This is a genomic window from Streptomyces sp. NPDC001530 (assembly GCF_042894545.1).
GTDB lineage: Bacteria > Actinomycetota > Actinomycetes > Streptomycetales > Streptomycetaceae > Streptomyces.
The window spans coordinates 1-55,951 of the sequence record NZ_JBIAVS010000013.1 but is presented as its reverse complement, the minus strand read 5'-3'; the positions used below and the strand labels follow the sequence as shown (position 1 = coordinate 55,951).

The 55,951-nt window shown below is 70.4% G+C and carries 52 protein-coding genes, 2 pseudogenes and 1 riboswitch; of the genes and pseudogenes, 16 read left to right on the top strand and 38 right to left on the bottom strand.

Annotated elements, in window-relative coordinates; all coding sequences use genetic code 11:
• Positions 1-295: 295 nt before the first annotated feature.
• Complete coding sequence (locus tag ACFY0T_RS26525; protein WP_388875327.1) at positions 296-1,237, bottom strand: 2-hydroxyacid dehydrogenase; 942 nt, start codon at positions 1,235-1,237, stop codon at positions 296-298.
• 76 nt (positions 1,238-1,313) lie between these two features.
• On the opposite strand from ACFY0T_RS26525, the gene ACFY0T_RS26520 reads away from it, so the two are divergent.
• Together ACFY0T_RS26520 and ACFY0T_RS26515 are read left to right on the top strand one after the other, a co-directional pair.
• Entirely contained in the window at positions 1,314-2,312 is a 999-nt protein-coding gene (locus ACFY0T_RS26520) for an aldo/keto reductase (protein ID WP_388875324.1), read from the top strand.
• A 109-nt stretch (positions 2,313-2,421) separates the two neighbouring features.
• Positions 2,422-3,591: a PQQ-dependent sugar dehydrogenase gene (locus ACFY0T_RS26515; RefSeq protein WP_388875322.1), complete on the top strand. Its 1,170-nt coding sequence runs from the start codon at positions 2,422-2,424 to the stop codon at positions 3,589-3,591.
• A 16-nt stretch (positions 3,592-3,607) separates the two neighbouring features.
• On the opposite strand, the gene ACFY0T_RS26510 is transcribed toward ACFY0T_RS26515, so the two are convergent.
• From ACFY0T_RS26510 to ACFY0T_RS26435, 16 genes are all read right to left on the bottom strand, one after another.
• The gene (locus ACFY0T_RS26510) at positions 3,608-3,856 is read right to left on the bottom strand and encodes a DUF6191 domain-containing protein (protein WP_388875962.1); all 249 of its coding nucleotides are present in this window, start codon (positions 3,854-3,856) and stop codon (positions 3,608-3,610) included.
• 47 nt (positions 3,857-3,903) lie between these two features.
• A complete protein-coding gene (locus ACFY0T_RS26505) occupies positions 3,904-7,077 on the bottom strand; it encodes an AAA family ATPase (protein ID WP_388875319.1) in 3,174 nt (1,057 codons plus the stop codon).
• Positions 7,074-7,271 carry a hypothetical protein gene (locus tag ACFY0T_RS26500; RefSeq protein WP_388875316.1) on the bottom strand — a complete coding sequence of 66 codons (198 nt, stop codon included), beginning with the start codon at positions 7,269-7,271 and terminating at the stop codon, positions 7,074-7,076. Before ACFY0T_RS26500 ends, ACFY0T_RS26505 begins: the two co-directional genes overlap by 4 nt.
• Positions 7,272-7,446: 175 nt before the next feature.
• Positions 7,447-8,016, bottom strand: a complete 570-nt coding sequence (locus ACFY0T_RS26495) for a hypothetical protein (RefSeq protein ID WP_388875313.1) — start codon at positions 8,014-8,016, stop codon at positions 7,447-7,449.
• A 35-nt stretch (positions 8,017-8,051) separates the two neighbouring features.
• A complete protein-coding gene (locus ACFY0T_RS26490) occupies positions 8,052-8,627 on the bottom strand; it encodes a GNAT family N-acetyltransferase (RefSeq protein ID WP_388875309.1) in 576 nt (191 codons plus the stop codon).
• Positions 8,605-10,884 carry an MMPL family transporter gene (locus tag ACFY0T_RS26485; RefSeq protein ID WP_388875306.1) on the bottom strand — a complete coding sequence of 760 codons (2,280 nt, stop codon included), beginning with the start codon at positions 10,882-10,884 and terminating at the stop codon, positions 8,605-8,607. The genes ACFY0T_RS26490 and ACFY0T_RS26485 overlap by 23 nt, the downstream gene beginning before the upstream one ends.
• Before the next feature lie 183 nt (positions 10,885-11,067).
• Complete coding sequence (locus ACFY0T_RS26480) at positions 11,068-11,361, bottom strand: hypothetical protein (RefSeq protein WP_388875303.1); 294 nt, start codon at positions 11,359-11,361, stop codon at positions 11,068-11,070.
• A gap of 98 nt (positions 11,362-11,459) precedes the next feature.
• On the bottom strand, positions 11,460-12,974 hold the full coding sequence (gatB, locus tag ACFY0T_RS26475; RefSeq protein WP_388875301.1) for an Asp-tRNA(Asn)/Glu-tRNA(Gln) amidotransferase subunit GatB: 1,515 nt from the start codon (positions 12,972-12,974) through the stop codon (positions 11,460-11,462).
• Positions 12,975-12,990: 16 nt separating this feature from the next.
• Positions 12,991-13,233 carry a hypothetical protein gene (locus tag ACFY0T_RS26470; RefSeq protein WP_388875298.1) on the bottom strand — a complete coding sequence of 81 codons (243 nt, stop codon included), beginning with the start codon at positions 13,231-13,233 and terminating at the stop codon, positions 12,991-12,993.
• Positions 13,230-14,723, bottom strand: coding sequence for an Asp-tRNA(Asn)/Glu-tRNA(Gln) amidotransferase subunit GatA (gene gatA / locus ACFY0T_RS26465; protein WP_388875295.1), 1,494 nt, complete (start codon positions 14,721-14,723; stop codon positions 13,230-13,232). The genes ACFY0T_RS26470 and gatA overlap by 4 nt, the downstream gene beginning before the upstream one ends.
• 4 nt (positions 14,724-14,727) lie before the next feature.
• Positions 14,728-15,024, bottom strand: coding sequence for an Asp-tRNA(Asn)/Glu-tRNA(Gln) amidotransferase subunit GatC (gene gatC / locus ACFY0T_RS26460; RefSeq protein WP_015036350.1), 297 nt, complete (start codon positions 15,022-15,024; stop codon positions 14,728-14,730).
• A gap of 388 nt (positions 15,025-15,412) precedes the next feature.
• Complete coding sequence (locus ACFY0T_RS26455) at positions 15,413-17,662, bottom strand: putative bifunctional diguanylate cyclase/phosphodiesterase (protein ID WP_388875292.1); 2,250 nt, start codon at positions 17,660-17,662, stop codon at positions 15,413-15,415.
• 260 nt (positions 17,663-17,922) lie between these two features.
• Positions 17,923-20,115 (bottom strand): NAD-dependent DNA ligase LigA, encoded by a 2,193-nt coding sequence (ligA, locus tag ACFY0T_RS26450; RefSeq protein ID WP_388875290.1) that lies wholly within the window; start codon positions 20,113-20,115, stop codon positions 17,923-17,925.
• A gap of 15 nt (positions 20,116-20,130) precedes the next feature.
• Positions 20,131-21,138, bottom strand: coding sequence for a methionine synthase (locus ACFY0T_RS26445; protein ID WP_388875287.1), 1,008 nt, complete (start codon positions 21,136-21,138; stop codon positions 20,131-20,133).
• Positions 21,139-21,169: 31 nt separating this feature from the next.
• Positions 21,170-21,868, bottom strand: a complete 699-nt coding sequence (locus tag ACFY0T_RS26440; RefSeq protein ID WP_388875284.1) for an SDR family oxidoreductase — start codon at positions 21,866-21,868, stop codon at positions 21,170-21,172.
• Positions 21,869-21,875: 7 nt separating this feature from the next.
• Positions 21,876-22,415 carry a TIGR00730 family Rossman fold protein gene (locus ACFY0T_RS26435; RefSeq protein ID WP_388875282.1) on the bottom strand — a complete coding sequence of 180 codons (540 nt, stop codon included), beginning with the start codon at positions 22,413-22,415 and terminating at the stop codon, positions 21,876-21,878.
• A 50-nt stretch (positions 22,416-22,465) separates the two neighbouring features.
• Here ACFY0T_RS26435 and ACFY0T_RS26430 point away from each other — a divergent pair, with 50 nt between their 5' ends.
• Together ACFY0T_RS26430 and ACFY0T_RS26425 are read left to right on the top strand one after the other, a co-directional pair.
• On the top strand, positions 22,466-22,789 hold the full coding sequence (locus tag ACFY0T_RS26430; protein WP_388875279.1) for a DUF427 domain-containing protein: 324 nt from the start codon (positions 22,466-22,468) through the stop codon (positions 22,787-22,789).
• A gap of 37 nt (positions 22,790-22,826) precedes the next feature.
• Positions 22,827-23,612: an alpha/beta fold hydrolase gene (locus ACFY0T_RS26425; RefSeq protein WP_388875276.1), complete on the top strand. Its 786-nt coding sequence runs from the start codon at positions 22,827-22,829 to the stop codon at positions 23,610-23,612.
• Here the strand turns inward: ACFY0T_RS26425 and mnmA are convergent.
• The gene (gene mnmA / locus ACFY0T_RS26420) at positions 23,609-24,730 is read right to left on the bottom strand and encodes a tRNA 2-thiouridine(34) synthase MnmA (protein ID WP_388875273.1); all 1,122 of its coding nucleotides are present in this window, start codon (positions 24,728-24,730) and stop codon (positions 23,609-23,611) included. The two genes, ACFY0T_RS26425 and mnmA, sit on opposite strands and share 4 nt — an antisense overlap.
• A 60-nt stretch (positions 24,731-24,790) precedes the next feature.
• Here mnmA and ACFY0T_RS26415 point away from each other — a divergent pair, with 60 nt between their 5' ends.
• Positions 24,791-25,474: an N-acetylmuramoyl-L-alanine amidase gene (locus ACFY0T_RS26415; RefSeq protein WP_388875270.1), complete on the top strand. Its 684-nt coding sequence runs from the start codon at positions 24,791-24,793 to the stop codon at positions 25,472-25,474.
• 51 nt (positions 25,475-25,525) lie between these two features.
• On the opposite strand, the gene ACFY0T_RS26410 is transcribed toward ACFY0T_RS26415, so the two are convergent.
• From ACFY0T_RS26410 to ACFY0T_RS26400, 3 genes are all read right to left on the bottom strand, one after another.
• Complete coding sequence (locus ACFY0T_RS26410; protein ID WP_388875267.1) at positions 25,526-26,695, bottom strand: cysteine desulfurase family protein; 1,170 nt, start codon at positions 26,693-26,695, stop codon at positions 25,526-25,528.
• A 249-nt stretch (positions 26,696-26,944) separates the two neighbouring features.
• Complete coding sequence (locus ACFY0T_RS26405) at positions 26,945-27,211, bottom strand: DUF4190 domain-containing protein (RefSeq protein ID WP_388875264.1); 267 nt, start codon at positions 27,209-27,211, stop codon at positions 26,945-26,947.
• A 105-nt stretch (positions 27,212-27,316) separates the two neighbouring features.
• A complete protein-coding gene (locus tag ACFY0T_RS26400; RefSeq protein ID WP_329364065.1) occupies positions 27,317-27,484 on the bottom strand; it encodes a hypothetical protein in 168 nt (55 codons plus the stop codon).
• Positions 27,485-27,669: 185 nt separating this feature from the next.
• Here ACFY0T_RS26400 and ACFY0T_RS26395 point away from each other — a divergent pair, with 185 nt between their 5' ends.
• Positions 27,670-28,296 (top strand): TetR family transcriptional regulator, encoded by a 627-nt coding sequence (locus ACFY0T_RS26395; protein ID WP_388875261.1) that lies wholly within the window; start codon positions 27,670-27,672, stop codon positions 28,294-28,296.
• A 167-nt stretch (positions 28,297-28,463) separates the two neighbouring features.
• Here ACFY0T_RS26395 and ACFY0T_RS26390 read toward each other — a convergent pair whose 3' ends face one another.
• On the bottom strand, positions 28,464-28,841 hold the full coding sequence (locus ACFY0T_RS26390; protein WP_388875258.1) for a hypothetical protein: 378 nt from the start codon (positions 28,839-28,841) through the stop codon (positions 28,464-28,466).
• A 136-nt stretch (positions 28,842-28,977) separates the two neighbouring features.
• The gene (locus ACFY0T_RS26385) at positions 28,978-29,940 is read right to left on the bottom strand and encodes a helix-turn-helix transcriptional regulator (RefSeq protein ID WP_388875255.1); all 963 of its coding nucleotides are present in this window, start codon (positions 29,938-29,940) and stop codon (positions 28,978-28,980) included.
• A 104-nt stretch (positions 29,941-30,044) separates the two neighbouring features.
• Here ACFY0T_RS26385 and ACFY0T_RS26380 point away from each other — a divergent pair.
• Positions 30,045-30,630: pseudogene (locus ACFY0T_RS26380) on the top strand (TIGR03086 family metal-binding protein).
• 7 nt (positions 30,631-30,637) lie between these two features.
• On the opposite strand, the gene ACFY0T_RS26375 reads toward ACFY0T_RS26380, so the two are convergent.
• Positions 30,638-31,498, bottom strand: coding sequence for a thioesterase family protein (locus ACFY0T_RS26375; RefSeq protein WP_388875253.1), 861 nt, complete (start codon positions 31,496-31,498; stop codon positions 30,638-30,640).
• A gap of 200 nt (positions 31,499-31,698) precedes the next feature.
• Between ACFY0T_RS26375 and ACFY0T_RS26370 the strand changes: the two genes are divergently transcribed.
• Positions 31,699-32,973: an alpha/beta hydrolase gene (locus tag ACFY0T_RS26370; protein WP_388875250.1), complete on the top strand. Its 1,275-nt coding sequence runs from the start codon at positions 31,699-31,701 to the stop codon at positions 32,971-32,973.
• Here the strand turns inward: ACFY0T_RS26370 and ACFY0T_RS26365 are convergent.
• From ACFY0T_RS26365 to ACFY0T_RS26320, 10 genes are all read right to left on the bottom strand, one after another.
• Positions 32,873-33,538, bottom strand: a complete 666-nt coding sequence (locus ACFY0T_RS26365) for a trimeric intracellular cation channel family protein (RefSeq protein WP_388875247.1) — start codon at positions 33,536-33,538, stop codon at positions 32,873-32,875. The genes ACFY0T_RS26370 and ACFY0T_RS26365 overlap by 101 nt on opposite strands.
• 66 nt (positions 33,539-33,604) lie before the next feature.
• On the bottom strand, positions 33,605-34,996 hold the full coding sequence (locus ACFY0T_RS26360; RefSeq protein ID WP_388875244.1) for a M1 family metallopeptidase: 1,392 nt from the start codon (positions 34,994-34,996) through the stop codon (positions 33,605-33,607).
• A 96-nt stretch (positions 34,997-35,092) separates the two neighbouring features.
• A complete protein-coding gene (locus ACFY0T_RS26355; RefSeq protein WP_388875241.1) occupies positions 35,093-36,529 on the bottom strand; it encodes a dipeptide ABC transporter ATP-binding protein in 1,437 nt (478 codons plus the stop codon).
• Complete coding sequence (locus ACFY0T_RS26350) at positions 36,526-37,623, bottom strand: ABC transporter ATP-binding protein (protein ID WP_369249329.1); 1,098 nt, start codon at positions 37,621-37,623, stop codon at positions 36,526-36,528. The genes ACFY0T_RS26355 and ACFY0T_RS26350 overlap by 4 nt, the downstream gene beginning before the upstream one ends.
• Positions 37,620-38,627, bottom strand: a complete 1,008-nt coding sequence (locus tag ACFY0T_RS26345; RefSeq protein WP_388875237.1) for an ABC transporter permease — start codon at positions 38,625-38,627, stop codon at positions 37,620-37,622. Before ACFY0T_RS26345 ends, ACFY0T_RS26350 begins: the two co-directional genes overlap by 4 nt.
• A gap of 72 nt (positions 38,628-38,699) precedes the next feature.
• Positions 38,700-40,472, bottom strand: coding sequence for an ABC transporter substrate-binding protein (locus tag ACFY0T_RS26340; protein WP_388875234.1), 1,773 nt, complete (start codon positions 40,470-40,472; stop codon positions 38,700-38,702).
• Positions 40,473-40,510: 38 nt separating this feature from the next.
• A complete protein-coding gene (locus ACFY0T_RS26335; RefSeq protein ID WP_388875231.1) occupies positions 40,511-41,509 on the bottom strand; it encodes an ABC transporter permease in 999 nt (332 codons plus the stop codon).
• A gap of 437 nt (positions 41,510-41,946) precedes the next feature.
• Positions 41,947-42,744 carry an enhanced serine sensitivity protein SseB C-terminal domain-containing protein gene (locus ACFY0T_RS26330; protein WP_388875229.1) on the bottom strand — a complete coding sequence of 266 codons (798 nt, stop codon included), beginning with the start codon at positions 42,742-42,744 and terminating at the stop codon, positions 41,947-41,949.
• Between the two features lie 198 nt (positions 42,745-42,942).
• Positions 42,943-43,734, bottom strand: coding sequence for an enhanced serine sensitivity protein SseB (locus ACFY0T_RS26325; RefSeq protein WP_388875226.1), 792 nt, complete (start codon positions 43,732-43,734; stop codon positions 42,943-42,945).
• Positions 43,735-43,812: 78 nt separating this feature from the next.
• Positions 43,813-44,487, bottom strand: coding sequence for an AAA family ATPase (locus tag ACFY0T_RS26320; protein ID WP_388875959.1), 675 nt, complete (start codon positions 44,485-44,487; stop codon positions 43,813-43,815).
• Positions 44,488-44,677: 190 nt separating this feature from the next.
• Positions 44,678-44,788, top strand: a riboswitch (glycine riboswitch).
• Between the two features lie 147 nt (positions 44,789-44,935).
• Between ACFY0T_RS26320 and gcvT the strand changes: the two genes are divergently transcribed.
• From gcvT to ACFY0T_RS26290, 6 genes are all read left to right on the top strand, one after another.
• A complete protein-coding gene (gene gcvT / locus ACFY0T_RS26315) occupies positions 44,936-46,051 on the top strand; it encodes a glycine cleavage system aminomethyltransferase GcvT (RefSeq protein WP_388875223.1) in 1,116 nt (371 codons plus the stop codon).
• 119 nt (positions 46,052-46,170) lie between these two features.
• Complete coding sequence (gcvH, locus tag ACFY0T_RS26310) at positions 46,171-46,548, top strand: glycine cleavage system protein GcvH (protein WP_388875220.1); 378 nt, start codon at positions 46,171-46,173, stop codon at positions 46,546-46,548.
• A gap of 13 nt (positions 46,549-46,561) precedes the next feature.
• Positions 46,562-47,824: a serine hydroxymethyltransferase gene (glyA, locus tag ACFY0T_RS26305; RefSeq protein WP_388875217.1), complete on the top strand. Its 1,263-nt coding sequence runs from the start codon at positions 46,562-46,564 to the stop codon at positions 47,822-47,824.
• 93 nt (positions 47,825-47,917) lie between these two features.
• Positions 47,918-49,300: an L-serine ammonia-lyase gene (locus ACFY0T_RS26300; protein ID WP_388875214.1), complete on the top strand. Its 1,383-nt coding sequence runs from the start codon at positions 47,918-47,920 to the stop codon at positions 49,298-49,300.
• Between the two features lie 452 nt (positions 49,301-49,752).
• A complete protein-coding gene (locus ACFY0T_RS26295) occupies positions 49,753-50,310 on the top strand; it encodes a glycoside hydrolase family 25 protein (protein ID WP_388875211.1) in 558 nt (185 codons plus the stop codon).
• 99 nt (positions 50,311-50,409) lie between these two features.
• Positions 50,410-50,952 carry an MOSC domain-containing protein gene (locus ACFY0T_RS26290; RefSeq protein WP_388875208.1) on the top strand — a complete coding sequence of 181 codons (543 nt, stop codon included), beginning with the start codon at positions 50,410-50,412 and terminating at the stop codon, positions 50,950-50,952.
• A 138-nt stretch (positions 50,953-51,090) separates the two neighbouring features.
• On the opposite strand, the pseudogene ACFY0T_RS26285 reads toward ACFY0T_RS26290, so the two are convergent.
• Both ACFY0T_RS26285 and ACFY0T_RS26280 read right to left on the bottom strand, forming a co-directional pair.
• Positions 51,091-51,819: pseudogene (locus tag ACFY0T_RS26285) on the bottom strand (NADPH-dependent F420 reductase); the annotation flags it as partial.
• 36 nt (positions 51,820-51,855) lie between these two features.
• Positions 51,856-52,851, bottom strand: a complete 996-nt coding sequence (locus ACFY0T_RS26280; RefSeq protein WP_388875205.1) for a zinc-dependent alcohol dehydrogenase family protein — start codon at positions 52,849-52,851, stop codon at positions 51,856-51,858.
• A gap of 101 nt (positions 52,852-52,952) precedes the next feature.
• On the opposite strand from ACFY0T_RS26280, the gene ACFY0T_RS26275 reads away from it, so the two are divergent.
• Positions 52,953-53,876, top strand: a complete 924-nt coding sequence (locus ACFY0T_RS26275; protein WP_388875201.1) for an AraC family transcriptional regulator — start codon at positions 52,953-52,955, stop codon at positions 53,874-53,876.
• A gap of 61 nt (positions 53,877-53,937) precedes the next feature.
• Here the strand turns inward: ACFY0T_RS26275 and ACFY0T_RS26270 are convergent, their stop codons facing one another.
• Both ACFY0T_RS26270 and ACFY0T_RS26265 read right to left on the bottom strand, forming a co-directional pair.
• Positions 53,938-54,150, bottom strand: a complete 213-nt coding sequence (locus tag ACFY0T_RS26270) for an EF-hand domain-containing protein (protein ID WP_388875199.1) — start codon at positions 54,148-54,150, stop codon at positions 53,938-53,940.
• 48 nt (positions 54,151-54,198) lie between these two features.
• Positions 54,199-55,113: a MerR family transcriptional regulator gene (locus ACFY0T_RS26265; RefSeq protein ID WP_388875197.1), complete on the bottom strand. Its 915-nt coding sequence runs from the start codon at positions 55,111-55,113 to the stop codon at positions 54,199-54,201.
• 108 nt (positions 55,114-55,221) lie between these two features.
• Here ACFY0T_RS26265 and ACFY0T_RS26260 point away from each other — a divergent pair, with 108 nt between their 5' ends.
• Positions 55,222-55,860 (top strand): GNAT family N-acetyltransferase, encoded by a 639-nt coding sequence (locus tag ACFY0T_RS26260; protein ID WP_388875194.1) that lies wholly within the window; start codon positions 55,222-55,224, stop codon positions 55,858-55,860.
• Positions 55,861-55,951 lie beyond the last annotated feature (91 nt).

Genomic DNA, 55,951 nt, shown 5'->3' with positions numbered 1-55,951 from the left:
CCACCATGGCCGCGTCTGCGCGTGGCCGCGCGCCAGGGTCGTCGGCGGCCCCGCCGCGTCGGATCGTTGGTCCATAGGCCGTGCATCGCCCGTCGCCCCCCTCGCAGTCTCACATGTCCATCCCCGGCGCCGAACGGTACGCGGCGCAGCCCCTGTCGGGACGATACACCAGTCTCGTCACTCAGGGACATAGTTCCTCTACGCTCCGTGACGACCAGGGAGGATGTCAGCACTGCCCGCATTCGGGGAACTGCGGAGGGTGCTCGAAGCGGACGCGGAGCGAACGGGACGTGTCCTAAGCGCCAGTGGTAAGGACCACGTTCCGCAGCGGCTCCTGGTTCACGAAACGGTTCAACTGGTCCACCAGGAGCCGCTTGGCGCGCGGCAGAAACGCCGAGGTGGGCCCGCCGACATGGGGGCTGATGAGCACGCCGGGCGCGTGCCACAAGGGGTGTCCCTGGGGCAGCGGCTCGGGATCGGTGACGTCGAGGGCCGCGGTGATGCGTCCGTTCTCCAGCTCGGCGAGGAGCGCCTTGGTGTCGACGACAGGGCCGCGGGCCACGTTCACGAGCAGCGCGCCGTCCTTCATCCGGGACAGAAAATCGGCGTTCACCAGGCCACGCGTGCTGTCCGTGAGGGGTGTCGACAGCACCACGATGTCGGCTTCGGGAAGCAGAGAACGCAGTTGTGTGAGCGGATGCACCGGACCGCGCGCCGTGGTGCGCTCGGAGCGCGCGACGCGCGCCACCCGCGCTACCTCGAAGGGCACGAGCCGGTCCTCGATGGCGGACCCGATCGCCCCGTACCCGACGATCAGTACGGATTTGTCGGCCAGCGCGGGATAGAAGCCCGAGCGCCACTCCTCCTTGTCCTGGCCTCGTACGAAGCCGGGGATGCCGCGCAGCGAGGCGAGGATCAGGGCGAGGGTGAGCTCGGCGGTGCTCGCCTCGTGCACACCTTGGGCGTTGCACAACTGCACACCCGGGTGCAGGAACTTGAGGCTCGGCAGGACATGATCGACGCCGGCGGAGAGCGTCTGCACGGCCTGGACCGACGTCATTTCGGCCAACGGCCGCTGCGCGACGCCGGGCGGCTTCATATAGGGCACCGCATAGAACGCGCAGTCGGCCGGATCCGCGGGAAACTCCTGGTCGCCGTCCCAGAAGCGGTAGTCGACGCCCTCGGGGAGCCCGTCGATCTCTTCGGCGTGAAACGGAAGCCACACATCGGAAGTCATGGTCAGGAGGCTATGCCAGGCACGGGGAGGCGCAGAGGTTAGGTTGGGGTGCCAGCAAGGGGAGGATCAGGGCCAGGTGGAGCGCAGGACGATCGGGGCGGCGGCGCTCGAAGTGGGGGCGGTCGGGCTCGGATGCATGCCGATGAGCTGGGCGTACACCGGTTCACGGCAGCGCGGTGAGGAGTCGCTCCGCGCGGTGCACAAGGCGCTCGACCGGGGTTCGACGCTGCTCGACACGGCCGACATGTACGGGCCCTTCACCAATGAGCTCCTGGTGGGGCGGGTGCTGAAGGAACGGCGCCCCGAGGCCTTCGTGTCGACCAAGGTCGGCCTGCTGGTCGGCGAGCAGCACATCGTGGCCAATGGCCGCCCCGGCTATGTGAAGCGGGCGTGCGACGCGTCGCTGCGGCGCCTGCAGACGGATGTGATCGACCTCTATCAGCTGCACCGCGCGGACCCGGAGGTTCCGGTCGAGGAGACCTGGGGCGCGATGGCCGAACTCGTGTCGGCCGGAAAGGTGCGCTCGCTCGGGCTGTGCGCGGTGGGTGCCCGCTCCGCCCGCCGCTCGGGGGCGCGGCTGCACGACGGAACGATCCGGCAGCTGGAGCGGGTGCAGCAGGTCTTCCCGGTGAGCGCCGTGGAGGCCGAGCTGTCGGTGTGGTCGACGGAGGCGCTGGACGCGCTGCTGCCGTGGTGCGCGGCGCGCGGGGTCGGCTTCCTGGCCGCGATGCCGCTCGGCAACGGATTCCTGACCGGCACGCTGACGCCCGGCGAGGGCTTCGAGCCCGACGACCTGCGCGCCCGCCACCCCCGCTTCACCGCGGAGATGATGGCCGCGAACCAGCCCATCGTCGCCGGGCTGCGGCGCATCGGCCGGCGACACGGGGACGCGGTCACCCCTGCCCAGGTGGCGCTGGCGTGGGTCCTGGCGCAGGGGCCGCACGTGGTCCCTGTGCCGGGGGCGAAGCGGGAGCGCTGGGTCGCGGAGAACGCGGAGGCGGCCGGGCTGCGGCTGACGGCGGAGGATCTCGCGGAGGTGGCGGGGCTGCCGGCGGCGCAGGGATCCTGGGACTGAGGAGAGTCCTGGGGCTGGGGGCGATGCGCGGATCGCTTCTCCGTGATCGGGAACCCGTGGAACGCGAGCGGTGTATGAACAGTAGGACCGCCGCGTCGAAGGGACCTTGATGGTGCAACGTCGAGCAGTGACAGCCGTGTTGGCCGCGGCCGCGCTTCTGGTGACGGCCGGCTGTTCCTCCGACAGCGGGGGGAAGTCGGACGACGGGAGCATCTTCCCGAGCATCGGGAGTACGAAGCCGGGGGCGTCGCCCTCGAAGGAGGCTGCCGAGGAGACACCGCCCGCCAAGGGCTCGGTGAAGGTCGTGCGCACCGTCACTGAGAACCTCAAGACCCCCTGGGGCCTCGCACCGCTGCCCGAGGGCGGCCTGCTGGTGTCCTCGCGGGACGAGGGGACGATCACCCGGGTCGACGAGAAGACCGGCAAGCAGACGGAGCTGGGCCAGGTGCCGGGGGTGGCCCCCGCCGGAGAGGGCGGCCTCCTGGGCATCGCGCTCTCCCCCGACTACGCCTCCGACCACATGGTCTACGCCTACTTCACGACGGCCTCGGACAACCGCATCGTCCGCATGCTGTACGACGAGAAGAAGCCGGCCGGCGAGCAGCTGGGCGCGCCGGACACGATCTTCAAGGGCATCCCCAAGGGAATGATCCACAACGGCGGACGGATCGCGTTCGGCCCGGACAAGATGCTGTACGCGGGCGCGGGCGAAACGGGTGACCGGGGGCTGGCCCAGGACAAGAAGGCGCTGGGCGGCAAGATCCTGCGGATGACTCCGGACGGCGATCCCGCGCCGGGCAATCCGTTCGGCGACTCGGTCGTCTACTCGTACGGGCATCGCAATGTCCAGGGCCTCGCCTGGGACGACAAACAGCGCTTGTGGGCCTCCGAGTTCGGCCAGGACACCTGGGACGAGCTCAACCAGATCAAGCCGGGCGACAACTACGGCTGGCCGGTGGTCGAGGGCAAGAGCGACAACCTCAAGTACCACAACCCGATCGCCCAGTGGCCCACCGACGACGCCTCCCCCAGCGGCATCGCCTACGCAGAGGGCTCCATATGGATGGCGGGCCTGCGCGGCGAACGCCTGTGGCGCATCCCGCTGAACGGCACGAAGGCCTCCGCGGCCCCCGAGGCCTTCCTCAAGGGCACGTACGGCCGCCTCCGCACGGTCGTCTCGGCGAGCGGCGACAAACTCTGGCTGACGACGAGCGAGACGGACGGGCGCGGGAGCCCCGGGAAGGGGGACGACCGGATTCTGGAGCTGGAGGTGAAGTAGACCCGCCCGGCGCCCCTCAGTTCTCGTCGGGCTCCGGCCAGCCTGGCTCCGACCCATGAGGCTCCGGCCTGCCTGGCTTCGGCCCATCGGGCTTCGGCCCATCGGACTCAGGCGTGGTGGGCAGCCTTACGACCACCTTGCCCGAGGACAGGTCTATCGGGCCGCGGCCCGGGTCGCCGTCGTTCACGTCCACGCGGGTCAGTTCCAGGCGTTTGCGTTCGTCGTTGGTGTGCTTGCGGCCTGGTGCGAAGAGCTCCTCGAACATGTTGAACACGGCGCCTCCCTCGGCCCGAATCCCATACAGCGTAAGCCTCAACCCGCCGCCTGGGCAGCGGGGGTCTCCGGTGGGAACAGCCGCAGCCGATGGGCCAGCGCTGCCGCCTCCCCCCGTCCTGAGACGTCCAGCTTGGCCAGAATGTTCGAGACGTGGACGCTGGCCGTCTTCGGGGAGATGAAGAGTTCCTCGGCGATCTGGCGGTTGCTGCGGCCGGCGGCGACCAGGCGGAGGACATCGCGCTCGCGGCTGGTGAGGCCGAGTGCCGCCGCCGGGTCGACGGGGGTGAGGGCGGAGGGTTCGGGTGCGTGGGCCAGGGTGAGGCGGGCGCGCTGGGCGAGCAGTGCGACGGCGTCGGCGAGGGGGCGCGCGCCGAGGTGGTCGGCAGCCGCTCGGGCCAGCCGAAGGAGTTCCGTAGCGCGGGCCCGGTCGTCGTCGTCCGTACCCGAGGTCAGCAGGGCCTCGGCGAGGCGGTGGCGGACGCGGGCGAGGTCGTAGGGACGCTCCAGGGGTTCGAAGGCGGTGACCACCTCGGACCAGCCGTGCGGAGTGGTCACGCCCTCGGCGCGCCGGAGTTCGGCGCGCACCCATGCCTCGTACGCGCGCCAGATGGGCGCGCCCGTGGCCAGGGATTTCACGGCCTGACGGATGCGCTCCACGGTCTCGGCGCGGCCCGGTTCGGCGGCGGGCAGTCCGCGGGCGTCCGCTTCGGCGCCGGCGGCGGCGAGCAGCAGGGGCCAGCCGTAGCGCTGGGTGCCGGGTGGGAAGCCCGTGTCCAGGGTCTGCTCCAGTGCGGCGCGCGCGTCGAGGAGACGGCCCTCGGCGGCGGCGATGCCGATCGCGGTGCGCACCAGCGGCAGGGAGTGCTGCGGCGTGGGGTCGTGGGTGCCGAAGTGGTCGCGGGCGGCGGCCAGTTGGCGTCCGGCCTCGGGGAGGTCGCCGCGGGCGAGGGCGAGCCGTGCCAGGCGGGAGGCGCCGAGGCCGGACGCCTTGCCGCTGAGTCCGATGCGCAGCGTGTTCCGCGCGGCCTCCAGGGCCTCGTCCCACTGGCCGAGCGCGTAGAGCGACTCCGAGAGGTTGCCCCAGACCCAGGCCTGAGTGTCCAACAGGCCGTTCTTCCGGGCGAGTTCGACGCCCTCGCGCAGGACCGGGACGGCCTCGCGGGAGCGGCCGACCGACTCCAGATGGGACGGCAGGTTGATATGCAGCCGGCCCACGACGAGGGAGGCGCCGTACCGGTTCACCCGCTCCTTGACCTCGTACATCTCCGCGAGTCCCGCCTCGACGTCGCCCGCGTCGACCATGAGCCCGCCGAGCGTGAGCCGGGCGTTCAGCTCGATGTCCCGGGCGCCCACCATGCGCGCGTACTCCACGGCGCGCTCGGCGGCGGAGAGGGCGCCGGGGCCCGGTTCGTGCAGCATGCACCAGGCGGCGACGTTGGACAGGACGTCGGCGTGCACCTCCGACGGCGGCAGGCCGCGCACCAGGGCCTGGGCGGTGGCGAGCTCCTTCCAGCCGTCCCCGCGGCCTTGCGACTGGACCAGCCGGGAGCGCTGGCACCAGAACCAGGCGGCGCGCAGCGGGTCGCCCTCGTCCTCCAGGAGGTGCAGGGCGCGCTTGGTGATCTTCAGGGCGCGCTCGCGCTCCCCGCAGAGCCGGCCCGCGACGGCCGCCTCGGCCATCAGGTCTAGATAGCGCAGGGGTGTGGTCTCCGGGTCGCAGCCGCAGGGGGGATAGACCTCCACATAGTCGACGGGGCGCAGTTCGGCCCGTACGGCGTCGGGGGCGACGTCCCACAGCTCCATCGCCCGCTCCAGGAGCCGCAGTTGCTCGGAGTGGGCGTGCCGGCGGCGGGCCTCGACGGAGGCGTCGAGGACGGCGGGGAGGGCCTTGGCGGCGTCATGGGCGTGGTACCAGTAGCTGGCCAGGCGGGTGACGCGCTCGTCGGCCGGTACGAGCGTCGGGTCGGCCTCCAGGGCCTCGGCGTAACGGCGGTTGAAGCGGGAGCGCTCGCCGGGCAGCAGATCGTCGCTGACGGCCTCGCGGACGAGGGAGTGGCGGAAGCGGTAGCCGTCGCCACCGGGCGAGGCGAGCAGGATGTTGGCGCCGACGGCGGCCCGCAGCGCCTCGATGAGGTCGTCCTCGGCGAGCCGGGCCACGGCGGCCAGCAGCGGGTATTCGACGGTGGAGCCGCCCTCGGCGACGATCCGGGCGACACGCTGGGCGCTCTCCGGCAGCCCTTCGACGCGGACGAGGAGCAGGTCCCGCAGGGAGTCCGTGAGTCCCGTACGACAGCCCTCGTGGGCGGCGACGGCGAGTTCCTCGACGAAGAAGGCGTTGCCGTCGGAGCGGGCGAAGATCTCGTCGACCTGGGCCGGGTCGGGTTCGTGGGCGAGGATTCCGGCGATCTGGCGGCCGACCTCGGCGCGGCTGAAGCGGCCGAGTTCGATGCGGCGGACCGTGCGGAGGCGGTCGAGCTCGGCGAGGAGGGGGCGCAGCGGGTGGCGGCGGTGGATGTCGTCGGCGCGGTAGGTGGCGACGACGACCAGGCGGCCGGTGCGCAGCGTGCGGAAGAGGTAGGCGAGCAGGTGGCGAGTGGAGGCGTCGGCCCAGTGCAGGTCTTCGAGGGCGACGACGACCGTGCGGTCCGCGGCGACGCGCTCCAGGAGCCGGGCGGTGAGTTCGAAGAGGCGGGCCATGCCCTCCTCGTCGTAGCGCCGCCCCCGGGTGGTCTCGCCCAGCTCGGGCAGCAGCCGGGCCAGCTCCTCCTCCTGTCCGGCGGCCGCGGTGGCGAGCTCGTCCGGAAGGTGGCGGCGCAGAGTGCGCAGGGCGGTGGAGAAGGGGGCGAACGGCAGCCCGTCGGCGCCGATTTCGACACAGCCGCCGTACGCGACGACGGCACCCTCGCGACCGGCCGCGGCGGCGAACTCCTCAAGGAGGCGGGTCTTTCCGACCCCGGCCTCGCCACCCAGCAGCAACGCCTGCGGCTCGCCCGCGGCAGCGCGGGCGAGCGCATCGTTCAACACCCCCAATTCGTCGGCTCGTCCGACGAACACCGGGCTGACGGACCTGGTCTCCACAGGCCCGAGCATCGCACAGGGGTCCGACAGTGCGGCACTGGTTATCCGCAGGGCGACGGTTGCTCCGGGCGGCACCGGCCCGGGACGACGACCGACCCCCGTACGGCCGTCCTCCCGTGCCCCGCCGCTCATGCGGCGCGGGCGAACCGATGCCGGCGGGGGCGGGGGCTATGCGACTGCCCCTCCGTGTCGTTCTGCCCGGACTCGCGCGCCGCGGCGCGGCGGGCGGCACGGCGGCCGCGGAGGGCCTCCTGTGCCAGGCGGTGGTTCTGGGCTTCGCGGATCAGCTCTGCGGATCGGATCTGCTGGAGCTCGTACTCGAACATCTCGTACCCCTCGTGGAGAGTCGGTTTCGGTCTCGCTTGTTGGCGATGCCTCAACCTTCGTCTCCCAGGGGGGTGCGCCACATCGGGAGAGTTCCGCATCTTGCGCACGCGAAGGGCCTTAGGGCGGCCCTAAGTCACTCAGGCCGGCCCTAAGGCCCCTCAGAGGTACGGAGATTCAGCTGGTGGAGGGCAGTCCGAGCAGGATGTCGGAGTACTTGGCGACCGCGAGCACCAGGCCGATGACGCCGAGCGAGACACCCGCCCAGGCGACCGACTTGATCCAGGCGGCCTGCGGCTTGCCGGGGGCCCCGAAGGCGGGCCGGACCAGGACGACGACGCCGACGATCAGCGCGGCCAGGGCGAAGAGGCCGCCCACCACCGCGGTGGTCGCCCAGGCGTCGCCGTAGACCTCCTTGACCTGCTTGGCGACGCTCGCGCTCGACGAGGTCTGCAGCTGGCCGACGAGCGTCTCGCGCGCGGCGGCCACGGTGGCGACCCAACTGCCGGTGAGCGACACGACGCCGAGCCCGGCGGAGACGACGGCGGCGGCACCCTGGCCGACTCCGGTGGCTCCTTGCTCGGCCTCGGGGGCGTCGTCGCCGTCCCCGAGGACATCCTCGGTCTCGGTCTCTGCGGCCGCGTCTGCCTTGGTGACGTCCAGCTTGGTGGCGGCCGTCGTCTCCTCGTCGCTCTTCGCCTCGGTGCCGGTCTCGACCCCGGCCTCGTCAACTGTCTTGGTTCCCATGCCCCGCACCGTACGGACGCTCTCTGAGAAGTCCCTTAATGATCGTTGTGAGCGCCACGCGCGCGTGCCGCCCGCCACTCCGGGGCGAGGACGGACCACACCTCGAGGTCGTGCCGTACGCCCCGGTACGGGTGGGCCTCCCGCCGCACCCCGTCCCGGGTCATGCCAAGGCGCCGTGCCACGTTCAGGCTCGGCTCGTTCCCCGAGGCGGCGATCCACTCGATCCGGTGGATGCCGCGCTGCTCGACGGCGAAGTCGATGAGCACCCGCATCGCGCGGCTGATCAGCCCGCGCCCAGTGCCGGCGGGTTCCAGCCAGCACCCGACCTCGCAGTTGCCGTTCTCCGCGTCGAAGTTCAGGAAGAGCACCCCGCCGACGAGCTTCCCCTCCAGCCACAGGCCGTGCAGGGACCCGGTGTCGGCGGCGCGCATGTCGGCGTACCTCTGGAGCTGTTCCCGCGCGGACGGCACGTCCGTGGTCTTCGACCCGAAGGGGATGAACTGCTGGATGAACTCCCTCCCCCGGTCCAGATGCGCGAGGAACTCCTCGGCGTGCCACGGCTCCAGGGGGCGCAGTTCGGCTCCGTCGTCACCCAGAGATATCGCGTACATCCCGCTGCCGCTCCTTCGCCAGTACGTCCGCCACCTCGGCGTCCGTTGCCTCGGCCAGCCTCTCATGGGCGGCGCGGCGCTCGGGCGGCTCGATGCTGATGCGGGGCAGCCGCTTGTCGAGCCCGCGGGGCAGCCACCAGTTGGCGCCGCCGAGCAGGTGCATGAGGGCCGGCACCAGGAGCGTTCGCAGGACGAAGGCGTCGAGGGCGACGGCGGAGGCGAGGGCGATGCCGAACATCGCGATGACCCGGTCGCCGCTGAGCACGAAGGCGAGGAAGACCGAGATCATGATGACGGCGGCGGAGTTGATCACGCGGCTGGTCTCGGCGAGGCCGACCCGGACGGCGCGCCGGTTGTCGCCGGTCTCCAGCCACTCCTCGTACATCCGGCTGACCAGGAAGACCTGGTAGTCCATGGACAGTCCGAAGAGCACCGACACCATGATCACGGGCAGGAAGGGCTCGATGGGGCCGGCGCGGCCGAGGCCGAGCAGTTCGCTGCCCCAGCCCCACTGGAAGATCGTGACGACGACTCCGAAGGCGGCGGCGACGGCGGCGACGTTCATCACGGCGGCCTTGAGGGGGATGCCGATCGAGCGGAAGGCGAGCAGGAGGAGAACGCAGCCGAGGCCGATCACGACGCCCACGAAGAGGGGGAGTTTGCCGACGATGACGTCCGCGAAGTCGTCGTAACCGGCCGTCACACCACCGACGTGCACATCGAGCGCGGTGTCCGCCTCGGCGCGCGGCAGGACGTCGGTGCGCAGCCTGTCGACGAGGTCGCTGGTCTTCTGGGACTGCGGCGCGGAGTCCGGGACGACGGTGAGGTAGGCGGTGTCACTCCCGGTGTTGTACGCCACTGAGGTCGCCGACGCGACGCCCTTGGTCGCCCGGAGCGTGGCGTCCAGGTTGTCGAGCGCGAGCTTGTCCTCGGCACCGCCCACCCTCGTGACGAGGGTGAGGGGCCCGTTCACACCCGGTCCGAAGCCTCCCCCAGTCTCGGCTGCGCTCGACCGGGAGGTGCCCCCAGCGATCAGGTCGTACGCCTGTCGTGTGGTCGCCGTCCTCGGGTCGTTGCCCTGGTCCGAGGTGCCCAGGTGGAGCGAGAGCGTGGGCAGGGCGAGCAGCGCCATGACGACGACGGCGACGGCGCCGAGCAGCTTGGGGTGCCGCTCCACGAAGGCGGACCAGCGGGCGGCGAACCCGGTGGGAATCTCCGGCTCGGGCCCGTGCTCGTACAGCCTGCGCCGCTCGCGGCGGCTCAACGCGCGTGGACCGATGAAGGAGAGCAGCGCGGGCAGCAGCGTCACGGAGGCCGCGACGGTGAGGACGACGGTCAACGAGGCGGCGATCGCAACGCCGTTGAGGAAGCCGAGCCGCAGGATGAGCATGCCGAGCAGGGCGATGCAGACGGTGGCGCCCGCGAAGACGACCGCCCGGCCCGTGGTGGCGACGGCGTTCCGCGCGGCCTCGGGCACCGGGATCCCGCGTTTCAGCCCGCGCCGGTGCCGGGTCACGATGAACAGCGCGTAGTCGATGCCGACGCCGAGCCCGATCAGCATGCCGAGCATGGGGGCGAAGTCGGCGACGGTCATGGCGTGCCCGAGGAGCACGATTCCGGCGTACGCGGTGCCGACGCCGACCAGGGCGGTGGCGATGGGCAGCAGGGAGGCGGCGAGCGAGCCGAAGGCGAGGAAGAGGACCACGGCGGCGACGATCACACCGACGATCTCGGCGAGGTGCCCGCCCGACGACTCGGTGAGTCCGATGGCGCTGCCGCCCAACTCCACCTGGAGCCCCTTGGTCTCGGCGGCCTTCGCGGTGTCCACGACGGCCTGTGCCTCGCCCTTGTCGATGTGCTCGGCCTGGTCGTCGAAGGTGACGGTGGCGTAGGCCGTGTGTCCGTCGGCGCTGATCCGGCCCGCGCCCCGGCCCTCGTACGGGCTGACGACGGAGGCCACGCCGGGCAGGGTCGAGATCTCGTCCAGGGCCCGGGTCATGGTCTGTTCGACGTCCGAGGAGCGCACGGTGCCCGAAGTGGTGTGCCAGACAACGGTGTCGCTGTCGCCGCCGAGGCCCGGGAAGCCGTCGCGCAGGAGCTGGGTGGCGCGGCCCGATTCGGTGCCGGGTGCTTCGTAGTCGTTCGAGTACGCGGAGCCCGTGACGGCAGCGGCGGCGGTGACACCGCCGAAGGCGAGAAGCCAGAGCAGTACGGCAACGAGGCGGTGCTGGACACACCAACGCGCGAGGGCTGCCACGGACGAGCTCCCTGGGTGATTTGTGGATCTTTACCGGGAACTGCCCGCAAAGAACGCATGACTTATGCGCCATCACTCTTTCAGCCGGAAGTGATCGTTTGCCTCATTCGTGGGTCTCCCCACGCGAGTGCGAGCCAACTCACAGGACATTCCCGTGAACTCTGTCGTCCCGCGAGGCGTCGCTCAGTCGAACTGGTCGCCCACCGCCATGACCATCACCCCCGCGACCATGAGCCACAGGGCCCGTCTGGTGCGCCCCCGGGCTCCGAGCACGGACGCGACAGCGCAGAGGGCGGCGCCCGAGGCGTAGGACACGGGTATGAGCGCGGTCGCGGAACCGGTGGAGCGCAGCGCCGACGCCGCCAGTCCGGCGACGGTCAGCAGCGTTCCGGTTCCGACCGCCGTCCAGCGGGCCCGCCGCGCCTCCCGCGCCGGGTCCTCGAAGTCGGGCGTATCGGAGTCACTGCTTCCACTCATGGCGCGCGAGCGTAGCGCCTCCGGCTGAGAACGCCGACATGCCTGGGGGGATGCATCGGTTCCGATGCATCCCCCCAGGGCGTGAGAAAACGCGGACCTCAGCCCTCGCTGACGCCCAGCTTCTCCAGGATCAGCTCCTTGACGCGGGCCGCGTCGGCCTGGCCGCGGGTGGCCTTCATGACCGCGCCGACGAGGGCGCCGGCGGCCTGGACCTTACCGCCGCGGATCTTGTCGGCGATGCCCGGGTTCCCGACGATGGCCTCGTCGACAGCCGCGGTGAGCGCACCCTCGTCCGAGACGACCTTCAGACCGCGCTTCTCGACGACCTCGTCCGGGGTGCCCTCGCCGGCGAGGACGCCCTCGATGACCTGGCGGGCGAGCTTGTCGTTCAGGTCTCCGGAGGAGACGAGCTCGGCCACCCGGGCGACCTGCGCCGGGGTGATCGGCAGGTCCTCCAGGGCCTTGCCCGACTCGTTGGCGCTGCGGGCCAGTTCGCCCATCCACCACTTGCGGGCGGAGGCCGCGTCGGCACCGGCCTCGATGGTGGCGACGATCGGGTCGATGGCACCTGCGTTGAGGATCGACTGCATGTCGTGCGCCGAGACACCCCACTGCTCACGGAGGCGGTTGCGACGCGCGAGCGGCTGCTCGGGCAGGCCCGCGCGCAGCTCCTCGACCCACTCGCGGGAGGGGGCCACCGGCACCAGGTCCGGCTCCGGGAAGTAGCGGTAGTCCTCCGCCTCCTCCTTCACGCGGCCCGAGGTCGTGGACCCGCTGTCCTCGTGGAAGTGGCGGGTCTCCTGGATGATCGTGCCGCCGGAGCTCAGCACCGCGGCGTGGCGCATGATCTCGAAGCGGGCGGCACGCTCCACGGAGCGCAGGGAGTTGACGTTCTTCGTCTCGGAGCGCGTGCCGAACTTCTCGGCGCCCTTGGGCATCAGCGAGAGGTTCACGTCGCAGCGCATCTGCCCCATCTCCATGCGGGCTTCCGACACGCCGAGCGCCTTGATGAGCTCGCGCAGCTCGGCGACGTACGCCCTGGCGACCTCGGGAGCGCGCTCGCCCGCACCGACGATCGGCTTGGTGACGATCTCGATGAGCGGGATGCCCGCGCGGTTGTAGTCGAGCAGCGAGTGCTGGGCGCCGTGGATGCGGCCGGTGGCACCGCCGACGTGCGTCGACTTGCCGGTGTCCTCCTCCATGTGGGCGCGCTCGATCTCCACGCGGAAGACCTCGCCGTCCTCCAGCTGGACGTCCAGATAGCCGTTGAAGGCGATCGGCTCGTCGTACTGGGAGGTCTGGAAGTTCTTCGGCATGTCCGGATAGAAGTAGTTCTTCCGGGCGAAGCGGCACCATTCGGCGATCTCGCAGTGCAGCGCGAGGCCGATCTTGATGGCGGACTCGACGCCGGTCGCGTTGACGACCGGGAGCGAGCCGGGCATGCCGAGACAGGTCGGGCAGGTCTGCGAGTTGGGCTCGGCACCCAGCGCGGTCGAACACCCGCAGAACATCTTGGTCCTGGTGCCGAGTTCGACGTGGACCTCGAGGCCCATGACGGGGTCGTACGACGCCAGCGCGTCCTCGTACGACACCAGGTCGGTCGTGGTGGTCACGGTGAAAACTTCCCTCTCAGCCCAGCAGGACGTCGTCGTCGCCCAGGCGCTTGAGCTCCCGGTAGAGGATGGCGAGGCCGGTGACGATGGCGGCGGCGGACACGGCCGCGTCGATCAGGCGCAGCGTGTCGTGTTCGAGGCGGGCCTTCTTGGCCTGCTTGACGACGCTGACGGCACCGAACGCGGTGGTCGCGATGGACAGGTACGTACCGGACTTGGACTTCTTGAAGCCCTTGGCCTTGGACAGCGCCTTACTCACAGCGACGGAGCCTCCTCGAGCAGCGGGTGCCCCCACTTTTCCACGAAGGCGGCCTCGACGGCGGCGCCGACCTTGTAAAGACGGTCGTCCTTCAACGCCGGGGCGATGATCTGCAGACCGACCGGGAGGTTGTCCTCCGGGGCGAGACCGCAGGGCAGGGACATGGCGGAGTTGCCGGCCAGGTTGGTCGGGATGGTGCACAGGTCCGCGAGGTACATCGCCATCGGGTCGTCGGCGCGCTCGCCGATCGGGAAGGCGGTGGTGGGCGTGGTCGGGGAGACGATCACATCCACCTGCTCGAACGACTTCTCGAAGTCGCGCGTGATGAGCGTACGGACCTTCTGCGCGGAGCCGTAGTACGCGTCGTAGTACCCGGAGCTGAGGGCGTACGTGCCGAGCATGATGCGGCGCTTGACCTCGGGTCCGAAGCCGGCCTCGCGGGTGAGGGCGGTGACGTCCTCGGCGGAGCGGGTGCCGTCGTCGCCGGTACGCAGGCCGTAGCGCAGGCCGTCGAAGCGGGCGAGGTTGCTCGAACACTCGGACGGGGCGATCAGGTAGTACGCCGACAGCGCCAGGTCGAAGGACGGGCAGTCCAGCTCGACGATCTCGGCGCCCAGCTCCTTGAGTACGGCGACGGCCTCGTCGAAGCGCTGCACGACACCGGCCTGGTAGCCCTCGCCGCGGAACTGCTTGACGACGCCGACGCGCATGCCCGCCACGCTGCCGTTGCGGGCGGCCTCGACGACCGGCGGGACCGGAGCGTCGATGGAGGTCGAGTCGAGCGGGTCGTGCCCGGCGATGACCTCGTGCAGGAGGGCGGCGTCGAGGACCGTACGGGCGCAGGGGCCGCCCTGGTCGAGGGAGGACGAGAACGCCACCATGCCGTAGCGGGAGACGGCGCCGTACGTCGGCTTGACGCCGACCGTGCCGGTGACGGCCGCGGGCTGGCGGATGGAGCCGCCCGTGTCGGTGCCGATCGCGAGGGGCGACTGGAAGGAGGCGAGGGCGGCGGAGGAGCCACCGCCGGAGCCGCCCGGGATGCGGGTGAGGTCCCAGGGGTTGCCGGTCGGCCCGAAGGCGCTGTTCTCCGTCGACGACCCCATGGCGAACTCGTCCATGTTGGTCTTGCCGAGGATGACGACGTCGGCGGCCTTCAGCCTCTTGGTGAGGGTCGCGTCGTACGGCGGGATCCAGCCCTCGAGGATCTTCGATCCGACGGTGGTCGGGATCCCCTCGGTGGTGAAGATGTCCTTGAGCGCGAGCGGCACACCGGCCAGCGGACCGAGCTTCTCACCGCGCTCCCGCTTCTCGTCGACGGCGCGGGCCTGCGCGAGGGCGCCCTCGCGGTCGACGTGCAGGAAGGCGTGCACCTTCTCGTCGACGGCCTCGATACGGGCCAGGTGGGCCTCGGTGACCTCGACGGCGGTGAGCTCGCCGGACGCGATCCTGGCAGCGATCTCCGCTGCCGTCAGCTTGATGATGTCCGTCATGTGATTAGTCCTCCCCCAGGATCTGCGGCACCTTGAAACGCTGCTGCTCCTGGGCCGGGGCGCCGGAAAGCGCCTGCTCGGGGGTGAGCGACGGACGGACCTCGTCCGCGCGCATGACGTTCGTCAGCGGCAGCGGATGAGAGGTCGGCGGTACGTCTTGGTCGGCGACCTCGCTGACGCGGGCGACCGCGCCGATGATGTCGTCGAGCTGGCCTGCGAAGTGGTCGAGCTCTTCGCCCTTCAGCTCCAGACGCGCCAGCCGTGCGAGGTGGGCGACCTCCTCGCGCGTGATGCCAGGCATGCAGCGATCCTCTGGGGTGAGAGTGTGTGGTTTGGACCCAATCCTATGGGGCCGGTACGGATGCCCGCGCACGGGTTTCGTCCGGGGCGTCTCGCGCCCGCGCACCGCCCGTGACGGTCACCCGACAAGTGGAGGTCTCCCGCAGGCGTTTCTCGCCGTCGGCGGCCGTCCGTCCGTGCGCCCGACGGCACCCGACCGTCCAGAACCTGTCGCACGATGTCACAGCACCGCGCCCCTGTCGGGCGCTGTAGACCTGCCCACTTACGGCAGCCGCCAATGGCGAGCAAGCTCCACAGGAGAGCCCCACTTGTCGGGTGACAGCCTCGGGCGGTGCGCGGGCGGGAGAACCAACCCCCACGCACCCGCACCCGACAACGAACCGTAGGACCTACTCGGCGGCCGGCAAGGCCGCTCGGGGCCGCTGCCAGCCCCGCGACCCGCGGGCGCGCAGCCAGGCCGTGGTCTCCTCGGGGGGCATCGCGGCGGCGACCAGCCAGCCCTGGACGGCGTCGCAGCCCAGGTCCCGGAGACGCTCCCACGTCTCGTCGTCCTCGACACCCTCCGCGACGACCAGCAGACCCAGCGAATGCGCGAGATCCACGGTGCAGCGCACGATCTCCGCGTCCTCCGTGTCCACGGCGAGCCGTGCGACGAACGACCGGTCGATCTTCAGCTCGCTGACCGGCAGCCGGCGCAGATGAACGAGCGAGGAGTACCCCGTACCGAAGTCGTCCAGCGACATCTTCACGCCGTGCCCGGTCAGCCCGGCCAGGGTGTCAGCGGCCCGCTGCGGGTCCTCCAGGAGGACGTGCTCCGTTATCTCCAGCTGCAACGCCCCCGCCGGGACTCCGTGCCGGGCGAGCCGCGCGGCGACCGCGCCGGCGAAGCCGGGGGTGTGCACATCGCGCGGCGAGACGTTCACCGCGACCGGCACGTGCAGGCCCTGCGCCCGCCAGCGCGCGACCTGTCCGAGCGCTGTCTCCAGCACGTACTCGGTGAGGTGCGGCATCAGCCCGGACGACTCGGCGATGGCGATGAACTCGTCCGGCGGTACCTTCCCGCGCTCGGGATGCACCCAGCGGACCAGTGCTTCCAGCCCGGCCACCTGTCCGTCGAAGCGGACCTTCGGCTGGTAGTGCAGTTCGACGTCACCGGCGTCGAGGGCCCGGCGCAGGTCACCGAGCAGCCCGAGCCGGTCCGGGGTGTTCGAATCCCGCTTGGACTCGTACACCTCCACCCCCGTACGGTCCCGCTTCGCCTGATACATCGCCACGTCCGCCCGCCTCAACAGCCCCTCCGCGTCGAGCGCGTGGTCCGGGAAGACGGCGAGCCCGGCGCTGGCCTCCAGGACGAGGGTGAGCCCGTCGAGGTCGAGCGGCGAGCCCAGCGCGGCGACGAGATTGCGGGCGACGCGCGTGGCCGACGTCGTGGAGTCGGCGACCGGCAGTAACACGGCGAACTCGTCGCCGCCGAGCCGCGCGGCCTCCGCCCCGCGCGGCAGCGCCAGCCGCAGCCGGTCGGCTATCTGAAGGAGCAACCGGTCCCCGGCGAGATGCCCCAACGTGTCATTCACCGACCGAAAACGGTCGAGGTCTATCAGCATCAGCGCGGAACGCGCACCGATGCGCTCGGCATCATCCAGGGCCGTCCAGGTGCGTTCGAGCAGCCACTGCCGGTTGGGCAGCCCGGTCAGCGGGTCGCGCAGCTGCTCCTCGGCCCGGGCGCGGGCGATCCACAGCGTGGAGTCGAGGGCGATCAGGGGGATCGAGAAGAGCGGCAGCAGGATCGGCTGCGCGATGGCGACCACACAGATCAGCGGCGCGATGCCGAGCAGCGCGACCGCGACGAGGCCCTGTCTGACCAGGGCCGTACGGGCGACGGTGGGCAGACCGCCGGTACGCGGCGCGTGCAGGTACCAGAGCAGGGCGCGGGTGACCGCGAGATACGCGGTCGCGACGAGCGCCACCTCGGGGGCGGCGTAGAGGGTCCAGGTCTCCGGGTTCCAGGGCGTCTCGACGGTCGGGAATCGGCCGAACAGGGCGAGGACCAGCGCTCCTGCGCCGATGCCGAGGATGTCGACCGCGCCGTGCAGCACGCCTTGGCGCCAGCGGTTGCGGCGCGCTATGCCGACCAGTACGACGACGGTCAGGCTGACCATTCCGGCGGGCACCCAGCCGTACAGCAGCAGGACCGCGAGCGTGAGCGCCGCACCGGAGCCGGTGCCGCCCCACCAGCGGGCCCGGCCGAGGGCGACGAGATGGCCGACGATGACGCCCGTCAGCACGGCCAGCGACCAGCCGACGGTGCCGGACGGGAAGAGCGCGTGGTCACCGCTGAACGCCCGGTAGAAGCCGGCGCCGAGGACGAACCCGGCCGCCGCGACGACCGCCGCGGGCAGCGCGGGCCAGGAGACGTGCCGTTCGGGATCGTGGCCGGGCAGTCCGGTGGCGCCGGTGGCGCGCTCGGCGGTCAGCCTGCCCACGCCGGGGGCCGTGGCAGTGGTGAGTGGCTCGGAGCCTTGGCCGCTCGTGCCGGGACGCTCCGAAGACCGCCCCGTCCGGAGGCCGGCCATCCACGCGCCGGTCATCCGGCGCAGGCGCAGCCGTGAGTTGGGGGCGGCGCTCTCGGTCGGTTCCATTCCCGTCCCTCTCACAGCCGGCGGTGCCCACGCCACGCGGTCCGTTGCCGGCGACAACTGCCAACGGCGCCACGTCTGAAAACCCTTCCCCAAACTCTCGAAGAGCAGGGGATGCCCCAACCGCAGCTGGGCACGGCAGGCGCACACCTCAACAGTAGGCCGCAGAAGGCTTCCACGGGCACCGGTCGTCGACGGTTGCCCGAATGCGACCCGGCCACCCGTATGCATCTGATATGCGCCGAACGGGTGGCCTTCAACCGCTACTCCTCGACAGGAAGCGCGACTTCAGCTGCCGCGTCCGGGCCTTGTTCGAGCAGGACGGCGAAGCCCTCCTCGTTCAGAACCGGAACCTTCAGCTGCATCGCCTTGTCGTACTTCGAGCCAGGATTGTCACCCACCACGACGAAAGACGTCTTCTTCGAAACAGAACCGGTCACTTTTGCTCCTCGGCTCTGCAGCGCCTCCTTCGCGCCGTCCCGCGTGTGGTGTTCGAGCGTTCCGGTGACGACGACGGTAAGCCCTTCCAGCGGGCGCGGTCCCTCGTCCTCGCCGGAGCCCTCCTCCTCCATCCGGACCCCGGCGGCCCGCCACTTGCGGATGATCTCGCGGTGCCAGTCCTCGGCGAACCACTCCTTGAGCGAGGCGGCGATGATCGGCCCGACGCCCTCGGTGGTGGCGAGCTCCTCCTCGGTGGCCTGGTCGATCCGGTCGATGGAGCGGAACTCGCGCGCCAGCGCCTCGGCCGCGACCGGCCCGACATGACGGATCGACAGACCGGTGAGGATGCGGGCGAGCGGGCGGTCCTTGGCCGCGGCGATGTTGTCCAGCATCGCCAGCGCGTTCTTCTTCGGCTCGCCCTGCTGGTTGGCGAAGACCGTGGCGATCTTCTCCTCGCCCGTCTTCGGGTCGCGCTTGGGCAGGCCGCTGTCCTGGTCCAGGACGTACGCCTTGATGGGCAGCAACTGCTCGATCGTGAGGTCGAAGAGGTCGCCCTCGTCCACCAGCGCAGGATCGGCCGGCTCCAACGGCTTGGTGAGGGCCGCCGCGGCGACGTATCCGAAGTGCTCGATGTCCAGTGCCTTGCGGCCCGCGAGATAGAAGAGGCGCTCGCGCAACTGGGCCGGGCACGTGCGCGCGTTCGGGCAGCGCAGGTCGACGTCGCCCTCCTTCATGGGCCGCAGCGCCGTACCGCACTCGGGGCACTCGGCCGGCATCACGAACTCCCGCTCGGTGCCGTCGCGCAGGTCGACGACCGGGCCGAGGATCTCCGGGATGACGTCACCGGCCTTGCGCAGCACGACCGTGTCCCCGATGAGGACGCCCTTGGCCTTCACCACGTCCTGGTTGTGCAGGGTGGCGAACTCGACCTCGGAGCCGGCGACCGTGATCGGTTCGACCTGCGCATACGGCGTGACCCTGCCCGTACGCCCCACGCCCACGCGGATGTTGATGAGCTTGGTGTTGACCTCCTCCGGCGCGTACTTCCAGGCGATCGCCCAGCGCGGGGCGCGCGAGGTGGAGCCGAGCCGTCCCTGGAGGGGGATCTCGTCGAGCTTGACGACCACGCCGTCGATCTCGTGCTCCACCGAGTGACGGTTCTCCCCGTAGTACGCGATGAACTCCCGTACGCCGTCGAGGTCGTCGACCACCTTGGCGTACCGCGTGGTCGGCAGGCCCCACTCGCGCAGCAGCTCGTAGGCCTGGGAGAGGCGGGTCAGGCCCCCGAAGCCCTCAAGGGCGCCGATGCCGTGCACCACCATGTGCAGCGGGCGGGTCGCGGTGACGCGCGGGTCCTTCTGGCGCAGGGAACCCGCCGCCGCGTTGCGCGGGTTGGCGAAGGGCTTGTCGCCGGCCTCCACCAGGCGGGCGTTGAGCTCCTCGAACTTCTCCATCGGGAAGTAGACCTCGCCGCGGATCTCCACGAGGTCCGGGACACGGTCACCCTTCAAGCGGTCCGGAATCTCCCCAATCGTACGGACATTGGGGGTGATGTCCTCGCCCGTGCGGCCGTCGCCGCGGGTCGCCGCGCGCGTGAGACGACCGTGCTCGTAAGTCAGGTTGACCGCGAGGCCGTCCACCTTCAGCTCGCACAGGAAGTGGTAGTCGGAGGTGCCCACGTCCTTCGCGACGCGCTCGCCCCAGGCGGCGAGCTCCAGGTCGCTGAAGGCGTTGTCCAGCGAGAGCATGCGCTGGCGGTGCTCGACCGACGTGAACTCCGTCTCGTACGCCCCCGCGACCTTCTGGGTCGGTGAGTCGGGGGTGCGCATCTCGGGGTACTCCTCCTCCAGCGCCTCCAGGGAGCGCAGGAGCTTGTCGAACTCCGCGTCGCTGATGACGGGAGCGTCCTTCACGTAGTACCGGAAGCGGTGCTCCTCGATCTGCTCAGCGAGCTGCGCGTGCTTCTCCCGTGCCTCGGCGGGCACCGTCGTCTCCGCTTGCTTGTCGCCGGCCACCGTGTTGTCCTCCCGTTACTCTGGGTTGTCCGCGAGGGATCTCGCCGCCCGGACGCAGTGGGCGAGCGCCTTGCGCGCGAAGCCGGGGGAAGCCCCCGCGAGCCCGCACGACGGAGTGACCGTGACCGCCTCCGCGAGAAGACCCGGTTGCAGCCCCAGCCTGCGCCACAGCGTCCTGACACTCATGACGCTACCGGCAGGGTCTGACAACGGGCCGTCCACGCCGGGGACGACACCGGCGAAGAGCCGCGTACCGCCTTCCACGGCTTCCCCGATCGCGTCGTCATCACGCTCGGTGAGCAGTGAGAAGTCGAACGAGATCGCCGCGGCGCCCGCCCTGCGCAGGAGGGCGAACGGTACGTCGGGTGCGCACGAGTGCACCACGACGGGGCCGCCGCCGTGAACCCCGACGACGTCCCGCAGCGTGCCCTCGACCAGCTGGCGGTCCACGGCCCGGTGGGTGCGGTAGCCGCTGGCGGACTTGACCTGCCCGCGCAGTACGGCGATGAGCGACGGCTCGTCGAGCTGGAGGACGACCTGGGCACCGGGGACGCGCCGCCGCACCTCGTCGAGATGGAGCCGCAGTCCCTCGGCGAGCGAGCCGGCGAGGTCCCGGCACGCTCCCGCGTCGGAGAGGGCCACCTCGCCGTTCCTCAGCTCCAGCGCGGCGGCGAGGGTCCAGGGACCGACGGCCTGCACCTTCAGCGGGCCCTCGTACCCCTGGGTGAACTCCTCGAGGGCGTCGAGGTCCTCCCCCAGCCACGACTTGGCCCGCTTGGTGTCGCGTCCGGGCCGGTCCCCGATCCGCCAGCCGCTGGGCTCCACGCGCGCGTACAGCTCGACGAGCATCCCGGCCGTCCGGCCGATCATGTCGGCACCGGGCCCGCGGGCGGGCAGCTCGGGCAGATACGGGAAGTCCTCGCAGGCCCCCGTGACCGTCTTGGCGGCCTCCCGGGCGTCCCCGCCCGGCATGGACCCGATCCCGGTCGCCGGACCGAACCTGAACTCGCTGTTTTCGCTCACCCCGGAAGCCTACGGAATGCTTCTCGGGAGGTCAGCGCCCCGGTCGCACCGTCAGGTCGTTGATCTCCGCGTCCCGCGGCAGGTCGATGGCCATCAGGATCGTCGTGGCGACGGACTCCGGGTCGATCCACTTGGCGGCGTCGTACTCCTTGCCCTCCTGCTGGTGGACCTTGGCCTGCATGGGGCTTGCCGTACGGCCGGGGTAGACGGAGGTGACGCGGACGCCGCCCGCGTGCTCCTCGTGGCGCAGGGAGTCCGCCAGCGCCTTCAGGCCGTGCTTGGAGGCGGCGTACGCGGACCACTCGGCGTGGGCGCTGAGGCCGGCGCCGGAGTTCACGAACACCACATGGCCCTGGGCTACGCGGAGTTGGGGCAGGAAATGGCGGGTCAGCTCGGCCGGGGCGATCAGGTTGACGTTGAGCTGGTGACGCCAGGACTTCGGCGTCAGCTCGCCCACCGGGCCCAGGTCGACCACGCCCGCGATGTGGAGGAGGGAGTCGATCCGGTCGGGCAGCGTCTGGTGCGAGAACGCCCAGGACAGCCGGTCCGGGTCCGCCAGGTCGCCGACCAGGGTCTTCGCTCCGGGGAACTCGGCCGCCAGCTCCTTGGCGCGGCCGGCGTCGCGCGCGTGCAGCACGAGTTCGTCCCCGCGCGCGTGAAGGCGGCGGGCGACGGCCGCGCCGATGCCGGAACCCGCCCCGGTGATCACATGTGTAGCCATGCCCGCCATGCTCGCATCACCGCGTGCCCAGACTCTCCTCCAGGTAGGCCAGCGCGCCCACCGGCTCCTCGGCGAAGAACACCAGATCGGTGAGCGGACGTGGCAGGAAACCCTCGTCCTCCATGCGCCGGAACTGCGTCTTCAGGCCGTCGTAGAAGCCCGCCGTGTTCAGCAGGACCACCGGCTTCTCCGTCTTGCCGTGCTTCTTCAGCTCCAGGATCTCGGTCGCCTCGTCGAGCGTCCCGGTGCCCCCCACCATGATGACGACGGCGTCGGCCTTCTCCAGGAGCAGCGCCTTTCGCTCGGCGAGGTCACGCGCGATGACCATCTCGTCGGCGTTCGCGCGGGCCTTGGCCGCCAGGAAGCCGACGGAGACCCCGAGCAGCCGCCCGCCCGTCTCCTGCACGCCGTCGGCGACCACCTTCATCAGCCCGACGTCCGAACCGCCCCACACCAGCGTGTGGCCGCCCTTGCCGAGTAGTTCGGCGAACTCACGGGCGGGGCGCGTGTAGCGGTCGTCGAGGTCGGCGGCGGAGAGAAAGACGCAGATATTCACGCGGTCACCGTACGCGGGAAGAACCCGGGCCCCGCGAGTGCTGTTCCGATATGGCTGAAGGACACACGATCACCATCGAGCAGGGCACACAGCACGTACGCGTCGTCCACGGCGACCAGGTCCTGGCGGAGAGCGACCGCCCCCTGGTGCTGCGCGAGACGGGATGTCCGGTGCGCTATTACCTTCCTCCGGAAGACGTCCGCCTCGATCTGCTCGCCGCTTCCGAGACCCACACCTACTGCCCGTTCAAGGGCACCGCGTCCTACTGGTCGCTTCCCGACGCGACCGACCTCGTCTGGGCGTACCCCGACCCGAAGCCGGACGTCGCGCAGATCAAGGACCACCTCTGCTTCTACGAAGTAGAAGTGGGGTGACCGATTAATTCCGTGCCCCGTGCCAGTCTCCACAGGCATGGACAAGAAGACGATTTCGCGCGACGGGACCCCCATCGCGTACGAACGCTACGGTGACGGCCCGGCAGTGATCCTGGTCGGCGGCGCCATGTGTACGGGCGCCACGCTGGCGCCCCTGGCGTCCGCCCTCTCGGACCGCAGCGGCGCTGTCACCTACGACCGCCGGGGCCGCGGCGCGAGCGGCGACACCGCCCCCTTCGCGGTGGCCCGTGAGGTCGAGGACATCGCGGCCCTGATCGAGGCGTCCGGGGGCAGCGCGGCGCTCTACGGCATCTCGTCGGGCGGCGCGCTGGTTCTGGAGGCGGCGGCGAGCGGACTGCCCGTGAGCAAAGTCGCCGTCTACGAAACGCCGTTCGCCGTCTACGAGGGCGGCGGCAAGGAGCGCCAGGAGTACACGGAGCGGCTGACCGAGCTCCTCGGCCAGGACCGGCGCGGGGACGCCGTCGAGCTGTTCATGGCGCTCGCCGGCACTCCACCGGAGATGATCGCGGGCGCCCGCAGGTCCCCCGCCTGGCCGGGCATGGAGGCGATCGCCCCCACCCTCGCGTATGACAACGCCGCCATGGGCGACGGTCTGGTGCCCCGGATGCGGCTGGCCTCCGTCACCGTGCCGGTGCTCGCCGTCGCGGGCGGCGCGAGCCCCGAGTGGATGCGGGAAGCGGCCCAGGCCGTCACCGAGGCGGTCCCCGACGGGACGTATCGCATGCTGGACGGCCAGACCCACATGGTGGACCCTCAGGCCCTCGCGCCACTCCTGAAGGAGTTCTTCGCGAGCGCCGGTTAGACGGCCGCCGTCGCGCGCGTGGTCGTCGCGATCGTCGCCGAGCCGACCACGCGGGTGCCGTCGTACAGGACGACGGCCTGGCCTGGGGCGACGCCGCGGACCGGCTCCGTGAAGGCGACCTCGAGCGATCCGTCGACGAGCTCGGCGGTGACCGTCGTCTCGCCGCCGTGGGCGCGGAGTTGGGCGGTGTAGGTGCCGGGCCCGGTCGGGGCGGCGCCGCACCAGCGGGGCTTGATGGCCGTCAACGCGCTCACGTCCAGGGACGCCGCCGGGCCCACCGTCACCGTGTTGTTCACCGGCGAGATGTCCAGGACGTAGCGCGGCTTGCCGTCGGCGGCCGGGGTGCCGATGCGCAGGCCCTTGCGCTGGCCGATCGTGAAGCCGTACGCGCCCTCGTGGGTGCCCAGCTTCGCGCCGGACTCGTCGACGATGTCGCCCTCTGACGTGCCGAGCCGGTTCGCCAGGAAGCCCTGGGTGTCGCCGTCGGCGATGAAGCAGATGTCGTGCGAGTCCGGCTTCTTGGCGACGGCGAGGCCGCGGCGCTCGGCCTCGGCGCGGATCTCGTCCTTCGTGGTCACCGTGTCGCCGAGCGGGAACAGCGCGTGGGCGAGCTGCCGGTCGTCGAGCACCCCGAGGACGTACGACTGGTCCTTGGCCATGTCGGAGGCGCGGTGCAGTTCGCGCGTGCCGTCCTCGCGGACGATCACCTTCGCGTAGTGGCCGGTGCAGACGGCGTCGAAGCCGAGCGCGAGCGCCTTGTCGAGCAGGGCGGCGAACTTGATCTTCTCGTTGCAGCGCAGGCAGGGGTTGGGGGTGCGCCCGGCCTCGTACTCGGCGATGAAGTCCTCGACCACGTCCTCGCGGAAGCGCTCGGCGAGGTCCCAGACGTAGAACGGGATGCCGATGACGTCCGCGGCGCGGCGGGCGTCGCGCGAGTCCTCGATGGTGCAACAGCCGCGCGCGCCGGTCCGGAACGATTGCGGGTTCGCCGAGAGGGCGAGGTGCACACCGGTCACGTCGTGCCCGGCCTCGGCGGCGCGGGCGGCGGCTACGGCGGAGTCCACGCCGCCCGACATGGCGGCGAGGACGCGGAGGGGGCGCTGCGAGGTGTCAGTCATAACCCCTCCAGAGTACGGGGCCGTGGGAACTGGAGCCCGCGAGTATCCGTTGAAGATCGCATGGGGGAGAAAAAGGGGAAGCCACAAGGCCGTACGGCCCGGGACGGGGACCGGCAGGTCGGGCGCCGGGCGCTGCTCATCGGCGGTGCGGCGGCCGCCGTGGGCACGGCCGCGCTGGCGCGGGAGGAGCTCGCGCACCTGTGGTGGCGGCTGCCGGGCGTCGAGAAGCCGCGCGTGGCGGGTGCGGTCGACTTCCGGGGTGCCCAGTGGGTGGCGGCGTCCGCGGCGAACTGGCGACGGGCGGACCGGCCCGACGACTACTCCATAGACCGGGTGATCATCCATGTCACCCAGGGCAGCTTCAAGAGCGCGGTCAAGGTCTTCCAGGACCCGGGGCACCGCGCGGCCGCCCACTACATCGTCCGCAAGGACGGGCACATCACGCAGATGATCCGCGAGCTGGACGTGGCGTTCCACGCGGGGAACAGGGAGTACAACGAGCGGAGCGTCGGCATCGAGCACGAGGGTTTCGTCGAGCGCGCCTCGTCGTTCACGGACGCGATGTATGCCGCCTCCGCGCGGCTCACCGCCGGGATATGCGGGCGCTATGGCATCCCCGTCGACCGGAAGCACATCATCGGGCACGTGGAGGTGCCGGGCACGGACCACACCGATCCCGGGCCGTACTGGGACTGGGACCGGTACATACGGCTCGTGCGTGAGGCGCGTACGGCGAAGGCCTGACCCCTCGGATGGTGCCGGGCCCCGAGTACGGTGCGGGCCCGGCTGGGGTGTCTAGGTGAGACCCGCCGTGCGCGCCCGTTCCACCGCCGGGCCGATCGCCTGGGCCACCGCCTCGACGTCCGCCTCCGTGGAGGTGTGGCCGAGGGAGAAGCGGAGGGTGCCGCGGGCGAGGTCGGGGTCGGTGCCGGTGGCGAGGAGGACGTGGCTGGGCTGGGCCACGCCCGCCGTGCACGCGGAGCCCGTGGAGCACTCGATGCCCTGCGCGTCCAGCAGGAGCAGCAGGGAGTCGCCCTCGCAGCCCGGGAAGGTGAAGTGGGCGTTGGCGGGCAGGCGGCCCGCACTGGCCGGGTCGCCGCCGAGGATCGCGTCGGGCACGGCCTTGCGTACGGCCTCGACCAGGTCGTCGCGCAGGGCGCCGATCTCGCGGCCGAACCACTCGCGCTGCTCGGCGGCGAGCCGCCCGGCGACGGCGAAGGACGCGATCGCGGGCACGTCGAGCGTGCCGGAGCGGACATGTCGCTCCTGGCCGCCGCCGTGCAGCACGGGTACGGGGCTGTACTCGCGGCCCAGGAGCAGCGCGCCGATGCCGTACGGGCCGCCGATCTTGTGGCCGGACACCGTCATCGCGGCGAGGCCGGAGGTGCCGAAGTCGACGGGGACCTGGCCGAAGGCCTGGACGGCGTCGGCGTGCAGCGGGACGTCGAACTCGGCGGCGGCATCGGCCAGTTCGCGGACCGGCATCACCGTGCCGATCTCGTTGTTGGCCCACATGACCGTGGCGAGGGCGACGTCGTCGGGGTTGCGGGCGATGGCCTCGCGCAGGGCGTCCGGGTGGACGCGGCCGTAGGAGTCGACGGGCAGGTACTCGACCGTGGCGCCCTCGTGTTCGCCGAGCCAGTGGACGGCGTCGAGGACGGCGTGGTGCTCGACGGGGCTCGCGAGGACCCGGGTGCGGGCCGGGTCGGCGTCTCTGCGGGCCCAGTACAGGCCCTTCACCGCGAGGTTGTCGGCCTCGGTGCCGCCGGAGGTGAAGACCACCTCGCTGGGGCGTGCGCCGAGGGCGTCCGCCAGGGTTTCGCGGGCTTCCTCGACCGTCCGCCGGGCGCGGCGGCCGGCGGCGTGGAGGGAGGAGGCGTTGCCCGTGATGCTCAGCTGGGCGGTCAGTGCCTCTACCGCCTCGGGGAGCATGGGGGTGGTCGCGGCGTGGTCGAGGTATGCCATGGTGAGCCCGATTCTACGGGCCCGCGATGTACCGGCCTCGGCCCCCTGCTTCAGTGATCCTCGGCCTGGGTGGCACCCGGGGGTTCGTCATGCGCTTCCCGGCGCCGTGGCCGGCCCTCTGTGCGACGCACCCGGCACTCCGGGCTGTGCCCACCCTCCCCCAAGTTCTCGGCTCCGCTCGAACAGGGGGACCCCCATCGCCCTGCGGAACGATTGGCCACAGTGGGAACAGCCCCTCGGCTCCCGTTCCTAGAAGTTCCAGGACACCGTGCTGTCGAACTGCATGAAGGCCACCAGGACCAGCAGGTCCGCGATGCCGAGGCCCAGGCCCAGGAAGGCGCGGCCGCGACGGGTCGTACCTCGCCAGAGGGCGACCGAGGCGAGGGCGATGGCGATGGGGCCCAGGAAGACGTTGAGGACCAGGAGGCCGAGCAGGCCGAGGATGAAGGAGGCGACGGCCATGCCGTCGGCGTCCCGGACGGCGGTCCGGCGAGCGGGGGTTGCGGTGAGTTCCATGAGGTGAGTCAGCTCCCAACGGTCGGTTGGTGGAGGTGTGGCACCAACGGTCAGTTGGTGGGGTGGGGCACCAACGGTCAGTTGGTGGAGGTGCGGCACCAACGGTCAGTTGGTGGAGGTGTGGCGCCGGCGGGCGTTGCGCTCGCGGACCGCGAAGACGGCGAGCCAGACGCCGATGACGGCGGCGGCGACGAGGGTGACGGGCAGCGGCGCGTGGGCCACGGAGCCCATGACGACACCCAGCAGCAGGAGGGCGGCGACGAGGAACAGCATGAGATGCCTCTCGTGGAAGTCTCGAAGTCCCGTCCCGGACTCTCCGGGCCTCGACGGTGAGGCCCTGAATGTTTCCGGGACTTGACGACTCAGTGAACGGTTGTAGTAACAGTTGTTCACTGACTCTTGAGTCTAGCGCGTCTCCGGGCTTTCCAATTACAGAGAACAGTTGTTAACTGCATGGCATGAGTCACACTCTCGGCATCCGACAGGCCCAGAAGCAGAAGACCCGACAGGCGCTCCTGGACGCGGCGTTGGGACTCCTGGAGGAGCAGAGCCTGAGCAGCCTGGGTCTGCGCGAGGTCACCCGCGCCGTCGGAGTCGCCCCGACCGCCTTCTACCGGCACTTCCGCTCGACGGCGGATCTCGGCGTGGCGCTCGTCGAGGAGGCGCTCGGCAGCCTGCACCCGATGATCGAGGACACGGTGTCCGCGGCCGGTGACAGCGGCCAACGCATAGCGCGCGCCGTCGAGCTGATCGCCCACCACGTCGAGACGCACCCGGCGCACGTCCGCTTCATCGCGCGCGAGCGGCACGGCGGCGTCCAGCCGGTGCGGGAGGCGATCAGGGAGCAACTGGCCCGGTTCGCCGAGGAGGTGAAGGTCGCGCTGGCCGAGCACCCCGAGTCGAAGGGGTGGAGCGACGACGATCTGCTGATGCTCGCGGGCCTGTACGTCGACCACATGCTGATGGCGGCCTCCTCGTTCCTGGAGGCGCTGGAGGCGCCCGAGGAGGAGCGGGAGCGGGTCGCCCGGGTGGTGAGCCGCCAGATGCGGCTGATCAGCATCGGCCGCCACAACTGGCTCGGGTGACACACCCGTTCACCGAGTACGTCACCCCTGGGAGAGCCGACCCGAGTCAGCCCATCGAAAGCCGAAAGCCGAAATCCGACCCGAGCCGGCCTTTCACAAACCGCAGGCCGAACGCCGAAAGCCGACCCAGGTCAGCCCTGAGCCGCCTGCCGCCCCTGAGTCGCCTGCTACCCCTGAGCCGCCTGCCGCCCCTGCCCCATCTGGCCGCCGCCCGGACCGCCGCCACAGCCCCCCTGGCCTCCACCCTGGCCGCCCTGTCCGTTGCCGGGCCCGCCGCTCGGCATCCCCGAGGGATTGCCGGACGGCGCCTTCCCGGTGGGCATGTTGGACGGAGTACCGGACGCTGCGCCCGTCGGCATCCCGGACGGCGCACCGCTGGGGCGCCCGGACGGGCCCCCGCTCGGCATACCGGACGGCCGCTGACAGTTCTGGCCGGAGTTGCCGCCGTTCGAGGACGACGAGGAGTCGCCCGAGCCACAGGCCGCGAGCAGGGGTGAGAGCGCCAGCAGGGCGACGACGGGGACGAGTCGTGCACGAGGGTTCATGAGGGTAACTCCCAGTCAAGTCACGAGGCCGGTTGATGAAGACCGGATGAGCGGGGGCCCAGAGCACCAGATCCCGTTAGGGCCGGGCTGTGCCGAAGCTGTGCCTTGCTGTGGATCACCGGCCCCCGCGCAGGGCTCAATTCCCCTCGTACACCGCGCTGATGGCGGCCGCCGTCCCGGCCAGCTCCGCCCGCACCTCCGGCGGCTCCAGGACCTCCACCGCATCGCCGAAGGCCAGCAGCGTGCGGGCCTCGCGGACGGAGCCGTGCGACAGCCGGGCGACCACCCACTCGCTCGCGCCGTCGTCCTCGGGCAGCTCCGAGAGCGAGGCGGCGTTGAGGCGCAGGAACATGTCGAGGCGGGAGCGCTGTACCCGAACTGTGACATCGAGACCGCCCGGGCGCTCCTCGACCTGGCGCCGCAACACCTCCCAGACGTCGCCGAGTTCGACGCCCGGACGCCGCTTCACCGGGTCCGGCAGGACGGTGGCCGTCCGCACCCGGTCGGCGCGGAACAGCCGGGGCCTGCCGCGCCGGTCGGCGACCAGGTACCAGACACCGGCCTTGGACACGAGCCCGTACGGGTCGACGGTGTACGTGCTGGGCTCGGGGTCCCCGCTGTGCCGGTAGCGCAGCCGCACCCGGCGGTCGCTGAAGACCGCGTCCTGCAACACCTCCAGGTCGACGGCCGGTTGCGGCCCGCCCTTCCAGCGCGTCGCGTCGACCAGGATGCGGCGGCTGGTCACCTCGGCGGCCGGCCGGTGCGGCGCGGGCAGCGCGGCCATCACCTTGCGCAGCGCCGAGCCGAGCGCCGCGTCCAGGCCGAGTGCGGCGTGCGCGCCCTGCGCGGCCAGGATGAACAGCGCGCGGGACTCGTCGGCGGTCAGCCCCGTGACGTCCGTACGGAATCCGGCGAGCAGTTCGATGCCGCCGTGTCGCCCGCGCTCGGCGTAGACCGGGACGCCGGAGGCGGACAGGGCCTCGATGTCCCGGTAGATGGTGCGCACCGACACCTCCAGCCGGTCGGCGAGCTCGTGCGCGGGGACGCGGCCGCGGGTCTGCAGCAGCAGGAGGATCGAGAGCAGGCGGTCGGACTTCACGCCCCCAGGATCGCGCCCGTCGAAGAGTCCGAGCAAATGTTGACGGAAACTGTCAGGTTATGCGGCGAACGTGGGGGCACACCGACACACGGAAGAGGAACGCCATGAACGCCGTCGACCCCCGCCCCCTGTACGCCCGCGCCACCGAGCAGATCGCCGAACTGATCAAGACCGTACGGCCGGAACAGCTCGCCGGGCCGACCCCCGTGCGCCGAGTTCGACGTACGGACGCTGCTGTCGCACATGGTCGGCGGCACCCGCCGGATCGCCGTGATCGGCGAGGGCGGCGACGGTCTCGCCGTACGGCCGTTCGCGGACGGTGTCGGGGACGACGACTGGCCGGCCGCGTACGACGACGTCAGGACTCGGGTCCTGAAGGCCTGGGCGGACGACGCCCGCATGGACGCGCCGGTGCGCGTGCCGTGGGGTGAGGCGCCCGGCCGCAACGCGCTCTCCGGGTACGTCATGGAGGCCGTCACCCACACCTGGGACCTCTCCGAGGCCCTCGGCCGGCCGCGCGAGCTCGACCCGGAGCTGGCCGAGTTCGCGCTCGCGATGGCTCACCGCGTGCTGCCCGAAGGGCAGCGGGACGACGAGGAGCTGCCCTTCGACTCGGCGCTCCCGGCCCCCGAAGGGGCCGACGTCTACGGGCAGTTGGCGGCCTGGCTGGGGCGCCAGCCCCTCGCCTGAGGACCGCTCAGCCGAGCCTGGCCCGCGCGAGCTGCCGGGACTGCGCGACCAGCCGGTCCGCGCTGTCCCAGACCTCGGCGTCCTCCTCCAGGAAGCCGCCGGCGAGGTTGCGCGTGGTGATCGACACCCGCAGCGGGCCGGGCGCCGGACGGCAGCGCACGTGCACCGTCAGCTCGACCGTCGGCACCCAGCCGGACAGCCCGATCTCGAAGGCGGTCGGCGGCAGCGCGTCGACCGCGAGGAGCAGCGAGAAGGGGTCAGCGTCGCGGCCGTCGGCGAGCCCGAACCAGGACCGCATCTCGCCCTTCCCGGACGGCGCGCCGAGCGCCCAGCCCAGGGTCGAGGGGTCGAGCTTGAGGAACAGCCGGTCGGTGATCGCCGAGCTGCCGGGGATGGGAGCGGGGGCGTCCTGCGGGCCGAAGCACTGGTCCATCGGCGGGATCGCGGGCGGCTGCGCGGTCGTACGGACGTCGTCGGGCAGGGTGTCGAGATCGCCGTACGAGGCGAGGACACGGATCCGCTCGACCTCGCGGCCCTGCTCGTCGTACTGGAAGAGGGAGGCCTGGCCGGTCGACAGGGTCCGGCCGGTGCGGACGACGTCCGTGCGGACGACCGCGGGGCCGGGCTCGGAGGCGGTCAGGTAGTGCGCGGAGATCGTGAACGGGTCGGAGTGCGGCAGGGCGTCCGCGAGCGCGCGGCCCAGGACGGCCAGCAGATAGCCGCCGTTGACGGCGTTGATGATCGTCCACCCGGCGGAGAGGTCGATGTCGTAGACGCCGGGTTCGCGCAGGGTGACCGCGGTGTCGCGGTCGAACTCACTGTCGCCGATCGTGGCCCGTGCGGCCTGTACCGAAGCTGCTTCTGGCATGCATGAACGGTACAACAGGAAATTACTAAGCGGTAGCTTTGAATATGTCGGGCGCGCGACATCTGTCCTCCAGGTCGCACGGCGTCCGCCCTTCGGCCCAGGTGAGGACTCCCTTCGACCTAGGTGAGGATTAGGCAATTTCTTGGTAAGTGTCCGTAATGGCCGGTGACCAATCGCCTTGGCTCCGCCTCTGACATGACATGAGCCTCACCGGGACGCCGTTCCTCTTCACCGCGATCGCGCTGTTCGCCGTCGCCCTCGTCCTGCCCCTGCTCCTGTGGTCCCGGGTCCGCGGTCCCGCGCCCATGCGCAGCGCCGCCCGGCTGCTGATGCTGCTGTTCGCCCAGGGCACCGCGATCACCCTGGTCTTCGTCCTCGTGAACAACGCCAACAGCCTCTACGACAACTGGGCGGACCTGCTCGGTACCGGCGACCACGTCCAGCAGGCCGCCGACCTCGGCAGGGACGGCACCGGCGGGATCGCGCTCAAGCAGCTGCCCAAGGTGCGGCAGACGTTCACCCAGGCCGACGGTCCCGGCATGCACCAGGCGGGCGGCGTGCGCGTCACCCAGCTCAAGGGCCGGGTGTCGGGGGTGAACGCGGAGGTCTACGTCTGGCTGCCGCCGCAGTACCACGAACCGGCCTACGCCCACCGGAAGTTCCCCGTCGTGGAGTTGCTGCCGGGCTATCCGGGTTCGGCGAAGGCGTGGTTCGGTTCGCTGAAGGTGCACGAGCAACTGCTGCCGATGATGCGCGACGGCCAGGTCGCGCCCTTCATCCTGGTCGCGCCGCGCACCACGCTGCTGGCCCGGGTGGACACGGGCTGCGCGAACGTTCCGGGCACGGTGAACGCCGACAGCTGGCTCAGTGTCGACGTGCCGAAGATGGTGACGGACAACTTCCGCGCCGAGGCCGCCCCGGACGGCTGGGCGACCGCCGGCTACTCGGCGGGGGCACACTGCGCGACGAAGCTCGCCGTCGCACACCCCGACCGCTACCGGGCGGCGGTGAGCATGTCCGGCTACAACGACCCGATCGGCGAACGCGATTCGCTCGCCGCGCAGAGCCCGGCCCTGCGCCGTCAGAACAACCCCTACCTGCTGTTGCGCGCCTACCGCACCCCGCCCCGCGTCGCGCTCTACTTCTCCGGCGAGTCCGGCGACGGCTACGAGGCGGGCGCGGCGCTCCGGCAGATCGCGAAGCCGCCGACGACCGTGGACGTGGTGCTGCTTCCGCGCAGCGCGGGCGGCCACGACATGGCGCTGTGGCGGCCACAGGTCCCCGAGGTGTTCCGCTGGCTGTCCCGGCAGATCGGCGCCGGCGGCAGCGCCGAGGGAGCTACGGGAACCATAGGAGCCCCAGGGGCTACGGGTCTTACGGGGACTCTTCCTCAGTCACCGTCGAGCGGCGGTTCCACGCGCGCGGCGCTCGCCAGTGGAACCGCATCGCGAGCAGCCGCAGGACGAAGGCGGTGACGACCGCCAGCCCGCTGGTGAACGGGGACAGCACGTCATAGCGGATGCACAGCACGACCATGATGGCGCCCACCATCGCGGGCACCGCGTACAGATCGCGGTCCCAGCGCAGCAGCGAGGGCACCTCGTTGGCGAGCACGTCGCGCAGCACACCGCCGCCGACCGCGGTGGCGAGGCCCAAGGCGGCCGACTGGGGCAGGCCGAGCCCGTACTCGTACGCCTTCGTCGTGCCCGCGACACTGAAGAGGCCGAGCCCCGCCGCGTCGAAGACGTTGACGCCGACCTGGATCCGCTCCACCTCCGGGTGGAGGAAGAAGACGAGCAGGGCGGCCAGCAGCGGGGTGGTGAAGTAGCCGAGGTCGGTGAACGCGGCCGGGGGCACGGCCCCGATGATCAGGTCCCGGAACAGCCCTCCGCCCAGCGCCGTGACCTCGGCGAGTACGGCGATGCCGAAGACGTCGAAGTTCTTGCGGACGGCCAGCAGCGCGCCGGAGATCGCGAAGACGAAGATCCCCACGAGGTCGAGCACATGCTGGACGGAGGGGCTGAACAGATTCTGAAGCACCTGAACATTCTCACCCGAAGACGGGCCTGTACCTTACAAAGCAAGGTCCGCGGCGGGTGATACGGCCTACACCACTGGCTTGCCCGTCGTGTAGATCCACGTCTGGAACAGGTCGTCGAGCTGCTGTCCCGAGATCTTCTCGGCGAGCTCGATGAAGTCCGCGGTGTTCGCGTTGCCGTAGCGGTGGAGCTTGGTCCAGGCGGGCAGCAGCTTGAAGAAGGCGGTGTCGCCGATGCGTTCGCGCAGCATCTGGAGGGTCATCGCGCCGCGCTGGTAGACCGCCGAGGCGAACATCGTGTCGCGCTGCGGGTCGGCGACCGTGATCTGCCAGAAGGCGGAGTCCGCCGGCCGCGCGTTGTAGCCGGCCACGAACGAGTCGTGCGCCGAGCGGATGCCCTTGTGCTCGGACCACAGCCACTGGGCGTAGGTCGCGAAGCCCTCGTTCAGCCAGATGTCCTTCCAGCGGTCCACCGAGACGGAGTCGCCGAACCACTGGTGGGCCAGCTCGTGCACGATGGTCGACTCGGAGCGCACGGCGGAGTACGCGGGCTTCGTCTGCACCTCCAGCGAGAAGCCGGCCTCCGGCATGTCGTCGACGATCGCGCCGGTCTCCTCGAAGGGGTAGGGGCCGAAGACCTGCGACCAGTAGTCGGTCGCCTCGGCCGTGACGCCGTACACGTCGACGCTGTTGCTGTTCGCGAGCACCGGGTCGATGGCGACGTAGATGGGTGTCCCGGCGGGCGTGGTCCCGCTCTTCACGTCGAACTTGCCGATGGTCGCGGTGGCGAGATAGGTGGCCATGGGCTTGGTCTCGCGCCAGTGCGTGACGGTCTGGTCGCCCTTGTCGTACGTCGAGACGAGCCGCCCGTTGGAGACGCCCGTCAGGCCCTTCGGGGCCTTGATCCGGATGTCGTACGTGGCCTTGTCGGCCGGGTGGTCACTGGAGGGGAACCAGGTGGAGGCGGCGTTGGGCTCACAGGCGACGAAGACGCCGTCGGCCGTCTTCATCCACCCGTAGTCGGAGCCGAAGACGATGGGGCCGCTGAGAGGTTCGGGGACACCGCCGTAGGTGGCGCTCACCGTGAAGGTCCTGCCCTTGGACAGGGCGCCTCGCGGGGTGATGTGGATCTCGTCGCCCTCACGTGTGAAGTCGGCGCGTCTGCCGTTCACTTCGACCTTCGTCACCTCCAGCTTCTGGAGGTCCAGGTCGAAGGCGGAGAGGTTCTGGGTGGCGCGGGCCGTGATGGTCGTACGGCCGTCGAGGCGGTCGGTGTCCGGGTTGTACGCCACGTCGAGTTGGTAGTGGCGGGCGTCGAAGCCGCCGTTGCCGAGCTGGGGGAAGTAGGAATCGCCGATGCCGTCGGCGCCCGGGGTGGGGGCGGAGGAGGCGGCGATGGCGAGGAAGGAGGCCGCCGCGGTGGCGACGGTACCTAAACGTGCCGAACGGGAGAGTGCCATGAGCGTCCCTTTCGAACGTGTTCCGAACTAACGGACACGCAGGACTCTGCACTCTCCCGTGGGGGCATGTTCATGACTTTGCCAAGTCGTCATGGCCTACTTGTCGGTTGACTCCTGACGATCGGCTTCCGCAACCTCGGCTTCGGGCTCCGCCTCAGCCTCAGACTCGGTTACGGCCGCGGCCTCGGCCTCGGCTTCGGCAGGCGCGTCCGAGGTCTCCTCGGACGCCGCGGGCTCCTCCGAAGAGGTCTCCTCCGACGCCACGGGCTCCTCCGAGGACGTTTCCTCCGACGCCACGGGCTCCTCCGAGGACGTTTCCTCCGACGCCGCGAGCTCCTCCGCGGAGGTCTCCTCCTCGGCCACCGGCTCCTTCGAGGGAGCCTCGGCCGGAGCCACCAGCTCCACCGCCTTCTTCGCCGCCGACAGCAGCACCGTGTCCTGCGGCGCCTGGTCCTCGGCGTTCTCCGGGTGGTGGCAGGCGACCTGCTGACCGGGCTTCAGCTCGATGAGCGGGGGCTCGGTCGTCTTGCAGATCTCCGTGGCCTTCCAGCAGCGCGTGTGGAAGCGGCAGCCGCTCGGCGGGGAGATCGGCGAGGGCACGTCGCCGCGGAGCAGGATCCGCTCGCTCTTGGTGCCCCGGCGCTTGGGGTCCGGCACCGGCACGGCCGACATCAGGGCCTTGGTGTACGGGTGCATCGGCGCCTCGTACAGCGAGGTGCGGTCGGCGAGTTCGACGATCTTGCCGAGGTACATCACCGCGATGCGGTCCGAGACATGGCGGACGACGGAGAGGTCATGCGCGATGATCACGTACGTCAGACCGAGCTCGGACTGCAGGTCGTCCATCAGGTTCACGACCTGCGCCTGGATCGACACGTCCAGCGCGGAGACCGGCTCGTCCGCCACGACCAGCTTCGGCTTCAGGGCGAGCGCGCGGGCGATGCCGATGCGCTGGCGCTGGCCGCCGGAGAACTCGTGCGGGTAGCGGTTGTAGTGCTCGGGGCTCAGGCCCACCAGCTCCAGGAGCCGCTGGACCTCCTTCTTCACGCCGCCCTCGGGCTCCACGCCCTGGAGCCGGAAGGGCGCCGAGACGATCGAGCCGATGGTGTGCCGGGGGTTCAGCGACCCGTACGGGTCCTGGAAGATCATCTGGATGTCCCGGCGCAGCGGGCGCATCCCTCCCGCGCTGAGCCGGGTGATGTCCTTGCCCTCGAACTCGATGGTGCCGCCGGTCGGGTCCTGGAGCCGGGTGATGACCCGCCCCATGGTCGACTTGCCGCAGCCGGACTCGCCGACGACGCCGAGGGTCTCGCCCTTGCGGACCTCGAAGTCGATGCCGTCGACGGCCTTGACCGCGGCGACCTGGCGCTGCAGGACGCCCTTCCGGATGGGGAAGTGCTTCTTCAGTCCCTGGACCCGGAGCAGGACCTCGCGGTCGTCCGAGCCCTTCGCGGAGTCCGCGCGGTCGTCGGAGGCCGCTGCCTGCTGCGGGATCACCGCGTCGGCGGCGTCCGTTTTCTTCGTCTCACTCACAGCTTCGGCGCAATCTCTTCGGTCCAGATCCGCGTACGGTCCTCCTGCGAGAGGTGGCAGGCGGTGTAGTGCCCGCTGCCGACCAGCTGCAGTTCGGGGCGCACGGTACGGGTGACATCGCCCTTGGGCAGGTCCGCGTACGGGCAGCGCGGGTGGAAGGCGCAGCCCGAGGGGACGTTGATGAGGCTCGGCGGCTGGCCCTTGACCGGGATGAGCCGGTCGGAGGTCTCCCGGTCGATGCGGGGCATCGAGCCGAGCAGACCCCAGGTGTACGGGTGCTGCGGCTGCTCGAAGATCGTGTCGACCGGACCGCGCTCCGCGCACCGGCCGCCGTACATCACCAGGACCTCGTCGGCGATCTCGGCGACCACGCCGAGGTCATGAGTGATGAGGACGACCGCGGAGCCGAACTCCTTCTGCAGATCCCGGATGAGGTCGAGGATCTGCGCCTGGACGGTGACGTCGAGGGCGGTCGTCGGCTCGTCAGCGATGAGCAGCTCGGGGTTGTTGACCAGCGCCATCGCGATCATCGCGCGCTGCCGCATACCGCCGGAGAACTCGTGCGGGTAGCTGTCGGCGCGCTTGGCGGGCTCGGGGATACCGACCCGGTCGAGCATCTCGATGGCCCGCTTGCGCGCGGTCTTCTTGTCGACCTTGTGGTGGACGCGGTACGCCTCCACGATCTGGTTGCCGATCGTGTAGTACGGGTGCATCGCCGAGAGCGGGTCCTGGAAGATCATCGCCATCTCGCGGCCGCGGAGCTTGCGCACCTCGTCCGGGTCGGCGTTCACCAGTTCCTTGCCGCCCAGCCAGATCTCGCCGGACATCTGGACGTTCTTGCCGCGCGCGCCGAGCCGGTGCAGGCCCATGATCGCCAGCGAGGTGACGGACTTGCCGGAGCCTGACTCGCCCACGATGGAGAGGGTCTTGCCCTTCTCCACCGAGAAGCTGAGCCCGTCGACGGACTTGACCAGGCCGTCGTCGGTCGGGAAGTGCACCTTGAGGTCGCGCACTTCGAGGAAGGCGCTCGGCGCGTCCGACGGGGCGGAGACGGGCTCGCCGACCGCGGCGCCGGTCTTGGACAGTTCGGTCACGAGAGCCTCACCCGCGGGTCGGCGGCGGCGTACAGCAGGTCCACCAGGAGATTTGCGATCACTACGAAGAAGGCGGCGAGCAGGGTGACGCCGAGGATCTTGGGCAGGTCGTTGTCGGTGATGCCATCCACCGCGTACTCGCCGATGCCGTGCAGCGAGAACACGGTCTCGGTGATCACGGCGCCGCCGAGCAACAGGCCGAGGTCCATGCCGAAGACCGTGATGATCGGGGTGAGCGCAGCGCGCAGTCCGTGCCGGACCACCACGTTGCGCTCCCGCAGTCCCTTGGCTCGGGCCGTGCGGATGAAGTCCTCGTTCATCGTCTCCAGCATGCCCGAGCGGGTGAGCCGCGCGTAGATGGCGGAGTACAGGAGCGCGAGTGAACACCACGCGGGGAAGAGCGTGTTGGCCCACTGCGCGGGGTTCTCGGTGAACGGGACGTAGGTGCGGCCGAAGATCGGCCACTGGTAGGTGAAGAGGAGGAGCGCCAGGTTGCCCGTGAAGAACATGGGCAGCGAGACACCGGCGAGCGCGACGCCCATGAAGGTGCGGTCGAAGAACGAGCGCGGCTTCAGCGCGGAGATCACACCGACCGTCACACCCGAGATCAGCCACAGCACGGCGGCGCCCCCGGCCAGCGAGAGGGTGATCGGAAGACGGGAGGTGAGCTCCGGCCAGACCGCCACGTGGTCCTTGAACGAGTAACCGAAGCAGGGTGCGTCGCAGTGCACCGTGGTGGGGCCCAGGTTATAGGTGGCGCCGCCCACGATCCCCTTGATGAAGTGCCAGTACTGGACGTACAGGGGCTGGTCCAGACCGAGGTTGTGCTTGACCGCGAGGATGTCGGCCTTCGACGGACTCTTCCCGATGTACTGCTGCGCCAACTGGTCGGCGGTCTGGCCGGCCATCCGTGGCAGCAGGAAGAAGATGGCGAAGGTGACCGCGGAGACGACCAGCAGCAGGATCACTGCCGCTACCGTCCGACGGAGGATGTACGAGATCACGGGGATCGGCGCTGGTGCCCGCGGGCCGCGAAGCCCGCGGGCACCAATGCCTTCACCTGCCTTCCGGGGCTGCTACTTCTTCGTGGTGCCGATGTTGAGGTAGTCGTACTGACCGCTGAAGGCCGCCGTGGAGACCACGTTGGTGGCGTTCTGCGGGCGGGCCAGCAGCACCTTGAAGTAGGTCAGCGGGACGAGGACGGCGTCGTCCATGGTCTGCTTGTCGATCTGGGTGTAGAGGCTGTTGCGCTCAGTGGTGTCCTGAGTGCCGATCGCCTTCGCCAGGAGAGCGTTCACGTCCTTGTTGTCGTACTGCGACAGGTTCGTGTTGCCCGACTGGCTGATCGCCTTGCCGTTCAGGATCTGCTGCAGGAAGCCGTAGCCGGACGGCCAGTCGGCGCCCCACTGCATCATGATCAGACCGATGTTGTTCTTCTCGGTGAACTTCGGGACACCGGCGTAGTCGGTGAAGTACTTGCCCGACGGGTACTGCTTCAGGCTGGCGTTGATGCCGACCTTCTTCAGCGAGTTGATGATCGCGGTGGCCGCGTCGATCTCCTGCGGGCGGTCGCTGCGCGCCGAGATGTTCGTGCTGATCGTCGACTTGCCGCAGGCCTTCAGCTGCTCCTTGGCCTTGGCCGCGTCGCCCTTGCTGCCGGTGGACGCGTAGACGTCCGACTTCTCGTAGCCCGGGATGTCCGGCGGGAGAACGGTGGAGGCGATGTCACCGCGGATCGGGCCGCCCTCGGCGGTCTGCACCGAGACCTTGTCGATCGCGTACTGCACGGCCTTGCGGCACTCGACCTTGTCGAACGGCTTCACCTTGGTGTTGATCGCCATGTAGACGAGACGGCCACCGTAGGTGTTGTCCGTGCCCGCCTTCTTGTCGGCGGAGGCGAGCACCTGGGCCTGGGTCGCGGCCTGGACACCCGTACCACCGAGGTCGATCGCGTCGCCGGCCAGGACGTCCTTGTCGATCGTCTCGGCGTTGACCTTCAGGTTGACGACGATCTTGTCCGGGTACTGCTTGCGCAGCGGGTCGGTCTTCGCGTCCCAGTTCTCGTTGCGGACGAGGACGGCCTGCTTGCCCTCGGAGTAGCTCTGGAACTTGTAGGAACCCGAGGAGACGATGTTCTTGACGTAGTCGACGCCCTTGTCCTTCGCCTGGGGCACCGGAGCCGTCTGCGGCGCCGCGACCAGGTAGTCGAACTCCTGGAAGGCCTGGTTCAGGTGGAAGACGACGGTGGTGTCGTCCGGCGTCTCGATCGACGACAGGCCCTTGGCGCTCTTGTCCTTGTAGGGGCCCTTGTACTTGTCGCCGCCGGCCATGAACTGCTGGAAGTAGTTCGGGCCGAGGGAGAGCACGTCACGCGCGAAGTTCGAGCGCTCGACGGCGTACTTGACGTCCTTCGACGTGATCGCCGAGCCGTCCTGGTACTTCAGGCCCGTACGCAGCTTGTACGTCCAGGTCTTGCCGCCGTCGCTCGGAACGCCCTTGCTCGCGGCGAGGTCCGGGACGAGGGTGTTGCCCTCCTCGCCGGCGCCGGGCTGGAACGTCATCAGCGGGCGGGCGTACAGCCGGCTGAAGTTGTACATGTACGCGTAGTACGTGTTGCCGGGGTCGAAGGAGTCCGGGACATCGGACAGCTCGTAAGTGACCGTGCCCCCCTTCTTCGTGGAGGCGTTGACGACATCCTTGGTCGCTGCGTTGGCCCCAGCTGATTTGGTGTTGTCGTCGTTCTTGTTGTCATCGGCCTTGCTGCAGCCTGCAAGAAGCAGGCTCGCGGAGCCGATGGCCGCAACTGCGGCCAGCGCTGACCTTCGCATGATGGGCGGGTTCCCCTCCATTGTCGGAAACTTGATGGGCTCTCGGTGTACTGCAGGCATCAGCGGCTGCGCGGGTCGAGAGCGTCGCGGAGACCGTCGCCGAGCAAGTTGAACGCCAGCACGGTCACGAAGATGGCGAGGCCAGGCACGATCATGTACTGCGGGTCGACCTCGTAGAAGGTGACCGCCTCCCTGAGCATGCCGCCCCAGGACGCCTGCGGGGGCTGGATGCCGACCCCCAGGAAGCTCAGGGACGCCTCGAAGAGGATGTTGGTCGGGATGAGCAGTGTCGAGTAGACGATGATCGGGCCGACCAGGTTGGGCAGCAGCTCCCGGAAGAGGATGTACGGGCCCTTGGCGCCCATGCCCCGGGAGGCATCCACGAACTCCCGCTCGCGCAGGGCGAGCGTCTGGCCGCGGACGATCCGGCCCAGGTAGGGCCAGTTGAAGAAGCCGATGACGAAGATCAGCACGCTCAGGTGGAGCGGGAGCCCTTCGAGGCCGAACGCGCCGCCCTGCAGGGTGGCGGAGATGGAGATGGCGAAGAGCAGGAGGGGGAAGGCGAGGAAGGTGTCCATCAGGCGGCTGATGATCGAGTCGACCCGGCCGCCGTAGTAGCCCGCGACGACGCCCATGATCGCGCCGATCACGTTCGACAGGATCGTGGCGCCGAAGGCGACCACCAGCGACACCCAGGAGCCCTCCAGGATGCGGGTGGCGATGTCGCGACCGAACTTCGGGTCGACACCCAGCGGGTGATCAGCGCTCATCCCGCCGAAGTCGCCCTTGGGGAGCGAGGTGTTGGGATCGATCAGATCCTGGTGGAACGCGTTCGGGTCCAGCCCGAACATCGCCTGGATGGGCCGCGCGAGCACGGCCACCAGGATGAGCAGCACGACAATGACACCGCCGGCGACCGCCACCTTGTCGCGCTTGAAGCGCGTCCAGGCGATCTGTCCCAGGGAACGGCCCTCGATCTGCCCCTTGTCGACTCCGGCAAGCACGGCCTCAGGCTGTGCTTCCGTTGCCGCCCCGGTGGTCTCGATCGGTGCGGTCACAGTGACCCGACCCCTCTGACCGGTGGTGACCGGCCTACGCCCGCCGCTGTCTGCGGCTTGGTTCACTTGCATGCCGGGAGGGACCGCAGATGGTGCGGAGTGGTTTCCCGGCTGATCCTTCGACTTGCACTCGCTCACAGGATCGATGACCCCATGTCTGATGGGCGAGTCTTCAGTGCCGCCACGATCACGTGCCAGGCCTGATGGAGAAAGTATGCGCAACCGTGATGCTCTTAGGGGGATTCCGTTATCCGAACAGTGGGTAACGAGAGGCGGACGGGGGGCAGTTGGGTCGAAAGGGACCACGGGGCACTCTTTCAGTGCACTTCATCCCCAATACGGACATCCATCCCTTACGTCCGCTCCCCCGCAGGTCAGCCGCGAGGGGCGGACGGGACGAAACCGTCCGGGTCCGCCGAGCGGACGCGGTCCCCGGGTCAGTAGCCCCCGCGGGCCGGCGGATAACCGTAGCCGCCCGCCATCGGCGCCTGCGCCGGAGCCGCGTGCGCCTCGCGGTCGTAGAACGGCCGGGCATTGGCCCGCAGCCACATCGCCACCGGGTCGTACTCGTCGGACATCGCGACGGTCGAGACGGGCAGCCCGTCCGGGACCGCGCCGATCGACTGCTGCATCATCGCGCGCACCGAGTCGACGGCCGGCGGCGAAGTGTCGTACACGTCCAGGCCGATGGCCAGATAGGGCGACCCGAGCGCGGGCTGCACCCAGGCGCGGCGCAGCGATCTCACGGCGGGCGTGCGGTGCGCGTTCTGTGTGAGCAGGGCGTAGAACTGCGGGATCTCGATGCCCGGTTCGGAGAGCCGGAGCGGGCCCGCGGGCTGTCGCTCCAGGCCCGTGGCGATCCGGCGCAGGTCCAGCCAGGGGATGCCGACGCCGCCGCCCGGGGCGTGCGGATTGAGCCAGAGGCCGAAGTGGTCGGGGTACAGGGTGCGGGCGACGTCGAGGCCGTCGACCACCTCGTACGAGCGGTTCCAGCCGCTGGCCGAGAGCTCCTGGGCGGAGGTGACACAGGGCGCGTACCCGAAGCCGTCCACCTCCATGTTCCCGTACTGGGCGTCCGGGGAGCCGGCCTGGCCGTGCCAGAGCAGCATCCAGACCTGGCCGGACGAGGGGGTCGCGAGCGCGCGAAGGAGCGCCTCGTAGGCGTCGTAACGCCCGGGCGTGACTTGGCGCAGCATGTGCTCGACCTGCCCGGCCGCGGTGCCGCTGGCGCTCACCTATACCGCCCCTTCGAAAGGTTGCCCCGGATATGAAACCAGCTTAAGTGGAGCTGCCGTCAGCAACCGCCGAAGAGCTAGGGACCTGTTGTCGCCTCGCGGGTGCGGGTAGTTCGTGGCTGGTCGCGCCCACCCGGCGGAGCCGCAGAATGTCACGGCCCCGCGCCCCTTTGGGGCGCCCCCCTGAGGCGCGTTCAGTCAGTGGCCGTGCTGGTAGAAGGGGCGCACCTGGGCTCGCATCCAGTCGCCCACCGGGTCCTGGGCCACGTCCAGGAGGACCAGGTTCACCGGCCACTGCATCGGGACCTTGTTCAGGGCCCGGCCCAGCGCCTCCATGGGAAGCAGTCGCAGGTCGCCCTCCCACTGGGAGAGTTCCACGCCGATGAACATGACCGGGTCGGCGGTCTCGATGGCGGCCAGACAGCGGCGGGCGGTCAGGACGACGCCGATCCCGGCGAACTCGGCCGAGGCGGCGGAGAGGAAGTCCACCGGGTCTTCCTGCCAGTCCGGTTCGAAGAGGCGCACCCGGCCGCCGCTCGCGGGCCCGTCCAGCGGGGTCCGCCCGGCCCGGCACAGCTCGGCGACGACGAGCGGCGGAAGCGGTACGCCGACCACGCCGTCCGGGTTGACGGCGATGCCGACCTGCGGGGGCAGCCCGCGGGCGAACTCGACGGCGGGCGCGATGGTGTACGACATGTGGCCGCCGGTGACCTGACGGAACTGCTCCTCGGAGCTGAAGACGGGGACGTACGCCTGGCCCTCGATCTCCAGCGTCGGCAGGTCGAGCGGGCCGCTCTGCGGACCGCCGCCGCTCGGCAGGGGCACCCAGACGAAGCTGCGGCCGAGGACCTCGACGATGCGGGCGCCCGCCGAGGGCACGCCGAGGGACGCGGCGAGCACCTCCTCCAGTTCGTTGCCCGGCCATCCGCCGTGCGGATGCGGGTGCGGGTGCGCCGGTGCCGGGAATTCGGTGAATTCGGGGAAGTCCATCTGTCTGCCTACCGCCTGCTGTGAACCACTGTTCCGGCTGGCAAGGTTAGTGGGCTCCTGCGACCGGTCGTGGTGGGCTCAGCCGCCGAAGTCGATCCGGCGCAGTACGTCGGCCGCGTCCCGGTCGATGAGGACCGCCGAGCCGCAGCCCTCCGGCAGGTCGCCCTTCTCGACGGAGCGCAGCAGCCGGGCGACCGCGCCGCGGTGGCGCGCGAACGCGTACCGCGAGACGCCGCGGCCGCGCTCGCGCTGGCCCTCCAGGGCCGTGCCCGGCGTGACGTCGAGCAGCAGCAGGTGCAGCGCGCCGCCCCGGCGCCGGGCCTCGCGGGCGAGCCAGCGGCGCACCCAGGCCTGCGTACCGCAGTCGTGCACGACGACTCCGGCGCCGGAGCGCAGTGCGCGGCGCAGGCCCGCGTAGTGGGCGAGGCGGACGAGGGGGCGGTAGACCGCGTAGGGCAGCCAGCGGGCCATCCGGTCGTCCCAGCGGTCGCGGGTGTCCTGGGAGTCGATGCGCGCGCCAGTGACGGCCCGGCGCATCAGCGTCGACTTGCCGCTGCCCGGCAGCCCGGTGACCACCACGAGGTCCGAGGCCCCGAAGTACAGCCCGTGGGGGCTGTGTCCCGCGCGGTCCCTGAGGTCGCGGACGACGGCCGTCGGGAGCGGGCCGCACGCCTGCCGGGCCGGGGCACCGGGCTGCTTGGGCAGCGCGATGCCCGAGGTCGTCGCGTACGCCGTGGTCCTGTTCACCGTGATCGTCCTCCCCTTGGGTCTGGAGTCCCATCCCCGTCGAGTGTAAAGAGAAGGTAATGCGCGGTGCTTCCCGTTTCGGTACGTGGACTGCCACAGGCCGGTTACAGGTCTCTGTGTGCCGCTGGGAAAGGTGCCCCTGCCGTGCCGGGCGGATGCGTGCAATGATGTGCGCGCCAACTGCATACCGGCCGCTTGAATCCGCGCGGGAGAGTTCCCAGTGACGTACTGACGTACGTCGTCCTGGGGCGCCGAAGGAGCAAGTCCCTCCCTTGAATCTCTCAGGCCCCGTTACCGCGCGGGCGAGGCACATCTGAAAAGCGGGCCGCTGACCAGTGGCTCCACCCAAGGTGCAAGTCAGGACCACCGTTTCGCGGGGTCGTGATGAACCTCTCAGGTTCCGATGACAGATGGGGAGGAACGACCTCGCCGTCATGCCTTGGGAGCACCACCGATGAGCAACGCACCCCGTCACACCGCGCTCGATGCCCTGCATCGCTCGCTCGGCGCGACGATGACCGACTTCGCAGGCTGGGACATGCCCCTGCGCTACGGCTCCGAGCGCGACGAGCACCTCGCCGTCCGTACGAAGGCCGGACTCTTCGACCTCTCGCACATGGGCGAGATCACGGTCACCGGCCCGCAGGCGGCCGCTCTCCTGAACTACGCGCTGGTCGGCAACATCGCCTCCGTCGGCGTGGGCCGCGCCCGCTACACCATGATCTGCCAGGCGGACGGCGGCATCCTCGACGACCTGATCGTGTACCGGCTGGCCGACGCCGAGTACATGGTCGTCGCCAACGCCTCCAACGCCCAGGTAGTGCTGGACGCCCTGGTCGAGCGTTCCGCGGGCTTCGACGCTCTCGTGCGCGACGACCGTGACGCGTACGCGCTGATCGCCGTGCAGGGCCCCGAGTCCCCCGGCATCCTCAAGTCGCTGACCGACGCCGACCTGGACGGCCTGAAGTACTACGCGGGTCTGCCCGGCACGGTCGCGGGCGTCCCGGCGCTGATCGCGCGCACCGGCTACACCGGCGAGGACGGCTTCGAGCTGTTCGTGGCCCCGGCCGACGCCGAGAAGCTGTGGCAGGCGCTGACCGACGCGGGCGCCCCGGCCGGGCTCGTCCCCTGCGGCCTGTCCTGCCGCGACACGCTGCGCCTGGAGGCGGGCATGCCGCTGTACGGGCATGAGCTGAGCACCTCGCTGACCCCCTTCGACGCGGGGCTCGGGCGGGTCGTGAAGTTCGAGAAGGAGGGCGACTTCGTGGGGCGTGCCGCCCTGGAAGCCGCCGCCGCCCGCGCCGAGGAGAACCCGCCGCGGGTGCTCGTCGGCCTGATCGCCGAGGGCCGTCGCGTCCCGCGCGCCGGGTACTCCGTCGTCGCCGACGGCAAGGTCATCGGCGAGGTCACCTCCGGGGCCCCCTCCCCCACGCTGGGCAAGCCGATCGCGATGGCGTACGTCGACGCCGCGCACGCCGCGCCGGGCACGGCCGGGGTCGGCGTGGACATCCGGGGCAGCCACGAGCCGTACGAGGTCGTGGCGCTGCCCTTCTACAAGCGCCAGAAGTAGAGACTGAGCGCGGTCCAGAAGTAACCAAAAGCGACACCACGCGCTTCTTCCCTGCTCACCAGCAGGTTCAGCAGTCCCCCATTCACGAGCACTCCCCCGCGTACAGGAGAATTCAGGCCATGAGCAACCCCCAGCAGCTGCGCTACAGCAAGGAGCACGAGTGGCTGTCGGTCGCCGAGGACGGCGTCTCGACGGTCGGCATCACCGAGTTCGCGGCCAACGCGCTCGGCGATGTCGTCTACGCCCAGCTTCCGGAGGTCGGTTCCACGGTGACCGCGGGTGAGTCCTGCGGCGAGCTGGAGTCGACGAAGTCGGTCAGCGACCTGTACTCCCCGGTCAACGGCGAGGTCACCGAGATCAACGAAGACGTGGTCAACGACCCGTCGCTGGTGAACTCCGCGCCCTTCGAGGGCGGCTGGCTGTTCAAGGTGCGCGTCGCACAGGAGCCGGCCGACCTGCTCTCCGCCGACGAGTACACCGCCTTTTCCGCCGGCTGAGAGGTCGTAGAACATGTCGCTTCTGAACACGCCCCTGCATGAACTGGACCCGGACGTCGCCGCCGCCGTCGACGCCGAGCTGCACCGCCAGCAGTCCACCCTGGAGATGATCGCCTCGGAGAACTTCGCTCCGGTCGCGGTCATGGAGGCCCAGGGCTCGGTCCTGACCAACAAGTACGCCGAGGGCTACCCGGGCCGCCGCTACTACGGCGGCTGCGAGCACGTCGACGTGGTCGAGCAGATCGCCATCGACCGCATCAAGGCGCTCTTCGGCGCCGAGCACGCCAACGTGCAGCCGCACTCCGGGGCCCAGGCCAACGCGGCCGCGATGTTCGCGCTGCTCAAGCCGGGCGACACGATCATGGGTCTGAACCTCGCGCACGGCGGGCACCTGACCCATGGCATGAAGATCAACTTCTCCGGCAAGCTCTACAACGTGGTCGCGTACCACGTGAACGACGAGACCGGTCAGGTCGACATGGCCGAGGTCGAGCGCCTCGCCAAGGAGTCCAAGCCGAAGCTGATCGTGGCCGGCTGGTCGGCGTACCCGCGTCAACTGGACTTCGCCGAGTTCCGCCGGATCGCGGACGAGGTCGGCGCGTACCTGATGGTCGACATGGCGCACTTCGCCGGCCTCGTCGCGGCGGGCCTGCACCCGAACCCCGTGCCGCACGCCCACGTCGTCACGACCACGACCCACAAGACGCTGGGCGGCCCGCGCGGTGGCGTGATCCTCTCGACGGCCGAGCTGGCCAAGAAGATCAACTCCGCGGTCTTCCCGGGTCAGCAGGGCGGTCCGCTGGAGCATGTGATCGCCGCCAAGGCCGTCTCCTTCAAGGTCGCCGCCTCGGACGACTTCAAGGAGCGCCAGCAGCGCACGCTCGACGGCGCGCGGATCCTGGCCGAGCGCCTGGTCCAGGACGACGTCAAGGCCGTCGGCGTGGACGTCCTGTCCGGTGGCACGGACGTGCACCTGGTCCTGGTCGACCTGCGCAACTCCGAGCTGGACGGCCAGCAGGCCGAGGACCGCCTCCACGAGGTCGGCATCACGGTCAACCGCAACGCCATCCCGAACGACCCGCGCCCGCCGATGGTCACCTCCGGCCTGCGCATCGGCACGCCCGCCCTCGCCACCCGCGGCTTCCAGGCCGAGGACTTCACCGAGGTCGCGGACATCATCGCCGAAGCGCTGAAGCCGTCGTACGACGCGGAGGCCCTGAAGGCCCGCGTGTCCGCTCTGGCCGACAAGCACCCGCTGTACCCCGGCCTGAAGTAGTTCGTACGGAACGTACGATTTCTCGGGGCGCCGCGCACACTGGTTGTGTGTGCGGCGCCCGCCCCCTGCATCACCCCGTTGTGAGGAGTTCCCGTGGCCATCTCGGTCTTCGACCTGTTCTCGATCGGCATCGGCCCGTCCAGCTCCCACACGGTGGGGCCGATGCGCGCGGCACGTATGTTCGCCCGGCGGCTGCGCAACGACGACGTACTGGAGTCGGTGGTGTCGATACGCGCCGAGCTGTACGGCTCGCTGGGCGCGACGGGCCACGGCCACGGCACTCCGAAGGCCGTACTGCTCGGCCTCGAGGGCGCCTCACCACGGACGGTGGACGTGGAGGGGGCCGACGAGCGGGTCGAGGAGATCAAGTCGGCGGGCCGCATCCGTCTGCTCGGCGACCACGAGATCGACTTCTCCTTCGACGACGACCTGATCCTGCACCGCCGCAAGGCGCTGCCGTACCACGCGAACGGCATGACGCTGTGGGCGTACGGCGCCGGGGGTGCGGAGCTGCTGTCGAAGACGTACTACTCGGTCGGCGGCGGCTTCGTGGTCGACGAGGACGCGGTCGGCGAGGACCGCATCAAGCTGGACGACACGGTCCTGAAGTACCCCTTCCGCACGGGCGACGAGCTGCTGCGGCTGACCCGCGAGACGGGCCTGTCGATCTCGGCCCTCATGCTGGAGAACGAGCGGGCCTGGCGCACCGAGGAGGAGATCCGCGAAGGTCTCCTCGCGATCTGGCGCGTGATGCAGGCGTGCGTGTCGCGCGGCATGTCCCGCGAGGGCATCCTGCCCGGCGGTCTGAAGGTCCGCCGCCGCGCCGCCGTCTCGGCCCGCCAGCTGCGCGCCGAGGGCGACCCGCTGGCCCACGCGATGGAGTGGATCACTCTCTACGCGATGGCCGTCAACGAGGAGAACGCGGCGGGCGGCCGTGTGGTCACCGCCCCCACGAACGGCGCCGCGGGCATCATCCCGGCGGTCCTGCACTACTACATCAACTTCGGGGCGGGCGCAGCCTCCGAAGGAGAAAAGGAAGACGGCGTGGTCCGCTTCCTGCTGGCCGCGGGCGCGATCGGCATGCTCTTCAAGGAGAACGCCTCCATCTCCGGCGCCGAGGTCGGCTGCCAGGGCGAGGTCGGCTCCGCCTGCTCGATGGCCGCCGGCGCCCTCGCCGAGGTCCTGGGCGGCAGCCCCGAACAGGTCGAGAACGCCGCCGAGATCGGCATGGAGCACAACCTCGGCCTGACCTGCGACCCGGTCGGCGGCCTGGTCCAGATCCCCTGCATCGAGCGCAACGGCATGGCCGCGGTCAAGGCCGTCACGGCGGCCAAGATGGCCATGCGCGGCGACGGCTCCCACAAGGTCTCCCTCGACAAGGTCATCAAGACCATGAAGGACACGGGCGCCGACATGAGCGTCAAGTACAAGGAGACGGCGCGCGGCGGGCTGGCCGTCAACATCATCGAGTGCTGACACCGCGGAACCGGACGAGGCCACCGACACGGGGCTGCGCCTGTGGACGACCTGCCCGGCCCGCCGCCGCCGACTTGGCTGCGGCAAAGGGGAGTTGGGACGTGCACGCTGGTGTCGCAGAAGCTGGGCAGCATCGTCTACAAGCCGTCGGACCTGCTCGGCTCGACGTACTCGACGCTGGACGCGGCCACGAAGGCCAACGCCGGCCCTCACGGGACGCGTTGACCGGGAAGGTCGTCTTCGAGCTGATCCCCGGCACGTTGGAGGAGTCCATCCCCCTCCTCGCCGCGGACCCGCGAGCGTGATCGCCTCGGACTCGTCGGCCAAGTCGACGGCCGTCCTCGGGTCGGTCACCAACCGGGGCTGACCCGCCCGAACAGGGGTGACACCGGGGAGACGGGGGAAAGGTGACATCACCCCCTCCAGTACCCCCACCTCCGGAGGCTCCCCCCATGCTGCGCGGCATCGACATCAGCGCCTACCAGTCGTCCTCCTACGACACCGACGGCCTCTCCTTCGTCTTCATCAAGGCGACGGAGGGCCGTTCGTACGTCAACCCGAAGCTCGCCGCCCAGGTGAAGACGGCCCGCGACGGCGACTGCGTCGTGGGCTTCTACCACTTCCTGTGGCCCGGCAACATCACAGCCCAGGCCGAGTACTTCGTCGGCAAGGCCCCGGAGAAGGCGGGCGACCTGCTCGCCGTCGACTGGGAGACGACCGGAGAGGGCACCCACGCCAGCAACGCGGAGAAGGACCGCTTCATCCGCAAGGTGAAGGAACTCCGGCCGCGTCACCGGGTCGTGCTCTACACCAACCGCAACTACTGGCTGAACGTCGACACCACCTCGTACGCGGGCGACGGCCTGTGGATCGCCGACTACGTGACCGCGGGCAAGCCCCGCATCAAGGCGAAGTGGCGCTTCCACCAGTACACCGACGATCCGCTCGACAAGGATGTCGCCGACTTCGCGAGCAAGGCGGCGCTGGTCGACTGGGCCAACGTCGACTGACCGCTCCCCTAGCGCGAAGGTGCGCGCTTCCCGACCAAGGGCCTTACGATTTCGCTGGTCACGGCGTGATCATGCCATCAGCGGAACGGGGAGCGGGATATGAGCGGGGCGGTCAGCGCGGTCAGCAGCAACGGGACGTATGCGTTCACCAAGCCGAACCGGGAGAGCATCACACTGCTCGCCGGGCTCGGGGTGGAGGGGGACGTGCATGCCGGGACCACGGTGAAGCACCGGTTCCGGATGGAGAAGGATCCGTCACAGGTGAATCTGCGGCAAGTGCACCTCATGCACGAGGAGTTGTTCGACGAGCTGCGCGAGGCCGGGTTCACCGTCGCTCCCGGGGAGCTCGGGGAGAACGTCACCACCCGGGGGATCGATCTGCTGGGGCTGCCGGTCGGGGCGCTGTTGCGCCTCGGGGACGAGGCCGTGGTCGAGATCACCGGGCTGCGGAATCCGTGCGCGCAGATCGACAACTTCCAGAAGGGGCTGCTCAAGCAGGTCGTCGGGCGGGACGGTGACGGCGCGGTCGCCTACAAGTCCGGTGTCATGAGTGTCGTACGAGAAGGCGGCGTGGTGCGGCCCGGGGACTCGGTCGAGGTCGAGTTGCCGGACGGGCCGCACCAGCCCCTGCGGATCGTCTAGGTCGTCCGCCCCTGCCTGAGGCGGTCCGGTCGGTCCGGCCTCAGGCAGTCCCGTCGGTCCGGCCTCAGACGGTCCCCGCCCGCCCGGCCTCAGGCAGTCCCGTCGGTCCGGCTTCAGACGGTCCGGTCGGGTCCGGTCTCAGGCGCTCCGGAAGTCCGCCGAGCGCTCCGGGGACGCCTCCGCCAGTGCCTTCGTCACGGCGTCGAGGCCTTCCTGGAGGCCGTAGACAGGGGTGCCGGGCTGCTGGCGCCAGGAGTCGTCCAGGCCGCCGGCGTCGACGGTGTCGAAGCCGAGGTCGTCGATGAGGGCGCGGACGACGCGCTTGGCGGCCTCGTCGTCGCCGGCGACGGGGAGGGCCATGCGGTCGGGGGCGCCGGCCGGCCGGGGGCGGTCCAGGATGTCCTGGGCGTAGGTGCCGTTGAAGGCCTTGATGACGGTGTGGCCGATCTGCTGGGCCGTCCAGCGGCTCTCGGTGAGGCCCTCGTCCTCGATCGCGGCGATCTTGCCGTCGCGCTGCTGGGGGTAGTAGTTGCCGGTGTCGATGACGGCGACGCCCTCGGCGGCTCCGTCCAGGATCCCGTCCGGCAGGTTCGGGACCGCTTTCACCGGGATCGTGATCACGACGAGCTCGGCGCCGCGCGCCGCGTCCTCGACCTTGACGGGTGTCGCCCCGGTCTCCTCGGCGAGCGCGGTGAGTGTGTGGGGACCGCGGGAGTTGGCGACGGAGACGTCGTGACCGAGGGCGGTGAGCCGCCGGGTGAGGTTGCCGCCGATGTTGCCCGCGCCGATGATGCCGATCTTCATGAGTGACAGGCCCTTCCAGGGTTGATACTCCTGATGGGGATCACCAACCCCGGGGGTCCACTCGCTATTCCGGTGTGTGCGGCATCCGGGTGACCGTCATCAGGGCTTCACCACGATCTTGCCGAAGTGCGCGTTGCTCTCCATCAGACGGTGCGCGTCCCCGATGCGGTCGAGTCCCTCGAAGACCTCGGCGACCGGCGGCCTGAATCCGCCGTCGCGCAGGCCCGCGTTCAGGAAGGCGGTGGAGCGGCGGCGGCCTCCCGGCGTCGTGGTCAGGGTGAAATTGGCGTACGTATGGATGGTGAGGGGCCAGTTCCAGGGCAGCTCGGCCGGGCGCCGGTCGAGCCAGCCGTAGACGACCATCGCGCCGCCCTCGGCGAGCGCCTCGCCCAGCGGGCGGAAGCCGGGGCCGCCGATCGCGTCGAAGATCACCTCGGCGCCGCGTCCGCCGGTGAGCCGCCGGGTCTCCTTCGCCACGTCCTCGTCGTCGGAGACGATCACCTGCTCCGCCCCGAGGTCGAGGAGCCGGCGCTTCTTCCCCTCGGTCCGGGTGGTGGCGAGCGGAATCGCGCCGATGCGGCGGGCGACCTGGATCGCGGCGGTGCCGACACCGCTGGACGCGCCGGTGATCAGGACGTGGTCGCCGGGCTTCAGCCCCGCGGTCTCCAGAAGCGCGCCGTACGCCGTCGTGTACGTCAGCCACGCCGCCGCGCCGGTGACCGCGTCCACCGACTCCGGACGCGGCACGACCGCCGTGTCGGGCAGTACGACGCGTTCCGCGTACACGCCCTGGGCGCTCATCTCGATGCCGGGTCCGGTCGTCACGGGGTCGCCCACGGCGAAGTCGGTGACGCCCTCACCGACCGCCTCGACGGTGCCGGACGCCTCGTAGCCGAGCCGCGAGGCGGGCAGGGCGGGCTGGTAGTAGTAGGTCCCCGCGCGGAACAGGGCCTCGGCGCGGTTGAGGCCCAACGCCTCGACCTTGACGAGGACTTCGCCGGGGCCGGGTGCGGGCACCTCGACGTCCTCGATCGTCAGGACGTCCGGGCCGCCGAGTTCGTGAAAGAACACGGTGCGTGCGGTGGTTGATGACATACCCATGACGCTAGGAGCGCGGTGCGAGACGATCCATGCCTGCCAGTCTCGCTTTCCTGTCCATCCGTCTCGCCGGGGCGCCCACGCGCTACCGTTCGGGCATGGACGTACTCAGCGACGCCATCGCCACGATGCGCACCGGGCGCCCGCACTCCTCGCGCCGCGACAAGCACGCCCCCTGGGGCATGCGCTTCGAGTCCTCGGACGGGGCCGGGTTCCATGTGGTGCTGCAGGGTTCGGCGTGGCTGCTTCCCGCGGAGGGGAATCCGGTGGCGCTCGGCCCCGGTGACGTGGCCTTCCTCGCCCACGGCCGCGGTCACGCGCTGGCCAGCGGCGTCGACGTACCGCTGGAGGAGGTGCGGCTGGGGCCGGACGGCAGGTGGCCGGAACCTCCGCCGCGGCCGGGGCCGTTGACGGATACGTCGACCGTTCTGCTGTGCGGGGCCTACCAGTTGGACCGGGCCCGCGCGCATCCGCTCCTCTCCGAGCTGCCCGAGGTGGTCCACCTCCCCGCCCGGGTCGGTGCCCACCGCTCGCTGCGGGCCGCGGTGGAGCTCCTCGGTATGGAGCTGGAGGAGCCCCAGCCGGGCTCGGACACGATCGTCACCTCGCTGCTCGACACGCTCCTGCTCTACATCCTGCGGGCCTGGTGGCAGCGCGAGCGGCACGGCTCCGGGCATCCCACGGGCTGGTCGGCCGCCCTCGCCGACCCGGCGGTCGCGGCGGCCCTGCGCGCCATCCACGGCGATCCGACCCACCCCTGGACGGTCGAGGAACTCGGCGCCCGCGGCGGCCTCTCCCGGGCGGCCTTCGCCCGCCGGTTCACCGCGCTGGTGGGCGAGCCCCCGCTCACGTACCTCACCTGGTGGCGCATGACGACCGCCGGCCGGCTGCTGCGCACCGACGACATCCCGCTCCGCCAGGTCGCCCAACGCACCGGCTACACCTCGGAGTTCGCCTTCGCCAAGGCGTTCAAGCGCGAGTACGGGGTGGCGCCGGGCCAGTACCGCAGGCGCGCCTCCTAGGCATGCACCGTACGACGAAGGGGCGCCCACCGGTGATCCGGCGGACGCCCCGACGCGCGGGTCACTTGTTCAGGTGGGTCCAGAACTCGTCGAACGAGAGGACCTTGTCGCCGTTGAGGTCACGGCTGGCGATGATGGCATCGGCCACCGACTCGGTGACGTTCCAGTCGCCCTCCTGGGCGAGGGCGGTCTTGAACTCGGCAGCGGTGATGAAACCGTCACCATCCGTGTCGATCCGGTCGAACTGCTTGCGTGCTTCCTCGATGTCCGCCACCGATCCGCCCCTTCGTAGTGCATTACTGCCATGTGTACGGAGGTCAGATTAACGGGCCGGTCGAGCGCGGAGTGCGGCGACCACCCAGGCGAACTCCTCGCGGTGCGCGGAGAGCGGCTCCGTGCCTCGGACCAGCGCGTTCAGCTCCCGGAAGCGGGCCACCTCGACGTGCGCCGCGGACTCCATGCGCTCCAGTACGGCGGCCCGGTCGGCGTTGCCGAGCAATGCCCCGAGCACCTCCTCGGCCTCGGGCGACTCGGGGGCTATGCCCTGCTCCAGCGCCTGGCCCGCGAGCTGCACCAGGCGGCTCATGAACCACAGGGACGTACCGGCCGGCACATCCGGCCCCCGGTCCGCCGCGTTGAACTCGATCATCTCCCGCATGCGGGAGCGAAAGCCCGGGTCCTGCAGCATTTCGGCCAACTCCACCCAGGCGTCCACCTGCTCGGGTGTGGGGTCCTCGGGCAGCTCGGCGAGGCCGAACCGCATCCTGGTACGGATGTCGGGGTCCGCGGTGTCGAGCCCCCTGAAGGTCTCCTCCATGAAGTCGTCGGCGATCCGCTTCCGCTCCGCGGCCGACAGCCGCGCCAGCTTGTTCATGAGTGTCATCTCCTCTGCGGTCGACCCGCGTCGCGCCACGGTCGACAGCACCGCCCGGGTCACCTTCAGCGAGCGGATCTGCGCGTCCAGCGCCGCCACGTGCGCGGCCGCCACCTCCGCGACCGTCGTCTCGCCGGCCAGCACCTTGCGTACGTCGTCCAGGCCCAGGCCCAGTTCGCGCAGGGTGCGGATCAGCTCCAGGCGGGCGACGGACGCGGCGTCGTACAGGCGATAGCCGCCCGCGGAGCGTGTCACCGGGGGCAGGGCGCCCTCGTCCGACCAGTAGCGGATGGTGCGGACGGACAGGCCGGTGCTCCGGGACAGCTCGCCGATGGTGAAAAGTCCGGTGCCGTCTTCGATCATGATGGGGAGTCTGGGCCTTCCAGTGGGTGGAGACTCAAGGTGGAGACTCGATGTGGGGACTCGATGTGGGGACTCGATGTGGGGACTCGAGGTGCGGGGAGCGCGGTCGTGGCTGACACTCTGCGGGACATTCTGGATGCGGCGGCGCGAGACGCCTTCCTGCCGGCGGACGGCGGGACGACCGTCGTACGTCAGCATTCCCGCCGGGACGCGGGCGTCCTCGCCTTCACGGCGCATTCCGTCGTCTTCACCGACGAGGATCCCCAGTGGGTGCGCGAGGCGCTCGGCTCCGTCGACTGCGACGCGCTCGCCGCGCCCATGAACGCGCGGTTCCTCGCGGCGCTCATGGAGCGTACGGGGCGCCGGAGCGACACGATCGACGTGCTCACGGTCGGCTCTCCCCTGCCGGGCGAGCCGCCGCTCGAGCTGAAGGAGATCCACGACCCCGACCATCCGCGGGTCGTCAGCTCTCGCAGGCGCCGCGACGACGTGCGGGTATGGGCCACCGAGGGCGGCGTACTCGTGCTGGGGCGCGGGGTCGCGGGACGGTTGGAGGTCGCGGTCGAGGTGGCGGAGGACGTACGGCACCGGGGGCTGGGGCGTGCGCTCGTTTCGGCGGCGCGGCAGCTGAGCGGGGGCGAGCCGGTGTGGGCGCAGATCTCGCCGGGGAACGCCCGCAGTCTGCGGGCGTTCCAGGCGGCCGGTTACCGTCCCGTGGGGTCAGAGGCGCTGCTCATCGCCCACTAGAAGGCTCATGAAGATCTTGCTGAGGGGCTGTCCGGCTGCAGGCCGGGCCGGCCCTTCGGTGCTATGTGCCAGTCGGTGCGAGTGTCCAGGT

Bases quoted from the DNA above. Each gene is read 5' to 3' on its own strand.
- ACFY0T_RS26370 (WP_388875250.1), top strand. From the start codon at position 31,699: ATGAGCCTCACCGGGACGCCGTTCCTCTTCACCGCGATCGCGCTGTTC.
- ACFY0T_RS26440 (WP_388875284.1), bottom strand. From the start codon at position 21,868: ATGGCGGGCATGGCTACACATGTGATCACCGGGGCGGGTTCCGGCATC.
- ACFY0T_RS26525 (WP_388875327.1), bottom strand. From the start codon at position 1,237: ATGACTTCCGATGTGTGGCTTCCGTTTCACGCCGAAGAGATCGACGGG.
- ACFY0T_RS26510 (WP_388875962.1), bottom strand. From the start codon at position 3,856: ATGTTCGAGGAGCTCTTCGCACCAGGCCGCAAGCACACCAACGACGAA.
- mnmA (WP_388875273.1), bottom strand. From the start codon at position 24,730: ATGACTGACACCTCGCAGCGCCCCCTCCGCGTCCTCGCCGCCATGTCG.
- ACFY0T_RS26275 (WP_388875201.1), top strand. From the start codon at position 52,953: ATGGACGTACTCAGCGACGCCATCGCCACGATGCGCACCGGGCGCCCG.
- ACFY0T_RS26360 (WP_388875244.1), bottom strand. From the start codon at position 34,996: ATGGCACTCTCCCGTTCGGCACGTTTAGGTACCGTCGCCACCGCGGCG.
- ACFY0T_RS26430 (WP_388875279.1), top strand. From the start codon at position 22,466: ATGGCTGAAGGACACACGATCACCATCGAGCAGGGCACACAGCACGTA.
- ACFY0T_RS26395 (WP_388875261.1), top strand. From the start codon at position 27,670: ATGAGTCACACTCTCGGCATCCGACAGGCCCAGAAGCAGAAGACCCGA.
- ACFY0T_RS26425 (WP_388875276.1), top strand. From the start codon at position 22,827: ATGGACAAGAAGACGATTTCGCGCGACGGGACCCCCATCGCGTACGAA.
- ACFY0T_RS26490 (WP_388875309.1), bottom strand. From the start codon at position 8,627: ATGTACGCGATATCTCTGGGTGACGACGGAGCCGAACTGCGCCCCCTG.
- glyA (WP_388875217.1), top strand. From the start codon at position 46,562: ATGTCGCTTCTGAACACGCCCCTGCATGAACTGGACCCGGACGTCGCC.
- ACFY0T_RS26515 (WP_388875322.1), top strand. From the start codon at position 2,422: ATGGTGCAACGTCGAGCAGTGACAGCCGTGTTGGCCGCGGCCGCGCTT.
- ACFY0T_RS26290 (WP_388875208.1), top strand. From the start codon at position 50,410: ATGAGCGGGGCGGTCAGCGCGGTCAGCAGCAACGGGACGTATGCGTTC.
- gcvH (WP_388875220.1), top strand. From the start codon at position 46,171: ATGAGCAACCCCCAGCAGCTGCGCTACAGCAAGGAGCACGAGTGGCTG.
- ACFY0T_RS26505 (WP_388875319.1), bottom strand. From the start codon at position 7,077: ATGAGCGGCGGGGCACGGGAGGACGGCCGTACGGGGGTCGGTCGTCGT.
- ACFY0T_RS26280 (WP_388875205.1), bottom strand. From the start codon at position 52,851: ATGTCATCAACCACCGCACGCACCGTGTTCTTTCACGAACTCGGCGGC.
- ACFY0T_RS26375 (WP_388875253.1), bottom strand. From the start codon at position 31,498: ATGCCAGAAGCAGCTTCGGTACAGGCCGCACGGGCCACGATCGGCGAC.
- ACFY0T_RS26480 (WP_388875303.1), bottom strand. From the start codon at position 11,361: ATGAGTGGAAGCAGTGACTCCGATACGCCCGACTTCGAGGACCCGGCG.
- ACFY0T_RS26405 (WP_388875264.1), bottom strand. From the start codon at position 27,211: ATGGAACTCACCGCAACCCCCGCTCGCCGGACCGCCGTCCGGGACGCC.
- ACFY0T_RS26390 (WP_388875258.1), bottom strand. From the start codon at position 28,841: ATGAACCCTCGTGCACGACTCGTCCCCGTCGTCGCCCTGCTGGCGCTC.
- gcvT (WP_388875223.1), top strand. From the start codon at position 44,936: ATGAGCAACGCACCCCGTCACACCGCGCTCGATGCCCTGCATCGCTCG.
- ACFY0T_RS26325 (WP_388875226.1), bottom strand. From the start codon at position 43,734: ATGGACTTCCCCGAATTCACCGAATTCCCGGCACCGGCGCACCCGCAC.
- ACFY0T_RS26455 (WP_388875292.1), bottom strand. From the start codon at position 17,662: ATGGAACCGACCGAGAGCGCCGCCCCCAACTCACGGCTGCGCCTGCGC.
- gatC (WP_015036350.1), bottom strand. From the start codon at position 15,024: ATGCCTGGCATCACGCGCGAGGAGGTCGCCCACCTCGCACGGCTGGCG.
- ACFY0T_RS26500 (WP_388875316.1), bottom strand. From the start codon at position 7,271: ATGTTCGAGTACGAGCTCCAGCAGATCCGATCCGCAGAGCTGATCCGC.
- ACFY0T_RS26410 (WP_388875267.1), bottom strand. From the start codon at position 26,695: ATGGCATACCTCGACCACGCCGCGACCACCCCCATGCTCCCCGAGGCG.
- ACFY0T_RS26265 (WP_388875197.1), bottom strand. From the start codon at position 55,113: ATGATCGAAGACGGCACCGGACTTTTCACCATCGGCGAGCTGTCCCGG.
- ACFY0T_RS26295 (WP_388875211.1), top strand. From the start codon at position 49,753: ATGCTGCGCGGCATCGACATCAGCGCCTACCAGTCGTCCTCCTACGAC.
- ACFY0T_RS26415 (WP_388875270.1), top strand. From the start codon at position 24,791: ATGGGGGAGAAAAAGGGGAAGCCACAAGGCCGTACGGCCCGGGACGGG.
- ACFY0T_RS26340 (WP_388875234.1), bottom strand. From the start codon at position 40,472: ATGGAGGGGAACCCGCCCATCATGCGAAGGTCAGCGCTGGCCGCAGTT.
- gatA (WP_388875295.1), bottom strand. From the start codon at position 14,723: ATGACGGACATCATCAAGCTGACGGCAGCGGAGATCGCTGCCAGGATC.
- ACFY0T_RS26400 (WP_329364065.1), bottom strand. From the start codon at position 27,484: ATGCTGTTCCTCGTCGCCGCCCTCCTGCTGCTGGGTGTCGTCATGGGC.
- ACFY0T_RS26495 (WP_388875313.1), bottom strand. From the start codon at position 8,016: ATGGGAACCAAGACAGTTGACGAGGCCGGGGTCGAGACCGGCACCGAG.